Genomic DNA, 57549 nt, shown 5'->3' on the forward strand with positions numbered 1-57549 from the left:
TGCCCTCCTGGTGGCGGCCGTTCGATGTCCGCCGTCGCCGCGGTGGGCTCGGGGGGCGTTCCGGCATCGGCTCTGCTGGTCATCGCGTCACAGGCCCGCCGCAGCGGACTCCTTGACGGGGGCGGCGTGCGGGGCCGCCGTCTCGGGGGCGTGGAAGTTCTCGCCCTCGACGTCGAGGTGGGGCAGCATCCGGTCCAGGCGTCGTGGCAGCCACCAGGCCCGGTCGCCGAGCAGTGCCAGTACCGCGGGCACGAGGGTCATGCGCACCAGGAAGGCGTCGACGAGGACCCCGAAGGCCAGGGCGAAGGCGATCGGCATGATGTCGGCGTCACGGGAGAACAGGAAGCTGACGAACACCGAGATCATGATGAGCGCGGCGGAGGTGACCACGCGGGAGGCGTGCCGGGCTCCGCCCAGGATGGCGTTGTGGGCGTGGCCGTGGCGGTTGTAGTCCTCCCGCATCGCGGAGACCAGGAACACCTCGTAGTCCATGGCCAGTCCGAAGAGCACGGACATCACGATGATGGGCACGAAGCTGGCCACCGACCCCTGGCTGGGCACGCCCAGCAGGTCCGCCAGCCATCCCCACTGGAACACCGCGACGGTGGCTCCGAAGGCGGCGCCCACGGACAGCAGGAACCCGATGGTGGCCTTGACGGGGATGGCGATCGAACGGAACGCGATCATCAGCAGGAGCAGGGAGAGGCCGACGACGACGATCACGAAGGGCACGAGCGCGCCGCTCAGCTTGTCGGAGACGTCGATGCTGACGGCGGTCATGCCGGTGACGGCGACGTAGCTGCCGGTGGACTGGGCCACGGGCTGCATCAGGGTCCGCAGCCGGGAGACGAGGTCGCTGGTCTCCTCGGAGCGCGGCCCGGTGTCGGGGATGATCTGGATGCGTGCCGCCGTCTCGTCCTCGGCCAGGTCGGCGCCGCTGACGTCCGCGATGCCCGGCACTCCGCGCAGTTCGTCCTCGACGGCGACGGCCGTGGAGGTCACGGTGGCCGGGTCGTCGTTCTCGACGAGTACGACGAGGGGGCCGTTGGCGCCGGGGCCGAAGGCGTCGCTGATCAGGTCGTAGGCCTGGCGGCTGGAACTGCTGGTGGCGGCGGAACCCTCGTCGGTGAGGGCGAGCTTCAGCTCCATGCCGGGGACGGCCAGGGCGATGAGGGCGGCGGTGCCGAGGATCAGGTTGCGCACGGGGTGGCGCAGCACGCCCTGCGTCCAGCGCACGCCCATGCCGGGTGCCCGGCCGCCGTGTGCCGCGCGCCGACGGCCGAGGGAGGGCAGGAACCGGCGGCGCCGGGGAGTGGACCGGCGTGCCTTGGGGGCGAGCCGGTGTCCGGCCATGGCCATCAGCGCGGGCAGCAGGGTCACCGCCGTGACGACGGCCACCGCGACCGCTCCGGCGGACGCCAGGCCCATCGACGTCAGCATCGGCACACCGGCGACGGACAGACCGGCCAGGGCGATGAGGACCGTGGCCCCGGCGAAGATGACGGCGCTGCCCGCGGTGGCGGTGGCCGTGGCGATGGACTGCCGGACCGGCATGCCCGCGCCGAGCTGGGCGCGGTGCCGGGAGACGATGAACAGGGCGTAGTCGATACCGACGGCGAGGCCCAGCATGATCGCCAGGGTCGGGGCGTTGTCGGAGATGCCGAAGACGGTGGCCAGACCGGCCATCGCGGCCATCGTGCCGACGATCCCGAGTACCGCGGTGATCAGCGGCAGACCCGCCGCGAGCATCGACCCGAAGGTGATCACCAGGATGACCAGGGCGACGCCCAGCCCGATCAGCTCACTCGGCCCGACGGGCGGGTGCGAGGACTCGTACGGTTCACCGCCGTAGACGGTCCTCAGGCCCGCCTGCTCGGCCGCGGCGCCCGCGGACTTCACGCCGTCCAGGGTGGCGGCGGGCACGTCGTCCTCCTCCTTGGTGGAGAAGGTGACCCGCGCCACCGCGGTCCGTCCGTCCGCGGAGACGGTGCCGCTCTCGGACGGGTCGCTGACCTCGCTCACCCCCGGGACCCGGCCCATGGCCTCCAGACTGCTCTCCAGCGGCCCGCGCAGAGCGGCCTCGGTCACCTCGCGGCCGGGCGGCGCCCGGAACACGATCTGCGCCGACTGGACGTCCGGCTCGGGGAAGTGCCGTTCCATCCTGGTCAGGGCCGTCTGGGCCGGGGAGCCGGGAATGGAACCGCTGTCCGTGAAGGACCCGGCGAAGGAGACTCCCAGGCCGGTCACCACACCGAGGGCGAGGAGCCAGCCGATCAACATCCTTCGCCACCGGCGAGCACCCCACTCGCCCAGCCGGTACAAGAGCGTAGCCATCAATGATTCCCTCACTGCTAGGAAGCCGACCCGCCACATCCTGCTGAGCGGACTTGACGGCGGCCCCCCGGCGAACCTGAGGGTTTCTTGACGGTTCCCGCCCCGGCGCCGTCAGGTAGCCGGGGACTGCTCCTGCGCCCGCCGCAGCCGTAGCGGGAGCCGCTCGGCGAGGTACTCGATGAGCGCGCTGACCCGGCGCGGGACGTGCCCGTCCTCCTCCAGCAGGGCGTAGATGTCGGCGGGCGGTGTCGGCACCTTAGGCAGCACACGGACGAGTTCACCGCGGTCCAGATGCGGTCCGACGTGCCACTCCGAGCGCATGATGATGCCCCGGCCCTCCAGTGCCCAACCGGTCACCACGTCACCGTCGTTGCTGGAGAGGCCCCCGTGGACCCGCACATGGCGGGGCCGGTCCGCGTCCCCGAAGCGCCACAGCGCGAAGTCGCCCTCGTTCTCCCGCAGCACGATGCAGTTGTGGTCGACCAGGTCCTCGATGCTCGCCGGGGTGCCGTACTCGGCGAGGTACGACGGTGCCGCGCAGGGCACCCGCCGGTTCTCGGCGAGCCGCCGCATGCGCAGCGACGAGTCGGGCGGCATGCCCACGTGGACGGCGACGTCGAACTCACGCCGGTGGGGCCGCAGCGGGAGCGCGGAGGTCTGCATCCGCACGTGCAGCCCCGGGTGGGCCGCCGCGAACTCGCCCAGGAGCGGGGCGATGTGCGCGCGGCCGAGACCGAGCGTGGCCTCGACGACCAGGGAACCGCGCAGCCCCGCGGCCCGGTCGGTGATCGTGTCCTCCAGCTCGCGCACCTGGTCGAGGATCGCCTCCACCCGGGCCGCGTACAGCTCGCCCTCCGACGTCAGCACGAGCCGGCGGGCACCGCGCTGAACGAGCCGGACGTCGAGGCGGCGCTCCAGCGCGCTGAGGCGCTTGCTGACGACGGGCAGTGAGCAGCCGAGTTCCCGTGAGGCGGCCGTCAGGGTCTCACTCGACGCCACCACATGGAAGAACTGCAGGTCGTCCACGAGTGAACGGCCCTTGGACGCGGAGCGACCGGAACGGCGAAGGCTTTCCATGGGGGAAAACGTACCTTGCCAGTTACGGCCTTGTAACGGGTGTCACCGCTGGCCAAGGTAGGACCCATCGCGCCGTGGCCGGAATGCCTCCTCTTGAGAGTGCCGATCACCGGACGTGCGCCTCGATCACGTGGACTGGAGTGAATTCGTGCCGCAGACCTATCGCATCGCAGCGATCCCGGGCGACGGGATCGGCCGCGAGGTCGTTCCGGAGGGCCTGAGGTGTCTGCGGGCCGCCGCCGACGCCCACGGCTTCGAACTCGACGTCACCGAGTTCGACTTCGCCAGCGCCGACTACTGGCTGAAGCACGGCACGATGCTGCCCGAGGACTGGCGGGACGTCCTGGGCGGCTTCGACGCGATCTTCTTCGGCGCCGTCGGCTGGCCCGAGGTGGTCCCGGACCACGTGTCGCTCTGGGGCAGCCTGCTGCAACTGCGCCGGGGGTTCGACCAGTACGTCAACCTGCGCCCCGTCCGGCTGCTGCGCGGCGTCCGCAGCCCGTTGCGGGACCACCGGCCCGGCGACATCGACTTCTACGTCGTCCGCGAGAACACCGAGGGCGAGTACTCCAGCATCGGCGGCCGGATCTTCGAGGGCACCGAACGCGAGACGGTGATGCAGGAGACGGTCATGACCCGCACCGGCGTCGACCGCGTCCTGCGTTACGCCTTCGAACTCGCCGACAGCCGCCCCCGCAAGCACCTGACCTGGGCGACCAAGAGCAACGGGATCTCGATCTCGATGCCCTACTGGGACGAACGCGCCACCGAGATGGCCGCCCGCTACCCCGGTGTGACCGCGGACAAGGACCACATCGACATCCTGACCGCGAAGTTCGTCCTCCAGCCCGACCGGTACGACGTCGTCGTCGCCAGCAACCTCTTCGGCGACATCCTCTCCGACCTCGGCCCCGCCTGCACCGGCACGATCGGCATCGCCCCCAGCGCCAACATCAACCCCGACCGCACCCACCCCAGCCTGTTCGAACCCGTGCACGGATCGGCCCCGGACATCGCGGGCCGTGGCATCGCCAACCCGGTCGGCCAGATCTGGAGCGGCGCGATGATGCTCGACCACCTCGGTGAGCACGAGGCCGCCGCACGGGTGGTGACCGCGATCGAGGACGTGCTCGACGAGCAGCCCGACGCGGTGACCCCCGACCTCGGCGGCACCGGCAGCACACGGGAACTGGGCGGGGCGATCGCGGCCCGGATCGCGGGCGGCGGGGGAGCGGCGCGCCATGCGTCCGGAGAGCGCCATACATCCGGAGAGCGCCATGCGTCCGGAGAGGAGATCGCGACGTCATGACCCGACCCGTCTCCGATCCGATCGGCCTCGAGGTGCGCTGGGACCGGCTCGCCGCCGCCACCGACGAGGCGGCCGCCACCATGCTGCGCACGGCCTTTTCCACGATCATCCGGGAGTCGAACGACTACACCGTCGTCCTGATGGACCGCGCGGGCCGCACCATGGCCGAGTCACGGGCCGGGATACCGGCCTTCGCCGCCCTGATGAGTTCGCTGACCGAGCTGGTCCTGCGGCGGTTCCCGCCGGACGAGTGGCAGGACGGCGACAGCGTCATCACCAACGACCCGTGGATCGCCACCGGCCACCTGCCCGACATCGCCATGATCAGCCCGGTCTTCCACCAGGGGCGGCTCGTCGCGTTCACCGGCACCGTGGCGCACTCCCCGGACATCGGCGGCACACCGTCGATGAGCGCGACCGAGCTGATCTCCGAGGGCATCCTGATCCCCCCGCTGCGCCTGTTCCGGGCCGGTCGGGTCGAGCAGGGCGTCAAGGACCTCCTGCTGACGAACGTACGGCTGGCGGACCAGGTGTGGGGCGACCTGGAGGCGCAGGCCGCGGCGCACGCCGTGTGCCGCCGACGCGCCCGGGAGTTCCTCACCGACTTCGGGGAGGAGGACTTCGAGGACTTCGCGGCCCAGGTCCACGCGGTGACCGACACCGCGATGCGCACCGGTATCGGCGACCTGCCCGACGGCGTCTACCGCGCCAGCCTGGACGCGGACGGCGTCGAGGGGCACCCCACCCACATCGAGTGCGCGGTGACCGTCCGCGGTGCCGAGGTCGAGATCGACTACACCGGCAGCTCCGCCCAGGTGCCCTTCGCGACCAACTCGACGCTGAACTACACCCGCGCCTACTCCATGTACCCCCTGAAGATCCTGCTGGACCCGTCCACGCGGACCAACTGGGGCTCGTACCGGTCCATCCGGGTCACCGCGCCCGAGGGCACCATCGTTAACCCGGCGTTCCCCGCGCCCGTCCTGGCCCGGCACCTCACCGGGCACCTCCTGTCCTGCGCCATCTACCAGGCGCTGGCACCGGTGCTGCCCGACCGTGTCATCGCCGACAGCGGGGGCGCCCCCGCCCTGCGGGTCCGCTTCGCCGGGGTCGACGACGACGGCCGCCCCTTCAGCCTGATGCTCTTCGCCAACGCGGGCATGGGCGCCTCCAAGGACGAGGACGGGCTCTCCACGACCGCCTTCCCCACCAACTCGGGCGGCGGCAGCATCGAGGCCCTCGAAGCCGCGTCCCCGCTGCACTTCCTGCGCAAGGAGCTGCGGCCCGGATCGGGCGGCCGGGGCCGACGCCGCGGCGGCCTGGGCCAGGACATCGAGGTGCGCAACCCGACCAGCCGACCGGTGCACATGGTCCTGCTCGGGGACCGTGAACGGCACCCGGCGCTCGGCCTCGCGGGCGGTGACCCCGGCGCCACCGCACAGGTCGTCCTGGACTCCGGCAAGCGCGTCCCCCTGAAGTCGGTCTCGCAGCTGGCCCCCGGCTCCTCGGTGGTCATCTCCTTCGCCGGGGGCGGCGGGTTCGGCCCGGCCGAGGAACGCGAGCCCGAACTCCTGATCGCCGACGAGCTGGCGGGCTACACCGCTCCGGCGCACCGGCACGACCCGCCCACCGCCCGGACGACCGGCGCGAGCACACCGAAGGAGGCGGCCCGATGACCCGCACGGTCCGGATCGGCGTCGACGTCGGCGGAACCTTCACCGACCTGCTGCTGCACGACCCGCGCCGGGGACTGACCTGGCCCGGGAAGCTGCCCACCACCCCCCACGCCCCCAACGAGGCCATCACCGCGGGCATCGCCCGCCTGCTGGAGGAGACGTCCACCGCCCCCGGCGACGTCGCGGGCATCGTGCACGGCACCACACTGGTGACGAACACCCTGCTGGAGCGCACCGGAGCCGCCGTCGGCCTGCTCACCACCAGCGGGTTCAGCGACTCCCTCGAAATGGGCCGGGAGATCCGCTTCGACACCACCGACCTGCTCGCCCGCCCGGCCCAGCCGCTCGTGCCGCGCCAGCTGCGCCGCGGCGTCCCCGGCCGGATCACCGCGGACGGCCGCGAACTCCACCCCCTCGACGAGAGGGCCGTCCGCACGGCCGTCGACGAACTCGTGGACCAGGGCATCGAGGCACTCGCGGTCGCCCTGCTGCACTCCTACCGCAACGCCGCCCACGAGCGCCGCGTGCGGGACCTGGTCGCCCGCTCCCACCCGGACCTCCCGGTCACCCTCTCCAGCGCCGTCGCCCCCGTCATCGGCGAGTACGAGCGGGCCAGCACCGCCTGCCTGAACGCCTACGTCCAGCCCCTGATGTCGCGCTACCTCGACGACCTGCGGGACGACCTGACCACCATGGGCATCGACGCGCCCCTGCGCATCATGCTCTCCGGCGGCGGTGTCACGACCCTGGAGGACGCCAAGCGGTTCCCCGTACGGCTGCTCGAGTCGGGCCCCGCGGCCGGTGCCATCGCGGCGGCCACCGTCGCCCGGGCACTGGGGGAGCACGACGTCGTCTCCTTCGACATGGGCGGCACCACGGCGAAGATCGCCGTCGTCCAGGAGGGCAGGCCCCGGCTCAAGCACGACTTCGAGGCGGGACGCGTCGACAAGTTCAAGCCGGGCTCGGGGCTGCCGGTGCGACTGACGGTCGTCGACATGATCGAGATCGGTTCCGGAGGCGGTTCGATCGCGGCCCCCGACGCGCTCGGCCTGCTCAAGGTGGGACCGCGCAGCGCCGGTTCCGTGCCCGGCCCCGTCGCCTACGGCCGCGGCGGCGAGCGGCCCACCGTCACCGACGCCGACCTCCTGCTCGGCTACCTCGACGCGGAGAACTTCCTCGGCGGTGAGATGCGCCTGCGGACCCGCGAGGCCCACAAGGCGCTGACACGGGAGGTGGCGGGCCCCCTGGGCCTCGACACCACCGACGCCGCCGCCGGGATCGTCGAGGTGGTCACCGAGAGCATGGCCGCCGCCGCCCGTATGCACCTGTCCGAACAGGGCAAGGACCCCGCCGACTTCGCGCTGCTCGCGTTCGGTGGCGCCGGGCCCGCCCACGCCTACGGCCTGGCGAAGGCGCTGAAGATCCCACGGGTGATCGTGCCGATGCGCGCCGGGGTCATGTCCGCCTGCGGACTCCTCGCCGCCGCCCCCACGGTCGACGAGGTGCGCAGCCTGCCGTCGCCGCTCACCGGCGTCGACTGGGACCAGGTCGCCGCCCTGTACGACGACATGACGGCCCGCGCCACCGAGACGCTCCAGCCGCGGGACCCGGCGCTGGCGCATGTCCGCCGCTCGGTGGACATGCGCTACCTCGGCCAGGGCTTCGAGATCGAGGTCGACGTGCCCGAGCGGGACCTCGGCCCGGCCGGTGTCGGCCGTATCCGGGCCGCCTTCGAGTCGACGTACGGCGCGGTGTTCGGCCGCTGTCTCGACGGCGCCGCGGAGGTCGTGAACTGGCGGCTGTCGATGCGGCTGCCCGGTGACGGGACGTCGACGGTGGGCGGCCACCCGCAGGGAGGCGACGCCGGCCGCGGTGTCCGGCCGGTCCACTTCCCCGGACACGGACTGCTGGAGGCGACGGTCTGGAACCGCTACGCCCTCACCCCGGGAACCGAGCTGGCAGGCCCGGCGATCTTCGAGGAACGCGAGTCGTCCTGCTCCTTCGGCCCGGACTGCCGGATCCGGGTCACCGACGACCTGACCCTGGTGGCCGAACTCGACCGGTGAACCGGTGAGCACCCCGGAGCCGCACCACCACCCACCCGACCTCGCGCGAGCGGTCCGAGCCGTGCCGCGCGCGACGGTCCCCGACCCCCCACGCCCACACCGATAACCTATCCAGTAGCTGCCCAGTATGGTGGCGGCGCGAAGGGACGACCCTGATGACGACGACGTCGGTAGGGCAGCGCACACGTACCCGGCGCATCACGTTCCTGGTCGCTCTCGCGGTCTTCGCACAAGAGTCGACCTGGAACTTCTACGAGGCCCAAGTCCCCCCGCTGCTGCGGGAACACCTCACCAGTGCGGCCGTCGTGGGCCTGCTGATGGGCATGGACAACCTGCTGGGCATCTTCATCCAGCCGTGGATCGGCAACCGCTCCGACCGCACCCGGACCTCCTGGGGACGGCGGATGCCCTACCTGGTCGTGGGGATGCCGATCGCCGCCACGCTGTTCATCGTCATCCCGCACACCGCGGCGTCACTGCCGCTCCTGATCGCGGTGATGTTCGCCTACGCGCTCGTCGCCAACACCTTCAAACCGATCGCCGAAGCGCTCGTCCCGGACTTCATCGCGCCCGAGCGGCGCAGCCGGGCCAACGCCGTGGTCAAGATCGCGTCGAGCATCACGGCCATCGTCGCCGCGCTCATCAGCATCTTCCTGGTCGACAACCACCTGAGCCTCGCCTTCGCGATCCCCGCGATCATCATGCTGATCTCGGTCGCGGTGCTCGCGGCCACCGTCCGCGACAGCCGGTCACCGGCCTACCGGGCCGCCGTCGCCGAGACCCATGAGACACCCGGCACCGACCACCCCGCGCCACGCGTCCGGGACACCTTCGTCGAGATCGTCAAGGACTCCGACCGCAGCCGGCTCCTGCTCCTCGTGGCGATCCTCGTCTTCGGCAGCGCCTGGGCCGCGTCCCGGTCGCTGATCACGCCGTACGGGATGGAAGCCCTCGACATGTCACGGGGCGCCGCGGGCGGTCTGACCCTGCCCAGCGGGATCGCCTTCATCCTGGCGGCCTACCCGGCAGCCGTGCTCGCCGAGCGCTACGGGCGGCTCCGCGTCATGGCCGCGGGCATGTCGGTCTTCGCCGGTGCCATGGTGCTGGGCACGGTGATCCAGACGCCGACGGGCGCCGTCATCGCCCTGTGTCTCGCCGCCGCCGGGGCGACCTGCTTCCTGGTCAACGCGGTGGTCGTGCTGTGGAACCTCGCCCCCTCGGCGCGGGTCTTCGGGACCTACGCGGGCATGTACACCGTCGGCTGGGCCGGTGGTGGCTTCCTGGGCCCGGCGCTGGTGGGCGGCATGGTCGACATCAACGGCTGGTCGCTGATGCTCGTCGACATCGCCATCGTCGCCTCGCTCTCGATCGTCGTCGTCGTCCGGATCAGCACGCTCCAGCGGCGAACCACCCCGACCCTCACCAAGTAACGCCAGCACCGTCCCGTGGCCCGGCGCGAGCCCGGCACGGGCGCCGTCAGAGACGAGGAACACGTGCCACGCATCCTGATCACCACGGACTACCTGCGGCCCGGCGACAAGGTCGATCAGTATCTCCGGGCGCACGGCCACACCACGCAGCACTCACCGATGGTCGGCCGACGCGACCCCGAGCAGCTCGTGGCCGCGCTCGACGGCATGGACGCGGCGCTCGTCGCCAACGAGCCCCTGACCGCCGACGTCCTGTCCCGGGCGCCCCGGCTGCGGGCCGTCGTACGGACCGGGGTGGGCTACGACTCGGTCGACATCGCCGCCGCGGGCAAGCTCGGCATCACGGTGAGCAACCTGCCCGGGATCAACGCCAACGCCGTGGCCGAGTACACCATGGGCCTGCTGCTGGCGGCGGCACGGCGGCTGGTGCAGAGCGCGACGGGCGTCGCGGCCGGGGGCTGGCCGAGGGAGGACGGCCACGAACTGCGCGGCTCGACCCTGGGCCTGATCGGGTACGGGGCGGCGGCGCGGACCGTGGTGCCGCTGGCGCAGGCGTTCGGAATGCGGGTGCTGTGCGCGACGAGCGTGCCCGAGGACCTGCGGACTGACCCGTCCGTGCGGTTCGTCGAGCTTCCGGTGCTCCTGGAGACCTCCGACTACGTGTCGGTGCACACCGGGCTGACCGAGCGGACCCGCGGCCTCCTCGACGCCTCCGCCTTCCGGCGGATGAAACCCACGGCGGTCCTGGTCAACACGGCACGCGGGGCCATCGTCGACGAACGCGCCCTCGCCGACGCCGTACGCGGCGGCAAGATCGCCGGGGCGGCCCTCGACGTGGTGAGCGAGGAACCGCTCGCCGCCGACAGCCCGCTGCGGGACGCCGAGGGCATCGTCGTCTACTCCCACCTGGCCGGACAGACCGCCGAGGCCCGGGCCGCCACCGGCCTCGCGGGGGCGGCCGAGGTGGTGGCCGCCCTCGAGGGCCGCCCCCGGTTCGCCGTCAACGCCCACCTGCTGACCCCCGACCCCACCGCCCGGGGCGACGGCTGACACCCACCCGTACACCCCGGTACCAACAAGGAAGAGGAACATGGACAACGAACGGGCCGACCAGGTCAAGGTCCTGGCACCGACCGGCATGCTCGGAGCCGGATTCCCCGAAGCCACCATCGAGCGCGGCCTGGCACTCGGCGCCGACGTCATCTCCGTCGACGGGGGCAGCACCGACTCCGGCCCCTACTACCTCGGCGCCTCGCAGCCCAAGACCACCCGCGCGGCGGTCGCCCGTGACCTGCGGATCCTGCTCAAGGCCGCCGCCGGCGCCGGTATCCCGCTGATCGTGGGCTCCTGCGGCACCAGCGGCACCGACTCCGGCGTCGACTGGGTTGCGTCCATCGTCGCCGACATCCTGGCCGACGAAGGGCTCAGCCTGAAGGTGGCGCGCATCTACAGCGAGCAGGACACCGACACGCTCCTGGAGCGCCTGGAGGAGGGCCGCATCCACGCCCTGCCGCCGCTCGGCGAACTCCAGCCGTCGACACTGCGTGGCTGCACCCATGTCGTCGGCGCGATGGGACACGAGCCGATCGTCGCCGCGCTCGAGGAAGGCGCCCAGGTCGTGCTCGCCGGGCGCGCCACCGACACCGCCATCGCCGCCGCCTACCCCCTCATGAAGGGCATGCCGGCCGGGCCCACCTGGCACGCCGCCAAGATCATCGAGTGCGGCGGGCAGTGCACCAGCAACCCGCGCTCCGGGGGAGTGCTGGCCACCGTCGACACCGACGGCTTCACCATCGAGCCGCTCGACCCGGACGCCGCCTGCACCCCGATCCTGGTGGCCGCCCACATGCTCTACGAGACGGTGAACCCGTTCGAGATGCGCGAGCCGGACGGCACCCTGGACGTCCACGAGGCCGTCTACACCGCCCTGGACGACCGCACGGTACGGGTCGAGGGCTCCCGGTTCCATGTCGCCGACCAGCACACCATCAAGCTCGAGGGCGCCCGGATCACCGGCTACGAGACCATGTCCTTCAGCGCGATCCGGGACCCGCACATCGTCAAGCACATCGACGACTGGGCCGCACTCATGCGCACGATGATCAGTCAGCGGGTGGCGCAGACGATCGGCCTGAGCGAGGACAAGTACGCCTTCGACCTGCGCCTCTACGGCCACAACGCGATCCTCGGCCACCTCGACCCGGCGGACGGCGCGCCCCGCGAGGTCGGCGTCATGCTGCTGGTCAACGCGCCGGACCAGGCCACCGCCACCGCCGTGGCGAAGATCGCCAACCCGCTGATGCTGCACCTGCCGACACCCGACATGAACTACCTGCCGAGCCTGGCGTTCGCCACCTCACCGGCCGAGGTCGAGCGCGGCGCCGCCTACGAGTTCGTGCTCAACCACGTCGTCGACACCCGCACCCCCACCGAGATGTTCCGCACCGAGTTCGAGGAGGCCACCCACCGTGGCTGACACCGCCCCCACCACCCTGGGTGACCTGGCCCACGAGGTCCGCTCCAAGAACGCCGGGCCGTTCTGGGTCACCATGGAGCTGTTCATGCGGGACGTCGACGGCTACCGCGTCGCCGCCGACGAGACCTTCCTCAACGAGCACACCATCGCGGACCTCTACCAGGTCGACGCGGCCGACGTGCAGATGTTCCGCATCCCGTCGCTGAACGTCGTCAAGATCTCCTTCCCGCGCCCCGTCGGCCAGGCGACGCTGCGCGACCGTGACGTCCACTCCGGGCAGCACCACGTGCCGCTGGCGGTGCTGCCCGTACCCGCCACCTGACCCCCGCCGCCGGTGTCACGGACGGCCCCGGCCGTGACACCGGCACCCAGGCCCGTCACCCGCTCGTCCCGCGCAAGCACATCGAAGGAGCAGTCACTTGAGCACATCCGCCGTGCCCGCCTCCCGCCCGCGCCCCCCGGTCCGCGGACGCCGTCGTTCGGCAACGCTGACGGCCCTGCTCGCGGCCATGCTCCTGGGCGCCCTCGGCACCGCCCCCGCCGCCCCGGCCGACACCGGACTCCCGACGGCCACCACCTGCCCGGGCCACCTGGCGGAGAAGGCCAGGTGCTATTCGGGCCAGGACGCCAACGGCGCCTACTACACGATGGCCGTCCCGAGGCGGTGGAACGGCTCCCTCGTCGTCCACGCCCACGGCGGCCCCGACTTCTCCTACGACGCCTCCACCCCCACCGAGGACCTGGAACGCTGGGCCGTCATGGTCGACGAGGGATACGCCTGGGCCGCATCCTCGTACCGGCGCGGCGGATACGGCGTCCGGATGGCCGCCGCCGACACCGAGAACGTGCGCCGGCTGTTCGCCGACCGCTTCGGCCGCCCCGAACGGACCTACCTCCACGGCCAGTCGTGGGGCGGAAACGTCGCCGCCAAGGTCACCGAGACCCACGGCAGGAAGCGCGGCGCCTACGATGGGGTCCTGCTGACGAACGGCTTCCTGGCCGGAGGCTCGCGCGGCTACGACACACGCGTGGACCTGCGCATGGTCTACCAGTTCTACTGCCGCAACCTGCCCCGCCCCACCGAGCCGCAGTACCCGCTGTGGCAAGGACTGCCCGCCGACTCCAGGATGATGCCCGGCGAGGTGCACGCGCGCCTCCAGGAATGCACCGGTATCGACTCCGAGCCCGCCGAGCGGACATCGCTCCAGCAGCGCAACCTCGACGACATCGTGGCCGTCACCCGGATACCGGAACGCGCCCTGGCCACGAACATGCAGTACGCGGCCTTCCTCGTCCGCGACATCGTCTCCCACCGGCTCGGCGGCCGTCACCCGTTCGGCAACCGCGGAGTCCGGTACGACGGCTCGCACGACGACAAGGCACTCAACGCGGGCGTGGCACGCTTCTCGGCCGACCCCACCGCACGCCGTGACCTCTCCTACGACAGTGACCTCACCGGCCGCATCTCCCTGCCCGTCCTCACCCTGCACGCGATCGGCGACCCCCAGGTCTTCGTCGAGCACGAGGCCGCCTACCGCGCCAGCGTGCGGGGCGCGGGCCGGAGCGAGAACCTCGTCCAGACGTTCACGAGGGAGAGCGAGCACAGCACGCTCAGCGATGCCGAGTACGCCAACTCCCTCGCGGCGCTGGACACCTGGGCGCGCACCGGCCGCAAGCCCACCCCGCAGTCGATCGCGCGGACGTGCGGCGCGTTCGACGCCGCCCACGGCGGCGGCTGCCACTACGATCCCGCCTTCCAGCCCGCGCCGTTCGCCACCCGGGTCCGCCCCCGGCCCGGCGGACTGCACTGGCCCGCCATGTCCGCCGCCCAGGAGCGGGCGTGGAGCCGCATCGACGGCGTGGGCATCGCCCCCTGACCCACCCTCCCGTTCCGCACACGTGTTGAGGCCGACCACAGCGCAAGGCCGCAACCGCCCAGGCCCGCAACACCCCGCGGTGCCCTGGCCCCGAAACACCCGACACCGGCGACCCCGGGACGACGTTCCCCTCCCCACCTTGCATCCCGGAGCCGCACATGTCCTTCCCCGACGACGCCTTCACCCCGCGTGGAGCCGACGCAACGACCCTTCACCCGCCCGCGGTTCCCCAGCGACTGCGGGTGACGGCACGCCAGATCCGCGGCCGGTTCGTCACGGTCAACGCCGCGACCGTGGTGGCCATGGCCGGACTCAACCTCACCTTCGAAGAGGCCCTGGCCACCCCCGTCCTCGGCCGGGTCACCCTCGGCGCGCTGCTCCTCGCGCTCTACGGAGTCGTCCTGATCGGCAGCGCGGCCTGGTACGACCGGGCCTTCGCCACCCGCTGCGACCAGCAGGCCGACGCCGACAGCGGCGCCCAGGAGCAGAGATGACCCAGCACCTGGCCCGTGTCGACGGCGGCGACCTCGTCACCTCCCTGACGGCGTTCCTGCTCGTGATCGTCCTGACGTTCTTCCTCTGCCTCGTCGTCGGCTCCGGCGACGACACGGTCTCCAGCTTCCTCAGCGCCAACCGCTCCCTGTCCGCCCTGCGCAACGGGCTGGCCATGTGCGGGGACTCCATCTCCGTGATCGCGCTCCTCATACCCGTCGGCACGGTCGCCCTCAGCGGCCACGACGGGATGGTCTTCACCGCGAGCACCGTCGCCGCCCTCGCGGTGCTCCTGGTGGTCGCGGAACCGGTGCGCAACACCGGCGCGTTCACGCTCGGCGGCATCCTGGCCGGCCGCGTCGACAGTCCCCACGTACGCTGTGCCGCCACCGTCGTCACCCTGCTGGTGTGTGTGCCGCTCATCGTCGTCCAGCTCGTCGTCGCGGGTGACGCCACGGCGTACCTCCTGGGACTGACCAAACCCGGCGCCGCGCAGGTCTGCACGGCCTTCCTCGGACTGCTGATCGTCTCCTTCGCGGTGCTCGGCGGTCTGCGGGCCACCAGCGTCATCGAGGTGGTCAAGGTCCTCCTGGTCCTCGGCACGTTCGCCGCCACCGCCTACCTCGTCCTCGAACGCTTCGACTTCAGCCTCGGCGGCCTCCTCCAGGCCGCCGCCACCGGCAGCGGCCAGGCCGAGCGGTACTTCGAACCCGGCCAGCTCTACGGTGGTTCCGGCCTCGGCGCGCTGGAACGGCTCTCGGCATGCCTGACCCTCGCCCTCGGCTTCGGTGTTCTCCCGCCGCTCCTCATGCGGGTCAGCGCCTCGCGCACCGGCCCGTCCGCCCGCCGTTCGGTCCGGCACGCGGTCCTGCTCTTCGGTGGCTTCTCGGCCGTCATGGCCGTGCTCGGACTGGGGGCGGCCGCCCTCGTCGGCGGTGCGGCCATCGCGGGGGAGAGCGGCCAGGGGTACTCGGCTATCTTCCAGCTCTTCGACGCCGTGTCCGGGCAGGAGGGCCTGTTGTTCACGGCCTTCGCCTGCGCGATGTTCGTCACCGCCCTGGGATCGGTCGCCGCGCTGACGCTCGCCGCCGGGGCGTCCCTGTCCCATGACGTCTACGTCACGACGATGCGGCGCGGGCGGACGGGCCAGGAGGCGGAGGTCCGGATGACCCGCTGGATCCTGGCTGCCGTAGGCCTGCTGTGCGTGCTGCTCGCCGTGCTCCTGCACAACTGGAGCGTCATCTTCTTCGCCTCGTTCGCCGCGGCGGTCGCGGCCTCGACGATCCTGCCCGCCCTGCTCTACGCCCTGTTCTGGCGGGGCCTCACTCACCGCGGGCTGCTGTGGACCCTCTACGGGGGAGCGGTGTGCTGCCTCGTGGCGCAGCTGTGGAGCCCCACGGTCTCCGGCACCCCGGAGTCACTCCTCCCCCGGCTGGACTTCTCCCTGTCGCCCCTGGAGAACATCGCGATCGTCACCGTACCGGCGGGCTTCCTGATCGGCTGGCTGACCAGCCGCTTCGGTGGAGGGCAGCGCCCGCTCGACTACGAGCGGACCGAGCGCAGCATCCTCACCGGCAGCACGTACTGACCGCATCGAGGTCCCACGGCCCGACGCCGCCGGTCAGGGCCCGGTCGTGGTGACCGGGGAGGCCGGGTCGGGCTCTCCCTCGGGCGAGGCCGGCGCCGGGAAAGCGGGTCGGCTCACGGAAGGTGAGGGGCTGTCAGCCGGGCGCACCGGGCTGTCCGACGCGCTGTTCGTCAGGACGAACAGCGCGCAGCCGGCCACCGCGGCGAGCCCCAGCAGTGCGACGGCCGTCCGGCGGGGGAGCAACCGCCGGGAAGGGGCGGGCACGGCGGCGGGCCGCAGGTGTTCCGGGGTCAGGGTGTCGGCCCGGGCGGCGAGGGCCTCACGAAGTCGTCGCTCGGTCTCCCCGTGACGGTGGTCGGTCACTGCGGTGCCTCCAGTCGTCTGCCGAGAGCGTCCAGGGCCCGGCTGGCGGTCGATTTGACCGTCCCCCGGGAGATTCCGAGGGTGTCGGCGATCTGCGCCTCGGTGAGTTCCGACCAGTAGCGCAGGACCAGGACCTCACGCTGACGCCGGGTGAGACGGCGCAGCGCGTCGATCACTTCCTGATGGGTCTCGGCCAGGAGCACCCTGTGGTCGGCTGAGGGGACGTGCCGTTCACGTTCGGGGACGTAGGCGCGCGCCGTACGGCGTCGGCGCAGCACGGAGCGGGCCGCGTTGACCACACTGGTCCGCAGGTACGCCTCGGGGTCGTCCAGCTCCCCGAGGCGCCGGCCGTGGCGGCGCAGGAGCGCGGCGAAGGCGTCCTGCACCACGTCCTCCGCGGTGGGGAGGTCGTCCACCAGCAGCAGCGCCAGCCGCACCAGCGAGAGCCGCCGGTGGTGGTACAGCTCGCTGAGGCCGTACTCGTCCCCGGTCGGTGCCCTGCCGGGGGAGAGGGCCTTGAACAGCCCTCTCCCCTCACCCTTCTGCCCCGTCAGTGGGCGCGGAGCCCCGCCGTCGCGCGTCCGGCGCACCAGATCCAGCGCGCCGCGGAACCACGGGCGCACCGGGCCGTATGCGCTTCGCCACCAGGGGAGCGACGGTGCGGCCGTGGGGATCGTCGCTGTTCTCACAGGTCTCCTGGACTCGCCGTGCCGGTCGGCCCGCCCGGGGACTCCGGACGGACCGACCGTGCTGCCGGGCCGGGCCGGGCAGCGTGCGTGTTACATGGGGTCACCGAACGGCGCGCGGCCGTTCAGCGGGCCGGAACGCCGAAGCGCCTCACTTGTCCGGGGACGTGGGCTGCACCGGCTGCGCGGGCTTGGCGTCGTCCGGGACGTCGGTCTCGGAGGAGGGCACGTGCGGCTGTGCGGGCTTGGCGTCCCTGGGGACGTCCGTCTCCGACCCGGACACGTACGGCTTGGCGTGCTTCCCGGTGGAGGTGGACGTCACGGGAGCGGCCTCGCGCGTCTCCTGGGCGTCGGCGGGAGCGTCCGCCCCGGCGGAGTCGGCGTGCGCCGTGAAGGCGCCGCCGAGGGCCAGCGCGGCGCCCACGACCGTGACGCCCAGCGCGGCGCGGACCCGGCCCGGGCGGGAGCCGCGGACGGCGGCGTGACGTACTGACATGTTCGGTCCTCGAATCGTCGGTTTCTGCTTACGGGGAAGGGCCGCGTCGTCATGGATGGCTTGCCATGCGCGGGCCTGCTGCTGGAGGCGCCTCCACCCCGACAGACGTCCCAAGGCCCCCGGGGTTGCGGGTCGCCCGGGCCGGATACGAGGGTACGCAAGTGATCTGGGTCACCCCACGGTCAGGGAGCCGACGTCACCCCTGAGTGACCCTTTCGGCGACCGCGCGCACATGCCGCGCGGCGAGCGCGACGGCCCGCGCGAACCCCTGATCGGCCCTGGACCTCTCGGCGATCGCGTCGGCCAGGGCGACGACCTCGTCGCCGCCCGGCAGAAGCAGCAGTTCCGTCCCCGCCTCGATGCTCGCGAAGACGGTGCCGAGGAGGCTGCGGCCGTGTGTGGTGCTCGGTGCGTCGAGGTCGTCGCTGACGATCAGACCGCTGAACCCGAGCGGTCCGCGCAGCAGCTCCACCACGGCCTTCGACGTCGACGCGGGCTCGTGGGGGTCCAGCTCCTCGACCACCGCGGGGCCGAGCATGATGGCTCCCACCCCGGCGTCGACGGCCCGCCGGAAGGGGACGAGGTCGTCCGCGCCGCTCTCCTCGCCCGCCAGCACGGTGTCCTCCAGGGCGGGATCGAGGTCGAGCCGCGGGAAGCCGGGGAAGTGCTTGCCGACGGCCACGACGCCCCCGTCCTGCACACCGAGGACGACGGCGGCGGCGATCCTGCCCACCTCCTCGGGCGCCAGCGCGAGCGTACGGCCCTCCAGCCAGGGGTTGGGCCCGCGCAGGACGTCGAGGACGGGCGCGAGGAACATGTTCACCCCGACACCCGCCGCCGCTGCAGCCACCGCCTTGGAGGCGGCACGGATCTCGTCGTCGGAGAGCCGGGCCAGCAGCCCGGTCTCGGGGTACGGGGGGACGAGTCCGTGCAGCCGCTGGATCCCCCACGGCTCCTGGTCGACCGCCACCAGCACGGGCGCCCCGGCCAGACCCTGGACCTCGCTGACGAACCGGCCGAAGTCCGCGGCCGTCTCCGTGGCCCGACGCTGCGGGCTCATACCGCGCGCCACGTACTCCTCACGGCTCTCGCCGGGCAACACGGCGACGGTCCCCCGCTCCAGGAGCGTGCGGAGCCACGGGCTCACGGTCAACTCACCCGAAACCGGCAGGAGCACCGCATGGGCATCCCGTGCGTGCTGGTCCATGGCACCTTCCTCCACCTTTGGTGATACGAATAACCATGGACGGTCGCACACCTTGCCCGGGCCGTCAACATCAGCGGTGCCGGTCGTGGACGGGGCCGTCGCGGTCGGACAGGCGGGCTCCGCCGCCGCCGTGCCGGGTGGCGATGATCTCGGCGGCGATGGAGACGGCCGTCTCCGCGACGGAGTGTCCGCCGAGGTCGAGCCCCACGGGGGAGGACAGCCGCGCCAGGGCGAGCGGGGTGACACCGGCCTGGCGCAGGGCCTCGGTACGGCGTCGATGCGTGCGGCGTGAACCCAGTGCGCCCACGTACTCGACGTCCAGGCCCAGCGCGGTCTCCAGCAGGGGGATGTCGAACTTCGGGTCGTGGCTGAAGGAGACGACCACCGAGCGGGCGTCCACCCGCCCGGCCGCGGCCTCTTCCGCCAGGTACTCGTCGGGCCGGGCCACGACGACCTCGTCGGCGTCCGGGAAGCGTTCGGCCGTGGTGAAGACCGCACGGGCGTCGCACACGGTCACCCGGTAGCCCAGCGTCCGGCCGACCGAGGTGAGGGCCGAGGCGAAGTCACCGGCGCCGAACAGCAGCATCCGCGGCGGCGGTGTCAGGGAGCGCACGAAGACGCGGACGCCCTCGGCGTCGTAGCTCAGCAGCGCGCTGTCACCGCGGCGCAGCAGGTCCCGTGCGTCGGCCAGGAGATCCGGTGGGGTGTGCCGCGGGTGCGGGCCGCCGGAGTGGCCGTCGGCACGCAGGACCGCATGCGTGCCGACGGCCTCCGGACGCGGATGCTCCAGCACGGTGAGGACCGCCGTGGCGACGCCGGCCCGTACCGACTCCCTCACCTCGGCAAGCTCGGGGAAGGCGCGCGCGTCGACGGGCTCGACGAAGACCTCGAGGGTGCCGCCACAGGTGAGGCCGGCCGCGAAGGCGTCGTCGTCGCTGATGCCGTAGGACGCCTGCTGGCGGGTTCCGCGCAGGACGGCCTCACGGGCCCGCTCCAGCACATCGCCCTCGACGCAGCCGCCGGACACGGAGCCCACCACGCGGCCCTGGGGCGTGAGCACCATCGACGATCCCGCCGGGCGCGGCGCGGAGCCGAAGGTGCGCACCACGGTCGCCAGGCCGCAGGTCTCGCCGGACGACCACGCCTCGAACAGGGCGTCCCAGACATCGTCGTCGGCGGTCACAGCAGCTTGTCCTGGGTGAGGGGCAGATCGCGCACGCGCATGCCGGTGGCGTGGAAGACGGCGTTGGCGATGGCGGCGGTGACCCCGGTCATGGGGGTCTCGCCGAAGCCGCGGGCGCCCAGCGCGTCGCTGGCCGGGTCGGGTTCGTCGATGAACTGCACCTGGATGTCGGGGACGTCGGCGTTGACCGGCACCAGGTAGCCGGAGAGGTTCGGGTTGAGGATTCTCGCCGTGGCGGGGTCGACGAGGGTGTGCTCGAAGAGGGTGAAGCCGATGCCCCAGATCACCCCGCCCAGGACCTGGCTGCGGGCCGTCTTGCGGTTGAGGACCGTGCCCGGGTCGTAGCAGCCCGCCACCCGGGTCACCCGCACCCGGCCGAGCAGCGGGTCGACGCGGACCTCCACGAAGACGGCGCCGACCGAGTACCCGAGCGGGGTGTTCACGGGCTCGACCTCGAAGGTCAGAGGCTTTCCGCCGTGGCCGACCACCGAGCGGTAGCTCACCCGGGCCCGCGGGTCGGCGGTGTCGAAGAGAAGGCCATTGGCGGTGTCCACGCGCTCGGCGGGAACGCCGCGCAGCGGGGACCCCGGCTGGGCCACGGCCATGCCGATGACGGCCTCGCGGGCGGCCGTGCACACGCGGGTGACGGCGCTGCCGACGCCGGGTGCGGTGGTGGAGGCGCCGGAGGCGTAGCTGAGCGGGAAGGCGCTGTCGCCGAGTTCGAAGGTCACGTCGGAGACGGGTACGCCGAGCACCTCACCGGCGATCTGCGTCATGATCGTGTACGTACCGGTGCCGTTGTCCTGGGTGCCGACCTGGATGCGCACCTTGCCGTCGGTACCGAGTGTCATCCGGGCGCCCGCGCCGGGCCTGCCGCCCGCGGTGTGCGCGGAGGTCGCCATGCCCCAGCCGACGAGTTCGGCGCCGTCGCGCATCGAGCGGGGCCGCGGATCGCGCCGCGACCAGCCGAACATCGACGCGGCGCGGTCGTAGCACTCACGCAGGTGGTTGCTGCCCCACTCCTCGCCGTTCTCCATGTTCCGCGCGCTCCAGTTGCGCTTGCGCAGCTCCACCGGGTCCATGCGCAGGGCGTAGGCCAGTTCGTCGAGGGCCGCCTCCTGGGCGTGGCTGGTGCAGGCTTCCGGGGAGCGAGTGAAGCTCTGGGTCGGCAGGTCCAGGCGTACGGCGCGCTGTTCGTTGGACAGGTGGGGGATGTCGTACAGCATGCGGATCGGTTCGCTGCTGTTGAACAGTGCCACGTCGTTACGGGTGACCTGCTGGGTGATGACATGGTGCAGGCCGGTGACACGGCCGTCGCGACGGGCGCCCAGCTCGATCGTCTGGTGCGTCTGGGCGCGGTGGCCGTTGGAGGTGTACATGTGCGCGCGGGACAGCACGAGCTTGACCGGGCGGCCCAGGGCACGGGCGGCGGCGCAGGTCAGTACCGTGTGCGGCCAGACGGGGCCCTTGCTGCCGAAGCCGCCGCCCAGGAAGCGGGAGATGATCCGGACGTCGGCGAGCGGAACACCCAGCGCCTGGCTGACGACCTGCCGGGTGTTGTCCACCCCCTGGGTCGTCTCGTACACCGTCACCTTCGGGCCCTCCCACACGGCGGTGGTCGCATGGGGCTCGATCGGGTTGTGGTGGTGCATGGGAATGGTGAACTCGGCCCTGATCCGGACGTCCGCCTGGTCCAGCCCGGCCGCCGCGTCGCCGCGCGTGAAGGTGTTGGGGCCGTCCGGTCCGGTCGGCGGACGGATCACCTCGCCCGTGGCCAGTTCGCCCTCGGGCGTACCCGACTCCTCGTAGTCGACCTCGACCAGTTCCGCCGCCCGCTGTGCCTGTTCCAGGGTCCGCGCGACCACGAAGGCGACGGGCTGGCCCGCGTGGTGGATCTCGGGGGTCTGGAGGGGAACGAACGACTTGAGGAACACCCGGAGAGTGGGCTGCGCCAGCCGCGGCATGGTCTCGTGGGTGTAGACGGCGATCACACCGCGTACCGCTTCGGCGGCCCGGGTGTCGATCCGGGTGATCCGGCCGCGGGAGACGGTGCTCATCGCCATGACCGCGTGGGCCAGCCGGGGCAGTCCCACGTCCGCGGTGTACTCGGCTCCGCCCGTCACCTTCAGCCGGGACTCGACGCGGGACAGCGGGCGGCCGACGACGTCGGTACTCATCGGGAACCTCCGGTGAAACGGCCGAGCACGTCCTGGAGCGCGCGCTGCACCAGCTCGACCTTGAACTCGTTGTCCTCTCGCGGCCGGGCGTCCCGGACCAGGAGGCGTCCGGCCGCCGCGATGTTCCGCTCGGTCAGTGCCTCGCCCCGCAGGGCGGCTTCGGCCTCGGCGGAGCGCCAGGGGCGGGTGGCGACACCGCCGAAGGCGAGCCGGGCCTCCTCGACGGTCCGGCCCCGCGTCCGCAGTACGGCGGCGACGGACACGACCGCGAACTCGAAGGTGGCCCGGTCGCGCACCTTCAGATAGCGCTGGCGGGTACCCGGAACCGGCAACGGCACCTCGACCGCGGTGATCAACTCGCCGTGCCGGAGCGCGTTCTCGAGGTGCGGGGTGTCCTCGGGCGCACGGTAGAAGTCGGCCATGGCGATGGTCCGCGCGCCGTCCGGGCCGAGCGTGCGCACCGTGGCGTCCAGGGCGCGCAGGGCGACCGCGAGGTCGGACGGGTGAACGGCGATGCAGTGGTCGCTGCCGCCGAGGATCGCGTGCCAGCGGTTACGTCCCTCCAGCGCGGCACAACCGCTGCCCGGCTCGCGCTTGTTGCAGGGGAAGTCCTCGCCGCGGAAGTACCAGCAGCGGGTGCGCTGGAGCAGGTTGCCCCCGATCGAGGCCATGTTGCGGACCTGCGGGGAGGCTCCGGCGAGCAGGGCCTGGGACAGCACCGGCAGCCGCTTGCGGACCACCGGATGCAGGGCCACGTCCGCCATCCTGGCCAGGGCGCCGATGCGCAGCACGCCCGCCGACTCCTCGATGCCGCGCAGCGGCAGACGGTTGATGTCGACGACCAGGCCGTGGTCCTCCGCGCCGTCCTTCATCAGGTTCAGCAGGTCCGTGCCTCCGGCGACGAACGTGGCGTCGGCGCTGCCGGCGACGAGCTGTACGGCCTCGGCGGGCCGCTGGGCACGTGCGTACGCGAAGTCCCTCATCGCCGCCCCGCCTTCGCCGCGTCGGCCACCGCGTCGACGATGTTCGGGTAGCAGCTGCACCGGCACAGATTGCCGCTCATCCACTCCCGGATCTCGTCCTCGGACCCGGCGTGGCCCTCCTCGATGCACGCCACCGCGGACATGATCTGACCCGGTGTGCAGATGCCGCACTGGAAGGCGTCCCGCCGGACGAACGCCTCCTGCACCGGGTGGAGTCGGTCCCCCCGGGCGAGTCCTTCGATGGTGGTGACGGAGTGGCCTTCCTCCATCATGGCCAGGGTCAGGCACGACTTGGTGCGCCGACCGTCGACGAGCACCGTGCAGGCCCCGCACTCGCCCCGGTCGCAGCCCTTCTTGGTGCCGGTGAGCCCGGCGTGCTCGCGCAGGGCGTCGAGCAGCGTGACCCGGGCCTCGACCCCGGGCAGCCGGTGTTCGGTGCCGTTGACCGTGAGTGTGAGATCCCCGGCCGTTCTGGGCCGGGCCGCTTGCGGCGCCTCCGGCAGCGCCGTGGCCGCTTCGGTTCCGGAGAGGGGAACCACGACCGCGGCGGCTGCGACCCCTCCTGACTTCAGTACGCTGCGCCTGCTGTGTTGGGACATGGATGAGTGACTCCTTGCCATCCCGGATCGGCGAGATACGACCGAGCGTGACCCGGCGGGAACGCGGTCGTCCAACGCAAAGAGTGAATACGGAGCATGCGCCCGGCACATGATCCGGCCCGGAAGCGGGGATCTTTATGCGCAGCCTGCATGGCACTGCTTACGCTGGCGGCCATGTCACGTCTGCGGAACGCGGATCTGAACCTGCTCCAGGCACTCGCGGTACTGCTCGAGGAGAGACACGTGACCCGGGCCGCCGACCGTTTCCACCTCAGCCAGTCGGCGATGAGCCGCGTCCTGCACCGGCTCAGGGAGACGTTCGGCGACGAACTCCTGGTGCGCACACGGCGCGGCTACGAACCGACCCCACGCGGCCAGCAGATCCAGTCGGAGCTTGCCGAGCTCCTCCCGCGCCTGGAGGCGCTGCTGCGCGGAGACGCCTTCGACCCCGCGACGGCGAGCGGCCACTTCCGCATCCTCTGCACCGACTTCGCCACCTCGCTGTTCGGCCCGGTCCTCTTCCCGCGCTTCTTCCACGAGGCTCCGGGTGTCTCACTGACCGTGGCGCCCCTGGGGGACCAGTCCTTCGCCGACATCGAGCAGGGCCGCGCGGACATGATGATCTCCGGTGTCGTGGCACCGGGCGGACTGCACTGGGAGACCTTGTGGGAGGAGGAGTTCGTGTGCCTGCTGCCCGGCGACCACCCCCTCACCGGGGACCGACTGGCCATGGCCGACTACCTGGCGTACCCGCACGTCGTCGTCGACCTCCTGGGCGCCGGCCAGGCCATGGTCGAGCGCCGGCTCGACGAGTACGGACTGCGCCGCCGCACGGGCCTGCGCGTGCCCTACTTCTCCGCGGCGGCCGCCGCGCTGCCGGGCACCGCACTGATCGCCACCATGCCGCGCCGCGCCGTCCTCCCGTACACCGACGACCCCGCCTACCGCGTGGCCGCCGCCCCGGAGGAACTCCCGCCCTTCCCCTACGGCATCGCCTGGCATCCCCGGGTCGACGGCGACCCGGCGCACCGGTGGGTGCGGCAGGTGATGCGGGAGACCGCGGCATGGGTCACCGGGCAGGAGTCACCTGAGGGCGGTGACGCCCCGGCGTCAGTCGATCGCTGAAGCACGGACGGCTCGCTGGCGGGAACCCCTCACTGGCGGTGCTCCAGGGGCCCGCCGCAGTCGGGGCCGTCATGCCACAGCCGGTCGGCCGTGCCCGCCGTGAGGTGCCGGGCGTAGACCTCGACCTTCGCGTGAATGACGTCCAGGGCTTCCTGCAGGTCGGCCACCTGCTGCCGCACCTTCGCCTCGTGCCGCCGCAGGATCTCGAAGCGCTGCCGTTCCGTTCCCTCTCCCTCCCGAGCCAGCTGGGCGTAGTGGCGGATCTCCGGCAGCGGCATCCCGGAGGAGCGCAGCTTCACACACACCCTGAGCCAGGCCACGTCCTCCTCGGTGAAGACATGCTGCCCCGACGCGTTGCGCCGAACGGCGGACAACAGCCCCTCCTGCTCGTAGAAGCGCAGGGTGTGGGGGGCCAGGCCCGTCAGTGTGCTGACCTCACCGATGCTCAGGGCGGACTTCTCGGCGTTCGTCATGTCGTCCACCATACGAGCTTGCCCTCAAGTCGACTTGAACTCCTAGCGTGGACGACATCGACGAAAGGAACGCCATGCCGACCACATGGTTCATCACCGGCACCTCCTCGGGCTTCGGGCGGCTGCTCACCGAGTCCCTGCTGGCCCGCGGCGACCGGGTCGCCGCCACCCTGCGGCGGCCCGAGGCACTGGACGACCTGCGTGCTCAGTACGGTGAGCGTCTCTGGACAGCGCGGCTCGACGTCACCGACACGGAGCAGGTGCGCCAGGTCGTGGCCGATGCCTTCAAGGAACTGGGCACGATCGATACGGTCGTCAACAACGCCGGATACGGCGTCTTCGCCGCTGTGGAGGAGGCGACCGACGAACAGATCCGACGCGTGATCGACACCAATCTCCTCGGGTCGATCCACGTCATCCGCGCGGTCCTGCCGCAGCTGCGCGCCCAGGGGCGCGGACACATCGTGCAGGTGTCGACCGCGGGCGGCCAGACCACGTACCCGAACTTCAGCTACTACCACGCTTCGAAGTGGGGCATCGAGGGCTTCTGCGAGACGGTGGCGCGCGAGATCGCCCCGTTCGGCATCGGCCTGACCATTGTCGAACCCGGCGCGACACCGACCGGCTTCGCCAGCGCCCTCGACACCGCGCCCGTGATGCCGGAGTACGAGAACACCCCGGCCGGCGAGGTACGGCGCGCCATCGCGTCGGGCGCCTTCCCGCTGCCGAACGACCCGCACAGGATCGCGCGGGCCATCATCGATGTCGTCGACTCCGGTGCCACACCGCTGCGCGTGCCCCTCGGCTCCGACACCTACGACGACGTACGGGCCTCCCTCGTCGCGCGGCTCGCCGAACACGACGCACACCGCGACACCGCGTTCTCGGTGGTGAACCGCGACTCGGAGTGACCGGGGCACCGCCTCGGCGCGGGGGACGCCCTCCGCGATCAGGGCCCGGCGGCCGGCAGTGTCACCCGGACCCGCAGGCCGCCGGACGCGTTGGCCTCGGCGGTGACGGTGCCGCGGTGGGCGCGTACCACCGAGCGGACGATCGCGAGCCCCAGGCCGTGGCCCCGGTCGCTGTCGACGCGGGGCACGGCACGGTAGAAGGGCTCGAACAGGCGGTCGACCGTGTCCGGGTCCACTCCGGGACCGGCGTTGTCCACCTCCAGCACCAGCGCCCCGCCGGGCCCGCGGGCGGCGGGATCGGCGGGCCGGGCACGCAGCGCCACATGCACCCAGCCCTCGGGGACGTTGTGGGCGCACGCGTTGTCCAGCAGGTTCACGACGACCCGGCGCAGCAGGGCCTCGTTGCCCGCCGTCTCACATCCCGCCCCCGGGCAGCCCGGCAGGTCCTCGGTGATCTCGATTCCGGGTGACCGGGTACGCAGCTCCTCGATCGTCTCCGCGGTCAGGGCGGCGAGGTCGACGGGTGCGGCGTCGTAGCGCACCTGGCCCGCGGCGGCCAGCTGGAGGAGTTCCTTGACGATGGTGATGTTGCGCTCGTTGGTCTCCACCAGCATCGGCACCAGCTCGGCGAGTCCCCCGCCGCCGGGATCGGCCGCCGCGACCTGGAGGATGGCCCGGTTGGTGGCGAGCGGGGTGAGCAGTTCGTGGGAGGCGTTGGCGGCGAAACGCCGGTGAGCCTCAAAGGACTCCTGGAGGCGGTCCAGGGTCGTGTCGAAGGTGTCGGCGAGTTGCTTCAACTCGTCCCGCGGGCCCTGGGCGCCGATGCGGTACGCCAGGTCGCCCTCGCCCGCCTTCGCCGCCGCCTCGTTGATCGCGGCGAGCGGGGCGAGCAGCCTGCGCGACAGCTGCCAGCCCACGCCGAGGCCGAGGGCCATCACCAGGACGACGCCACCGATGGACACGGCGAGCACCGTGTGCCACACGTCCTCCTTGTCGCGGACCAGACCCGAGACGTCGACCGTCCGGGTCTCCCGCACCCTTCCGTCCGTGGGCGGCCCCTGCGACGGGGAACTGCCGGGTGACGCGCTGGGGAGGGCGTAGGGGGCGGCGAAGTCGTAGGTCGGCAGGTAGCGGATGCCGACGTAGATGATCGTGACCATCAGGGCCGAGCACAGGGCGAGTGCCCCGCCGAAGCCGAGGAAGAGACGCGCGTGGATGCTCAGGGCACGGGGCCTGGTGCCCGGCCGCCCACGGCGGATCAACCGTCACCCAGGTAGTAGCCCGCGCTGATCGCGGTGTGCACGAGCTGGGGGTGGCCCAGCTTCTTGCGCAGGGTGTGCATGACCAGGCGTACCGCGTTGGTGAGCGGGTCGGCGTGCGCGTCCCACGCCTTGTCCAGGAGGTACTCGGCGCTGAGCACACCGCCGTCCGCGCGCATCAGCAGCTCCAGGACCGCCAGCTCCTTGGGGGTGAGGCGGATCTCGGTGCCGGCGCGGGTGACGGTGCGGCGGTGGGTGTCGAAGCGCAGGTCCGCGAAGGTGAGCACGGGCGGGTGCGCCATCGGGCTGCGGCGGTACAACGCCCGCAGACGGGCGATCAGTTCGGGGAAGTCGAAGGGTTTCGCCAGGTAGTCGTCGGCGCCGAGACCGAGGCCCTCGACCTTGTCGCCGAGGCGGCCCGCGGCGGTGAGCATCAGGATGCGGCAGTCCAGCCCCATGGCCACGATCCGGCGGCACACCTCGTCGCCGTGCACCCCGGGCAGATCGCGGTCGAGGATCACCGTGTCGTAGTCGTACACGGTGACCTTCTCCAGCGCGGAGTCACCGTCGTGCACCACATCGACCGCGAACGCCTCCCGGCGCAGCCCGATGTCGAGGACGCGTGCCATGAACCGCTCGTCCTCCACCACCAGAACCCGCATGGCCGTCGCACCCCTCGCGATGTCTGAGAATCCGGTGACGAAACAAGCGGACCCGGCGCCGAATTTTCCAGGAAAGTCTCCCTGTTCCCGGTCACATTTATCAGGTGCGGGATGTGAACCGTGTATGAGGAAGCGGGCACGGGCCACCGCCGCCGAACACCCTTCACAACACCCGCTGCCTAGCGTCGGCGTCATGAACCTCTTCAAGCGGGCGTGGTGGCGGCTGACCGGTCACCTCGGGAAGACGCTGATGCTGATCGGCCTCTTCTTCGTCATCTGCGCCCTCGTGCTCTCCGGTTTCCTGATCCGTTCCGCCGCGGCGCGCGCCGCCGATGACGCCAAACAGCGCGTGGGCGCGGTGGCGACCATGCGGCTCGACGTGAACGCGCTGATCAACTCGGGCAAGGCGCGGCAGTCGAACGGCGCCGGTCCCAGCATGCTCGGTGAGGCGGCCGATCTGCACCGCTCCCTCGTGGACAGGATCTGCGCCTCGCCCGTGGTGGCCCGGTGCAACTACACGACCGACGCCACCGCGTTCCCCACCACGTCCACCAAGCTGTATCAGCCGGTCAGCCCGCCCGCGGGGAGCACCGCGGTCGTCGATCTGTTCAAGGCCGACGGCGTGCGCGATCTGAACGAGGTGAGCGAGTTCAGGGCCGGTGACTCCCAGCTGGTCTCGGGCCGCGGCATCACCCCGGACAGCAGGAGCGACGAGATCGTCGTCGAGGAGCGTCTCGCCGAGGAGAACGGCCTGGAGGTCGGTGACACGGTCGAGCTGAGGGTCGGCGAGATCCCGCCGCCCGGCCAGAAGCCGAACGAGAAGGAGTACGTCTTCGAGGTCGTCGGCATCTACCGGAGCGGCATCGCCGACACCGGCTCGTACGTCCCTGCCATGACGGACCCGGCCAACCACCTCTACCTCACGCCGGACGGCGCGAGCCTCCTCCTCGGCAGGACCGGCGGGGCGGGCAGGGGCGTGGTCAACCAGGCCACGTTCACCCTGGAGGACCCCGCCGGCCTGGGTCGGCTCCGGCAGGACGCGCGGGCGGCCGGTGCGGACCTGGAGATCTTCCCGCTGTCGGTCAACGACAAGCAGTACCAGGCCCTGGTCGGGCCGATCACCAGGACCGCCGACTTCGCCACCGTCACCGTATGGCTGGTCGCCGTCGCGGGCACCGTCATCCTCGCCCTGATCGTGGCGTCGTCACTGCGTGAACGCCGCAAGGAGCTGGGCATCCTGCTCGCGCTCGGCGAGAAGAAGCCGAAGCTGCTCGGCCAGCACCTTGCCGAGGTCATGCTCTGCGCGGTCATCGCGACCGGTCTCGCGGGCGCCTGTAGCCAACTGCTGTCCCAGGTCATCGGTGACCGGCTGCTGGCCGGTGAGGTCTCCTCGGCCAAGGACGAGGCGGCCGCTCGGGGACCGGAGCGGGACCCCTCCGATCCCCTCGGCGGAATGAAACCCGAGGAGGACGTCGACCCGATCGACACCCTGGCCATCCGGCTCGGCCCCGCCGACATCTGCAAGGTCGGCGCGACCGGCCTCGGCATCGCGACCCTGGCCACCCTCCTCCCCGGCGCCCGCGTCCTGCGCCTCAACCCCCGCGACCTCCTCACGAAGGGCGACTGACATGTCCGGAACCCCCGCCGAGCCCCTCCTCGAACTCACCGGCCTCACTCGCACCTACCAGAGCGGCACCCGGCGCCGCGTGGTCCTCAAGGACGTCTCCCAGCGCTTCGAAGCGGGCCGGATGTACGCCGTCGTGGGCCCGTCCGGCTCCGGCAAGACGACCCTGCTCTCCCTGGCCAGCGGCCTGGACGCGCCCACCGCAGGCACCGTGCGCTTCCGCGGCCGTGACATCGCGGAGCTGGGCCGTGGCAGGTACCGCAACCGCCATGCGGCGACCGTCTTCCAGTCCCTGAACCTCCTCACCTACATGACCGCCGTCCAGAACGTCACCTCGGCCATGGAGATCACCGGCATCAAGGGACCCCACCGCAGGCGCCGCGCGGCCGAACTCCTCGATCTGCTGGGCGTGGAGGCCGCGGACCAGAACCGGCGTACCCTCAAGCTCTCCGGTGGCCAGCAGCAGCGCGTCGCCATCGCCCGCGCGCTGGCCTGCGAGGTCGACGTCCTCTTCGCGGACGAGCCCACCGGCGCCCTCGACGACGCCACGGCGTCCGGCATCATCGACGTGTTCCGCGGGCTCGCCCACGACGACGGCAAGTGCGTGATCGTGGTAACCCACTCCAAGCAGGTGGCCGACGCCGCCGACGAGGTACTGCGCCTGCGGCGCGGCAAGCTGGAGACGAGCTGAGCATCGCCCCTATGCGCTGTGCAACTGCTTCAGGTAGTCGTACAGACTGGGCAGGCTCTCCAGCAGGTCCCGCTGCTGGCGCTTGACCGACTCGAAGAGCGGCTCGGCGGCGGCCACTGACTCGGGCTTGTGCGCGAGCGCGGGCAACGGCGCGTCCGGTTCCAGGCCCAGACCGGCGAAGATGCAGTAGTAGCTGCCGTTGGTCCAGAAGTTGCGGAACTCGGCCTCGATGCTGCCGTAGTACGTCGACTCGTCGGTGATCGGCGGGTTGACGGGCAGTCCCGCCTTGTACGCGGCTGTCTTCTGCCGGATGTCGTCCGCCAGCGTCAGCTCCTTGTTGGCTCGCCAGAACGGTGTGTCGTCGCGCGGCGCGTGGAAGAAGTGGGCCTGGACGAAGTCGCGGCTGTCGTCGAACATCACCTCGATCTCGCGGTTGAAGCCGTCGATGAGGCCCTGGTTGAAGCTCCGGTCCGGGAAGTGCTTGGCCAACTGGTGGATCGCCGCGGTGATGAGAGGTCGGCCCCGGACGGCAGCGGATCGAAGAAGCTCTGGCCGACCGCCCTCGTCCGCTCGCTCACACCGGCGACCCGGAAGACCTCGGGCGAGCGGGCGACCGTTCTCGGCAGATCGACCAGGACGCCGTGAACGTGCGGCCTCGCGCGAAGGATCTCCGCGAGCAGCGTTCCGGTGCCACCGCCGACGTCCACCACGGTCTCCACTGACTCCCAGTCCGAGTGGACCAGGACCTCGGGATCGGACACGTACTCGTTCGCCATGAGTTCGTCGAATTCGGCCGCGATGTCCGGGTGAGCGTCGAGGTCCTCCCAGAGCGGCAGTCCGAAGAGGTCCTGGTAGGCGGGTTTCCCCGTGCGTACCGTGGTGAGGAGAGTGCTCCACGCGTGTGCCATGCGTCCTCCGAACCCGTCGAGGTCGAGACCGAGGCGCTGTGTGAGACCGCGGTGTGCCGTATCGTCGAGCAACCCCTCGGCCGCTTCGTTGAGTCCGAATCGCCCGGGAGACGTCTCCTCGAACAAGCCCTTGCCGACGAGATGCCTGAGCACCCTGCTCAGTGCGTCGGCGTCACAGCCCGCCGCCGAGGCGAGTCCGTCGACGTCGGTGACACCTGCCGCGACATGGTCCGCGATGCGAAGTGTCGCCACCACGCGCACACACCACGGGGTACACAGGTCGCTCAGTGCCTCGATGTCCGCACCGTGACGTGTCATGGGACAGCCGGGGGATCGAAGACCGTCACGTTGTGGACCTCCATGAGCGTGCTCTGGTAGTCGACATCCGTGTAGCGCAGCTCTTCCAAGATGGGTGCGAGCACGGATCTGGTGAACCTGTCGTAAGCGTCTCGTGTCTCGTAAACGGTGACTACCTCGAGACGTGATCCGCTCTCGTAGCACACCTGCAACACGCGTCCGGTGATTCTCGCCTCGGTTTCCCGAAGGCGTTCCTGAACTCGCAGGTACTGCGTCAGACTGACGCCGGTCGTCACCTCTACAACAGCTGTGCGAACGTGTGCACCTCTCTCTATTCAGCGGTGATGTTCACTTCGATCAGCTTTTCTCCGTCGAGGACGAAGCTGAACCTGGCCGGACCGGTGTAGCGGTCGCTGCGGTACTGGCCGAACACGGTGAACGTGTTCGTGGAGCGCTCGACCCGGCCTGCCGTGAAATGACCGTTGACACCGATCATCTCGCGGTCATTGAAGTCGCGAATGGCGGCGATGCCCACGAACTCGCGGCCGGCGTCGATGAAGCGCACATCGCCGCCTGAGAAGAGGGCGAGCAGGCCGTCGTCGTCACCGTTGTCGAGGGAATCGAAGAAACGCCGAGCCGCTTCCGGCATGTCCACCGTGACCTTGTGCACGTGCGCGATGTCATTGCGGTAGTGGGGGCGTTCCGCGATGTCGTCGGCAATACCCAGTCTCTGAAGTACGGGCGTCAGAACAGACTGGAAGAACGCGTCGCGCGCTTCTTGGGATTCGTACACGGTGAGGATGCGCAGGTCGTTCTCGTCCCCGTAGCAGACCTGGAGAAGCCGACCGGGGAACTTCTCCCCGGTTTCGGCGAGGACGGCCTGCTCCCGGCGGTACTCGTCGAGCGTGACGCCCGTCGATATCTGCGCGATGGCCATCGGGTGTTTCCTTTCCGGTAGTGGGCTGTATCAGAGCATCGGCACGGACTTCTCGTCACGCATTCCCCGGAGAACGTCTCGTGCACGGTCGAGCGTCCGGTCGATGTCCTCCCTGGTGTGCGCCCCAGAAATATGGTTCCGTCTCAAAGGTGCGGGCAGCATCAGGAATCCGGCGTCGGTCATGCGGAGGTGGAACGCCGCGTTGGCGGCGTTGTCGTTGCGCTCCAGGGACCGGTAGCCGGTGACGGGCGGCGGGGCGAAGTAGAGGGAGAAGACGCCGCCGAAACCGGTGGCGGTGGCTGCGATACCCAACTCGTCGACGATGGCGGTCAGTCCGTCGCGCATGCGTTGCCCGAGCTGGTGGGTGCGCCGGTAGAAGTCGGGGTGGTCGCGCAGATAGCCGATGGTGGCCACGGTCGCGGCAGCCGTGACGCGGTTGCCGTTGAACGTTCCGGCCAGCATCACGTCGCCGCCAGCGGTGAGGAACCGCTGCATGAGTTCTCGTCCGCCCGCCACCCCCGCTGCCGGGTAGCCGTTCCCCATGGCCTTGCCGAAGACGGTGAGATCGGGCATGACCTGACAGATCTCCTGGTAGCCGCCGAGTGCGTGGCGGAATCCGGTGATCACCTCATCGAAGATCAGCAGAGAGCCGTGCTCCTTGGTCAACTCGCGCAGCCCCTGGAGAAATCCGGGGGCCGGGACGAGCGCGCCCACGTTGTGTGCGACGGGTTCGACGATCACCGCCGCTATCCGGTCCTGGTGGGCGGCGAAGAGCGTACGCACCGAGTCGAGGTCGTTGAAGTCCGCGATGACAGTGGCGTCGAGAGCCGGGTCGAGGATGCCCGCCGAGAGCGGATCACGGCCGTAGGCGCGACCGGGCGGCGACACCAGGTTGCGGGCCACGGCGTCGTACCAACCGTGGAAGGTGCCCTGGAACTTCACCAGCAGCGGTCGGCCGGTGACCGCGCGGGCCAGCCGGATCGCATGGGAAACGGCCTCGCTGCCGCTCATCACGGTCACGGCCTGCTCGGCGGACGGGATGGCCTCGACGACGAGGCGGGCCATCTCCACTTCGAGTTCGGTCACACCGAGCCCGACTTGGTCCACACCACTGATCGCCCGGACGACCGCCTCGTCCACGGCCGGGTGGTTGTGGCCGAGCAGGACCGCGCCGAATCCAGCGTGGTAGTCAAGATAACGTTGTCCATCCGCATCGACCACGTAGGCGCCGGTGGCCTCGGTGAAGGCGTACGGTCTGCCGATCGACCGCCCGAAGGTGTTCACCCCGCCGGGAATGAACCGCTGCGCCGCTTCGTAGAGCGCGGCGTGCTCGTTGGCTTGTTCGGTGGTGTTCCCCATGAGATGCCCCTTGCCTCATTGAGGTATGACGCGCCGCGTCAGGCCCAGGATCTGCTGGAGGAAGTCGACGGTGCCGCCGCCGCTGCCCGCCTCGTATGCGCAGGTGTCAGCTGTGTAGGTCTTCCGGGCGAAGGTCAGGTGCTTGCCGCGGAAGCGAATGAGCGTGCGCATCACCACTCCGAACGCCTCAACCGTCGCCTGGAACCGATCGGCCACGCCGGGTCGGCCGGCGGTGAGCGCCGCGTCGAGTCTGGTCGTGAAGGAGGGAGCCTCTTCCCATGCGCGGGCCAACGCCCGCCATCGCGGAAGCGCGTAGCGCGCGGAATCCTGACGGAAGCCGGTGTAGTGGTCCGCGCTGTGGTCGGACGCCCACAGCGCGAGGTCGATCAGGAACAGCGGGACGTGCGAGGCGGCCGGACCGAGGTACTTCTCTCCGCCGACCTGGATCTCCTGGAAGTAGGGACGCAGCACCTCGGCGAAGAACCCGGGGGACACCTCGTCAGCGACCATCCTCATCGACACGTCGAACGCATCGAGCGCCGCGGCGAGCGCGTTCAGCAGTCTCGGCGTCTCCACACCGTCGAGTTCCGCGTCGGACAACTGCTCGCACAGGAGTACCGCGTCCGCGAGGTGTGACAACGTCATCCGTGTCGCGTCACGCAGGAAGATCTCCTGACTCTCGCCGGTGTAGGCGCGGCGTCGTACGCCATCGGGATTCCACTCCGTGTAGTGGAACACCGTGTCGCGCGGGATCATGTCAGTGCGGCGGCCCAACGCCAGCAGAGCCGGTTCCAGCCCGGGCGACGCTTCCACGGGTTCGACGCCATGGCGCTTCAGTGATCCCAGGAACAGCCCGAGATCCGCATCATGGCTGACGCCTCGTCAACCGGCGTGTCCGTCAGACGCCCGACGGACGGAACCAGACCAGACAGGGTCCGCACGATCGCCCGGACATCGCCTCGGGCGTTCATCGAGGGCAACGCGCGCAGTGCCCGATCGGCGTTCAGCGGATCCAGTGAGCGGATGTGCGTCGGGATCAGGTGCATACCGGCTCGACCGCTCCCCGCAAGGCCCGGTCGTGCAACCGGTCGAGCCCATACCGGCGGTTGGCCTCCTGCTTCGCGAAGAACAGCGAGGCCTTGCAACGCGGGGTGGGGCTGCGCAGGTCCTCCGTGCCGGCCAGCTCATCGATGAACTCGACGGTGATCCGATCCAGCGCGGGGCGCACCTCGGTGGCCAGGTCGGGACGCTCGGTCGGCGCCAACTCCGGGTGCTCGGCCCAGAGGTGGTGCAGGCCCTGCTGTACGAACTTGCTCATCTCGATCTGCGCCCGGAAGAACTCCACGGTCTCTTCCGGGTCGATCCCGGCCTCGGCGGCGAGTGCCGCGGCCTGGTCCAGCACCTGTCGCTCGCGTACGGGGTCCTCGATGGGCGTGGTGGTACCGAACTTGGCGGCGGCGACCTTGTCGGCGAGCAGGATCCGCTCGGCAGCGAGATCGACCAACGAGGTCAGACCTCCCCTCGACGGCACATGGGACGGGGCCGCCGCCGCTGACGTCGCGCCGACCGACAACAGCCCGGTCAGCGTCAAGGCCGAGAGCCCGGCGCGCAGGGACTTGGAGGTAGAGACATTCATGGGGGCTCGGACTTCCTTTCGCACCGCATCCGATGTCACTGATCATTCAGCTGTGTCAGCCGCCGTGCCAGTGACACACTTCACCTGACCGGCGCGGTTGTCGTTCGTGAGGACGGCGCCGGCCTGTTGACCAGGCATGTCATGAGGGTCGGTGCCGATCATGCGTCGTTCGCATGTGCTGATTGCCTCGTGCGCATTGGACCAAGCGTCATGTTCGCGCTGGAATGCGGGGCGACTTCGTGCCTGACGTGGCCTCAGGTGGAGTTCCCAGGAGGGTGCGGAGCCCCAGGACCGACCGAACAGTTCGTCAGAAAGGGATCCGGGATGACTTCGGCCGACAGCGACGCTCCCGTTGGTGTTTACGAAGTGGTTGCCGTGCACTTCGAGGACCTCGACGCGTACGGGATGGTCCATCACAACAAGTACCCGTTCCTCTTCGAGCGGGCTTTCAACGGCTACCTGATCCGGAAGGGGTTCTCCTTCGGCCGCGCCTCGGGATCGCCCGCCGAGATGCTGCAGGTCGTCCGGTCAATGGAAGTGACCTATGACGTTCCCATCACCAGGCTCGGGGAGATCCACGTGCAGTTCTGGCTCGAGCACGTGGGGCGTTCGAGTTTCACGTACAAGTTCGTCATCTGGTCCGCCGACCGTGCGACCGTCCACGCCCGCGGTACGCGGGCGATGGTGAACCTCGATGCCGTCACATTGCGGCCGGCTCCGCTGACTCCGGACCTGTTGGAATTCAGCCGCCCGCTGATGTCGGACGACCTTCTGGCGGCGCTGGAGGCCATGAAGGCCGGTGGTTGAGCGTCGGCAGCCACGTGGTCCTCATCAGGGCCAGGCGCGTGTCCCACATGTCATGTATGCCGATGATGCATTAGACGCACATGGGTGCCGCTCACCAGGATTGGGCTCCTGAGGGATTTGAGAGCCCCATGACCGCGGGCCTGTTCCCCTGAGACTTCTCGGAGTGCCATGTACACGAACTTGTTCCCGGACTTACCGCTTCGGGCAGTGCTGTTCGCCGACGGAGTTTTCAACCAGCCAGAGGGGAAAACGGCACACGGCATCATCCGGCACAGCACGGTCTTCCACCCCGTCGCCGTCGTCGACCGCACTCTCGCGCCGGGGAGCACGAAGAGCGTCCTGCCGGAAACCGACATCCCGGTGGTCGACTCGGTGGAGAGCGTCCTCGACCTCCGGCCGGACGTTTTCGTCGTGGCGCTCACCGAATCCGACTACGGGGAGTGGAAGGACGGCGTCTTCCGGCACACCCCCAAGCAGCCCGATGAGCTACCCGAATTCTGGCGCGATCAGATCCACTCAGCCGTCCGGCACGGCCTGCACATCGTCTCCTGTCTGCACCAGCAGCTCGCCCGAAGCGACCTGGCGGAGCGGCTGGGCGTCGGACAGCACATCGTCGACATACGGCGCCCTTACGAGAACCCACCGAAGTACTCGGGACGCCGTCGGCGCAGCCGGGCCAAGGTGGTCCACGTCATGGGCAGCGACTGTGTGATCGGCAAGCGCACCGCCGCGTTGCAGATGCGGGCCGCCGCCGACCGGTTCGGCATCGACTCGGGCTACATCGGTACCGGCCAGACCTGCATGCTGGTCGGCTGCGACAACGGCGCCATCGTCGACAGGACGCCCGTCTTCCAGGCCGCCGGACTGGTGGAGCGGCTGATCGAGGAGGTCGAGTCGGAGCGGGACCTGCTGTTCATCAAGAACCAGGCATCGGTGCTGCACCCGGCCTTCGGGGGCCTCGCCTCGGCGATCCTGCAAGGGTCCCAGGCGGATGCCGTGGTGTTCGTGCACGACCCCGGCCGACGGCAGCGCTACCACTGGGAACACCTGCCGGTGGGCGATCTGGAGACGGAGATCGGGCTCGTCGAGGAACTCGGCGGAGCGCCCGTGGCCGCGATCGCCACGCGAGGCGAGGACAACGTCGAACGGCTGAGGCACATCGGCCTGCCGGTCGCGGACCCCCTGGCGAGCGGCGGTTCGGAAACACTGCTGAACGCCGCCCTCAAGGCGGCCGGTTCGCTGTCTGCCGCCCCCTAGAAGCCGCGAAGCCGCGACACCACGAAGCCGCCTGGGTCGTCGGCGGATGCGCCTGCGCCGACGGCCCAGCAAGGAGCGACCCACCCATGAGCCTGCCCCCTCCCTCCGTTCCGACGACCGTTCCCACAGCCCCCGGTGCCCTGCCGGTGATCGGGCACGGTCACAGGCTGGCCCGCGACGCCCTGCCCTTCATGAGGTCCCTGCGTGACCACGGCCCCGTCGTCCGGATCCGGCTCGGTCCCACCCCGGCGTACGTCCTGACCGATCCCGCGCTGGCACGGCGCGTGCTGATCACCGACGCTGCCCACTTCCTCAAGGGCGGCAGGGTCTTCGACGCCCTGCGCGGCTTCTTCGGTGACGGCATCGCCACGATCGCGGACGGCGACGCCCATCTCCGCAACCGGCGTCGGCTGCAACCGATGTTCAACAGGGCGCACATAGCCGCACGCACGGACCCCATGGTCGAGCGCGTCCGTGCCCTGGTCGGGTCGTGGCGGGAGGGCCAGGGCCGCGATGTGCACGCCGACATGAACGAGGTCGGCCTCGCCGCCTTCCTCACCGCCCTCTTCGGCACGCACCTCCCCGACCGCCTGGCGGCCGAGTTCACCCGGCTCATGCCGGTGATCATGCGTGGGACGCTGCGACAGACGATCCTCCCTGACCGGCTCACCCGACTGCCGCTGCCCGCCAACCGGGCCCACGAGACCAACCTGCGGCGACTGCGCGCCATCATCGACGAGGCCGTCGACCGCGCCCGGGGACCGGCCGACGCCGACCCCACTCGCACGGCCTCCGCGGCGCACGGCTGCCCGCACCACATCCCACAGGGCGAAGGCCTCCTCCAGACCCTTCTCACGGCCGAGACCCCGCTCAGTCGGCAGCAGCTCCAGGACGAGGTCATCACCCTGCTCGTCGGCGCGGTCGAGACCACCGGGACGACGCTGGCCTGGACGCTGTACGAGCTGTCCCAGCACGACGGGATCACGGCACGTCTGCGCGCGGAACTGGACGCCGTGTGCGGGGCGAGGCCGGTACGGCACGAGGACCTGGACCGTCTGCCGTACGTCCGCCAGGTTCTCCAGGAAGCCATCCGCAAGTACGGGCCCGTATGGCTGACCACCCGCAAGGCCGCCCGCACCGTCGACCTCGAAGGACACCGGATTCCGGCGGGCTCCGACGTCGTCTGGAGCCCTTACCTCTACCAGCACGACCCCCTCGTCTTCCCCGCCCCGGAACGCTTCGACCCGGACCGCTGGACCCCTGAGCGCGCCAAGGAGGCCCGCGGCTCGTTCCTGGCCTTCGGCGCCGGGCGCCGCCAGTGCATCGGGGAGGCCTTCGCGTGGACTGAACTGGCGATTATCCTGGCGACGGTTCTCCAGACCTGGTCCGCTTTCCGGCTCACTTCCCGTGTCCCGCGACCGCGGGCGGTGATGACGGTGACGCCGGACGGGCTCACCATGGCGTACGACCGCCGGGCCCGGCCCCTGGCCGAAGCGGGCTAGCGGAGTCACCGTGACCGACTTCCGCATGCCCCGCTTCGAGGTCCCCTTCCCGGTGGAGTGCAATCCGCATCTGGAGCGGGCGTCCCGGTCGATGTGGAGGTGGATCGACGCCCACGGCCTTGCGCCCACCGGCAGGGCATGCGCCCGGATGCTGCGGACCAGGGCCGACCTGTCCGGGGCGTACGTGTGGCCCCGCGCCGACCTCGCCACGCTCACCACCGGGCTCCAGTGGCTCGCCCTCACCTTCCGGATCGACGACCAGCTCGACGAGGACGATCTCACGGAGAGGCTGTCGGCCCGGGTGGCGGCCGTCGACGAGCTGTGCGACGTACTGCGGGGCCTGTCGGAGCCCGGGACGTCGCCGGTCGCCCGGGCACTGGCCGGCCTGTGGTCGCAGACCTCCCGCGGACGGCCCACCGGCTGGTGCGAGGCCTTCCTCCGGGACTTCCAGGCGTTCCTGCGCTCCTACGCGACCGAGGCCCGCCTCAGCTCCCTGGGGGCCGTTCCCCACCTCGACACCTACCTCGGCTGGCGTATGCACTCGGTCGGGATGCCCTGGCTCTGGGACCTGGACGAACTGCGCCTTCCCGCGCCGCTGCCCGACTCCGTGCGCACGTGCGGCGCGATGAGCAAGCTGCGCCGGGCCGGAGCCCTGCACATCGCCCTGGTGAACGACGTCTTCTCGGTCCGCCGCGAGACCCTCGTCGGCTATCCGTACAACGCGGTCACGATCGTCCGGGACACATCGGGCTGCTCACTCCAGGAAGCCGTGGACCGGGTGGCGGCGCTGGCCGGCACCCACCTGCAAGCGGTGGTGGCGGCCAGGCGGGAACTCCGCCACGAACTCGACCGGCGAGCGCTGCCACCCCCGGTCCACGTCGCCGCGCTCGACTACGCCTCCAACATCGCCGCCAACCTGCGCGGACAACTCGTATGGCATTCCTCGGTCCAGCGCTACGCGATCGACGACCTCCACACCGCTGACCGCTCGGCGAGCTACCCCGACGATCTTCTGACCCCCTGAAGGCCGGAACAGTACGTATACGGCGACCGCGACGCCTCGCGTTCCCCGGAGCAGGTGCTCGACCATGAGGAGTGAGCGGCGTGCCGTCGGCGGAAGGGGAGGTGCGAACGATGAAGGTCATCGTCGTGGGTGCCGGTGTACTGGGGTTGAGCGTCGCCAGGCAGCTCGCGGTCGGCGGTGAGGAGGTCGTCCTGCTGGATCGGTGGGGAGCCGGTACCGGTACGACCGCGACCACCTTCGCCTGGACCAATTCGAGCCGGAAGCCGAATCCGGACTACCACCGGCTGAATCTCGCGGGGATGGAGGAGCACGCCCGGCTCGCCGAGCAACTGCCCGGCCGGCCCTCGTACTTCCGCAGCGGGGCGTTGCAGTGGGCGGACTCCGCGAGCGAGCAATGGCTCGGCGACAACGTGGAACGACTGCGGTCCCTCGGCTACCCGGCGCACTGGGTCACGCCCGAGGAGGCCACGCGTATCGCGGGTGACCTGCGGATCCCCGAGACCATCACGTCCATCGCGCACTTCCCCAGTGAGGGGTACGTACTGCCGGAACGGTTCGTGGGGAACCTCCTGGCAGACGCCGAGCGGCATGGAGCCAGGCTGGTGCTCGCAGAGGTCGTGGCCGTCGACGAACGGCCTGACGGAGTGTCCGTCGCCTCGGCCGACGGCACAACCTTCACGGGCGACCGGGTCGTCCTGGCGGCGGGCCGCTGGACCCAAGGGCTCGCCGCACGGGCCGGCGTGGACATTCCCATGGTGACGGACACCAGTCGCGGATCGCAGACCGTCGGCCTGCTCGGGTACGTCAGGTCCCCGAAGACCGACCTGCGCTGTGTGGTCCACAGCCCTGGCCTCAACCTCCGTCCCGCCGCCGACGGACAGACCGTCGTACAGGCCCTTGATCTGAACGCGGAGGCCGACCCGGCGGCACCTCCGCCCGCGGACGGGGAGCTGGCCCGCACCCTCGCCCGGCGGTTCTCCGCACTGCTGAACGAGCCGACTCCTCCACCGGAGACCGACCTGCGCATCGCCTTCCGGTCGCTGCCCGCGGACGGCCACACCATCGCCGGGTACGCCTCCGGCCCGTCCCGCGTCTACCACCTCGTCTCGCACAGCGGGATCACTCTCGCGCCGGTTCTGGGACGGCTGGCCGCGACCGAGATCACCACCGACCAGGAGCAGCACCTCCTCGCCTCCTTCCGGCCCACCCGGTTCATCGGCCTACGGCGCCCGGACTTCGAGGTCGACCAACGCGCCACCACCCTGGGCGAGCAGTAGCGGACCCGCTCGTCCTCAGCCCTTCAGGATCGCCCACACCACATTGCCGTCGGTGAGTTCCGACCGGTCGACGCCCCAGGCGTCCGCGAGTTGATCCACCAGGAACAGCCCGCGCCCGTTCTCACCGTCGAGACCGGACCGGCGCACGGACAGGCGGTGGTGGGGGAGGCCGCGGTCGTGTACCTCGATACGGAGGGACAGTTCCGCGATCAGGCCGATGCCGCACAGAATCCGGGTGCTCAGGGTGTGGCGTACGGCGTTGGTGGCCAGTTCGGACAGGAGCAGCGCCGTGTCCGCGCACAGGTCCTCCGGTAGCCGTCGGGGGGTCAGCCAGATGTTCGCCGAGCGGCGGGCGAGGCCGATGCTGGACCGGTGGGCGGGCAGTTCGAGCCAGTACGCCCGGTCCGGGCTGACCGCGGCTAACTGCCGTGTGGAGGAAGTCGTGCGAGGGGACACGGGATTCGCCTTCCGTGCGCGGCGGGCGCCGAGGGGGGTGAGGGGGGTGGAGGAAGGTCAGAGGCAGACCTGCGGGGAGCCGGGTTCCGATTCGCACAGGTCAGCGCCAGGGGGTGTCGGCGTGCCCGCCAACCGGCTCGCGCTGGCCATCATGCTCGCTGTGCAGTACAGGCTGCAACCGGCTCCCTGATAATTTCACCCTGTGGGTGTCAGCTAGGATGCTTCGTCAAGTCGCGTAATCAATAGCTGAGTTGACTGGCCGTCAGGGAGGCTCGCGTGAGCGAAGGCCGTACCGGAGCGGGTGCGGGCAGCAGCGCGCCCACCGTGCTCCGCATGATTCTCGGGCGGCGGCTCCAGGAACGCCGGCTGGGGGCGGGGGCGTCGTTCGACGACGCCGCGCGGGCCCTGCGGGTGACTCCTCTGACCGTCCGCCGTATGGAGAAGGCCGAGGTCAGTCTCAAGCCCCTGTATGTGGAGAAGCTCCTCGAGACCTACGGCGCCGACCGGCAGGAGATCGACGAGTTCGTCGCCATGGCCGAACGGGCCAACGAACCCGGCTGGTGGCACCCGTACCGTGATGTGCTGCCGAGCTGGTTCAGCGCCTATGTGAGCCTGGAGGCCGGAGCCAGGACGTTACGCACCTACGAACCCCACTACGTCACCGGCCTCCTCCAGACCCCGGCGTACGCGCGAGCGGTCCTGCGCGGGGGGTTCCCCAACGACACCGAAGAGGACCTCCAGCGGCGCGTGGAGCTGCGACTGCGTCGCCAGAGCCTGCTGGAGGGACCCGACGCGCCCACCCTGTGGGTCGTGATGGAAGAGACCGTCCTGCACCGGGCCGTGGGCGGCCCCGAGGTCATGCGCGAGCAGATCGAGCGGCTGCTGGAGGTCTCGGAACTGGACCATGTCAGTGTCGACGTCGTGCCGTTCGCGGCCGGCGCCCACGTCGGTGCGTGCGCTCCGTTCACCTACTTCCGCTTCGCGGAGCCGGAGCTGCCCGACGTCGTCTACAGCGAGATCCTGTCCGCCGCCATGTACCTGGACCAGCGCTCCGACGTAGTGGACCACCTTGAGGCGCACAACCGCATGTCTCTGCTGACCTCGGACGCGGACAGCAGAGCGCTTCTGAACCGCATGCGTAAGGAGTACTCATGACCACGACCGACGGTCACGTCTACAACGGTATGCCCGCCTCGGACCTGGGCGAGCAGGGCTGGGAGTCTCCGTGGAGCGGCCCCAACGGCGGCCAGTGCGTACAGACCAAGCAACTGGCCAACGGCCGCGTGGCGGTGCGGCAGTCGACCGACCCCACCGGCCCGGCCCTGATCTACACCTCCGCGGAGATCGCCGCGTTCGTCGCGGGCGTCAAACGCGGTGAAGCCGACCACCTGACGCTCGGCTGAATCCTCGAAACCCCCCACGCACCTCACCGAAAGGCACGGGATGACCACCATGCGCGCTCCGCGGGACATCGACACGAGCAGGCCCCACTCCGCCCGGATGTACGACTACTACCTCGGCGGCAAGGACCACTTCGAAGTGGACCAGAAAGCGGCCGAGAGCGTCGCCGCCGTCTTCCCCGGCGTGTTCGTCTGCGCCCGGGAGACCCGGGCCTTCATGCACCGCGCCACCCGCGTCCTCGCCCGCGACCACGGCATCCGCCAGTGGCTGGACATCGGCGCCGGCATCCCCACCGAACCCAACCTGCACCAGGTGGCCCAGGCCGTGGCCCCCGAGGCCCGCGTGGTCTACGCCGACAACGACCCCCTCGTCCTGAAGTACGCCGAGCGGCTGATGCGCAGCACCCCCCAGGGCCGCACCACGTACATCGAGGCGGACATCAACGACCCGGAGGCGCTGCTGAACGCCCCCGAGCTGGCCGAGGTCCTCGACCTGGACCAGCCCGTCGCCCTGTCGCTCAACGCCGTGCTGCACTTCGTCCCGGACGCCCAGGACCCGTACGGCATCGTGAACCGGCTGCTGGCCGCGCTCCCCCCGGGCAGCGCCCTGGCCCTGAGCCACTGCACCCCCGACTTCGACCCGGAGACCTGGCGGAAGGTCACCGACATCTACCAGAACGCCGGTACGCCCGGTCAGGTCCGCTCGAAGGCGGAGGTCGCCCGCTTCTTCGACGGGCTCGACCTGATCGACCCCGGTATCGTCATCGGTCACCGCTGGCGCCCGGACACCGAGCCCACCGCCTCGGACGCCGAGGTCAGCACCTGGGCCGCGGTGGGCATCAAACCGTAGGAGAGCGCCCGTGGAACTGCCGATCGAGACCCGCCGGTCCGATTCGCCGTGGGTCGACGAGGTGTGGACCTGCACGAGCGAGCGGGTCACGGAGATGACGGCCGTCGCGGGGGTGCGCTGGGGCCTGGTGTTCTGGGAGCAGGACGGCAGGGCGTACACGGCCGTCACCGGCCCCGAGACCCGGAGCAGCACGGCGCCGGTGCCGGAGGGCGCGACCTTCACCGGCATCGAGTTCGCCGTGGGCACCTCGCTGCGGGCCGTACCCACATCGGCGCTGGTCGACGGAGGCGTGGAGCTTCCCGACACCACGCGCCGTACGTTCCGGCTGGACGGCGCGCGCTGGGAGACGCCCGGCCCCGACGACGCCGAGGCCCTGGTCGAGCGGCTCGTCCGGGCCGGGGTCGTGGTCCGTGACCCGCTCGTCGCCGAGGTACTGCGCGGGCACAGCCCGGCCGTCTCGGGGCGCACGGTCGAACGCCGGTTCCGTGCCGCGACCGGGCTGACGCGGGGTGCCGTCCGGCAGATCGAGCGGGCCCGCACGGCGGCGGGACTGCTGGCGGCTGGTGCCCCGGCCGCCGAAGTCGTCGCGGAACTGGACTACTTCGACGAGCCGCACCTGGCGCGGGCGCTGCGCTCCTACGTCGGACGCACCGCCGGGCAGCTGCGCGAGGGGGGTGGCGGCGCGATCGCCCTCGACCTGGGTCAGCGCTTGACGTCGTAGACCAGCTTCAGGATGCCGTTCGAGTAGCTCTGCGACTCCCGCAGCGTCAGCATCCGCTTGTCGCGGTCGGCCCGGTCGAACAGGCTCTTCCCGGCGCCGAGCAGCACGGGGAAGACGAGCAGGTTGTACTGGTCGATCAGACCCGCCTCCGCCAGCCGCCGGGCCAGCTCCGCGCTCCCGTGGATGAAGATCGCGCCGCCATCACCCTTCTTGAGTTCGGCGATGTCCTCGGTGGAGCGCAGGATGGTCGTCGGTCCCCAGCCGTCGACGAGGGCGTCCTCGGACAGGGTGCTCGACACCACGTACTTGGGCAGATCCTTGTAGTCGGCGTGGTCCGTCGAGCCGGGCCAGACGGGCGCGAACGCCTCATAGCTGCGGCGGCCGAACATCAGCGCCGTGGTGTCGGCCAGCTCCTCGCCCTTCAGCGACCAGGCTTCCGGGACGAACTCAAGGTCCTTGAAGACCCAGCCACCGCTGCGGTGCTCCTCTCCCGGCCCGCCGCCGGGCGAGTCCACGACGCCGTCGAGCGACATGAAACCGGTGTAGACCAGGTCACGCATGGTGCTGTCTCCTCGTGTTCGGGCGAGCTTGCCGGGTCCACGCTAGAGCGTGGCCCGGCGCCCGTCTTGGACAGAAACGACAGCGGATCGGTCGTGGGCGGATCGGCTAGGCGGGAAGGTTCCACTTCTGTGTGCTGAGGCCGTTGCAGTCGTAGATCTGGAGCTGGGTGCCATTGGCCGTGGCGCCCGCCGGGATGTCCAGGCAGCGGCCGGACTGCGGGTTGCGCAGCGATCCGTCCGCCTGGCGCTGCCACTGCTGGCCGCCGGCGCCGTTGCACTCCCACAGCTGCACCTTGCTGGCATTGGCTGTGGCGTTGGCGACGATGTCCAGGCACTTGCCGAAGGCGCGCAGGGTGCCGCCGGGCGCGACCGACCACCGTTGACCGGTCGCGGTGCCGCAGTCCCACAGCTGCACGGCCCTGCCGTTGGCACTGGTGTTGGTGTCCACGTCGAGGCACTTGCCCGCGACGTGCGGAGTGGTGACCTGCCCGACCGGGCCACCGAGGCTGCCGGTGTTGAAGCGGACCTGGCACTGGTTGCCGGTGCCCAGCCAGGTCGCCGTCAGGTACAGGAAGGTGGTGCCGCCCGCTCGCGGGGTGATCGGTGAGCTGTAGCCGGGGCAGGACGGCTCACCGGGGTTGTAGCCGCCGGTGGGGTCGGTCCTGACGGGGGCCTCGATCTCGGTCCAGTTGCCGGAGCCCAGGTTGGTGTTGGCGAAGACGACGGTCCCGGACTCCGACATGATCGCCTTGTTGCCGGTGGGGCCGGTGACGACGCGCTGCCCCGACATCAGCAGGGTGCCGTTGGGGCCGCCGCCCGACTGCCAGGCCAGGTACGGGGTGTGCAGCAGCTGTCGGCCGTCGCTGGTCTGTACCAGGGTGCCCGGTGAGCTGGTCGGCGCCCAGTTCAGGCCGTCCGGGCTGGTCTTGGTGTAGACCTCGCAGGCGTGGTCGGCGTCCGTGGCGTCCCGGCACAGCTCGTACGCCATCATGAACGTGCCGTTGGGCAGCGGGACGACGATCGACATGCCGGGACGCGCCAGATTGTCGGCGGGGAAGGCGACGTCCTGGGTGAGCGTGGAACTCCAGGTCTGTCCGCCGTTGGTCGAGGTGTAGTGACCGATGACCTGGTTGTTGGTCGGGGTGTTGGCGGGTCGCTCGTCGGAGATGAAGCAGGCGAGGGTGTTGTTCGGCGCGAGCAGGAACCACGGTTCCCAAATGCCGTGGCCGATGGTGTTGGGCTGGCCGCTGCTCTGGGTGCAGTTGGACAGGTACTGCCAGCTCTGGCCGTGGTTCGTGCTCTTGAAGACCTCGACCTTCTGCGCGCTGTAGTTGCCCGCGCTCCAGGCCGTGCCCGCGGCGAGCAGGTCGCCCGCGTTCAGCCCGTTGGCGGTGCGGGGCACCTCGTACAGGACGGGCGCCTCCAGGGCCCAGCCGGAGGTGTTCGAGGTGATCGTGGAGATCGGGCTGGCGCTCCAGGTCTGCCCGCCGTTGGTGCTGCGGTAGATCGGCAGTGAGCTGGGCGCGCCCTGGTTGCGCCGGGCGAACGTGGCCAGCATGGTCTGGCCCGATGAGCCGTCGTGGTCCAGGCGGATGGCCCTGGGGTAGCTGTTGTCTCCCTGCGGATGAGTGGTCAGGTTCGGTGAGGAGAGGACCTGTCCGGCCGGGGCGGCGGAGACGGGCGATGCCCACAGTGACAGCAGGGCGGCCAGCAGGGTGAGGACGCCCAGGGCGGCCAAGGGTCTCGGGGGTGAGGTGATGCGCACGAGCGACTCCTTCTCAGGTGGTTGCCGGGTGGTGCACGGGCCGGTGGGCGCGCCCGGCGGGGCGCGGTTCGGTGAGCGTGCGGGCTCGGTTCAGCTGAGCGGGCGGGCCAGCGGATCGTCGCCGATCCGCGGCGCGGTCCGGGTGTCCACGTCGAGGGCGGTGCGGGCCAGGACCGTGCCCTCCGCCACCAGGGCCAGGTGCAGCCGCCCGCTGGCCCAGCCTTCGGGGAGGGCGGCGGGAACGGTGACCGGCTCTCCGAGGACGTACGGCTTGGCTTCGGCGCGGCATCCGGGCACCGGGGCGCCGGGGGACGGGGGAGTGGGGGCGTACACGGGGGTCCACGTCGTGTGCAGGACGCCCTCGACGGGGGAGGTGCCGTGGTGGGAGACGCGCACGTCGACGGTGAGATCTCCGGTGCCGGTCAGCAGGTCGCGTCCGGGGGCGACGGGGGTGACGTCCAGGACGAGCGTGGTGGGCGCGTTCACCTGGGCGGGGTCGACACCGGCGAGGTCCTTGGCGAGACGGTGGAAGTCGAGCAGGCCCGCGCTCTCGTGCTCGATGTCGTACAGCTCGGTGTACACGTATCCGGCGAGCCGGTCGTGACGGCGCAGCTCCTGTGTCTGCCAGCGCAGGTGCCAGGCGCGCTCCAGGCCGGTGAAGCCACCGCCGTACTCGCTGTTGAGGTTGGGCAGGCCGCGCAACGGCTGTCCGGGCACGGCGAGCTTCTTGTGGACGACGTGGTCGGGGCCGAGCCTGACGGGGAAGTCGTCGCGCTGCCCGGCCAGGAGGTCTGCGACCGTGGACGCCCAGGAGGCGGCGCTCTCGTCGTAGTAGTGCCAGTCGATGAGGTCGGTCCTGACATGGGTCCAGCCGGAGTTGTCGACGACCGGCCGCGTCGGGTCCAGTGCCTTGAGCCGGTCGTAGGCGTCGGCGACCGCCCGCTGCTTGGCGGCGTCGCCGGGGACGTCCCAGTCCAGGCCCCACTCCTCGTTGTACAGACCCCAGATGACGATGGCGGGGGAGTTGCCGTCGCGCTCCACCATCGGCTCGATCTGCTGGGCGAACCGGGCCGTGGACGCCGGTGAGAAGCGTCCGGGTGAGGCGGGTTCGGCCCACAGGAGCATGCCGAGGGTGTCGGCGTGGTGGATGTACCGGGGGTCCTCCAGCTTCAGATGCTTGCGTACGAGGTTGTAGCCGGCGTCCGCGGCGATCTCCAGGTCCCGGCGCAGGGCCGCGTCGTCCGGTGCGGTCATTCCGGTGTCGGGCCAGTACCCCTGGTCCAGGACGCCGCGGACGAACAGCCGGCGACCGTTGAGGTGCAGTGTCTCGCCGTCCACGGTGATGGAGCGCAGCCCGGTGTAGCCGGTGACGCGGTCGCTGCCGTGGGCGCTGATCAGCTCGGCGTCGACGTAGTACAGGTGGGGGTCCTCGGGGGACCACAACCGGGGTGCCTCCAGGGACAGTTCACCGTGGGCACGCCCGTCCGGGCCGACGTTCAGGGTGACGGTCCTGTCCTCCGCGCGCACGCGCAGGTTCAGCTGGGCGGTGTCGAGGTCCGGGCCCCGCACCTCCGCTTCCACGCCGATCCCCGCCAGGTCCGGTGTGGGACGCAGCCTCAGGGCGGCGAGGTGGGTGACGGGGCGGGGGGTCAGCCACACGCTCTGCCAGATGCCGGACGACGGGGTGAAGCAGACGCCGTCGTAGTCGTCGCGCGGCATGCTGCGCTGTTTGCCGTGCACGATCTCCAGCTTGTCCGCGGGCGCGTGCACACGGACGACGAGTTCCTGCTCCCCGTCACCGAGAGCGTCCGTGACATCCGTGGAGAACGGTGTGTAGCCGCCTTCGTGGCGCGCCACCTCGATGCCGTTGACCCAGACGGCCGCCTCGTGGTGGACAGCGCCGAAGTGCAGGATGACGCGCTGCCACCGCCAGGTGGCGGGCACGGTGAACGTCCGGCGGTACCAGGCCGTCTGGAGCCAGTGCGCGGCGATGCCCGAGGCGGGCGTCTCCCACGCGAAGGGCACGGTGATCCGCTGGTCGTAGCCGTCGGCGCTGTCCGCGGTGTGGTGGCCCGAGGGGTCGGCCCTGAAGTCCCAGGTGCCGTTGAGGCTGGCCCAGGAGTGCGAGCGGTCGAAGTGGGGGTGCGGGTACTCGGGTCGGGGTGTGGGCATGGGCGGGTGTGCTCCGATCGTGGGTTCGGGGGGCGGGCCGGAAGGACGGGGCGGGGGTCAGCCCTTGACGCTGCCCGCGAGGATCCCGTTGATGAAGTGGCGTTGCAGCAGGATGAACAGCAGCAGCACGGGCAGCATGGCGATGCTGCCGGCGGCCAGCAGTTCACCCCAGACGGTGCTGAAGTCGGCGCCGATGCGGTTCCCGGTGACGTTCTGGGCGAGCGTGGCGAGGACGACCTGGAGGGTCTGGTGGCTCTCGTCGTTGACGGCGACGACGGGCCACACAAAGTCGTTGTAGATGTTCATCGCGGTGAGCACCCCGAGCGCGGCGAGGCCCGGCCGGATGACCGGCACCACGATGCGGGTGAAGATCCGCAGCTCGCCCGCTCCGTCCATGCGCCCGGCGTCGAGGAGTTCGTCGGGGACCGCCGCGATGGTCTGCCGCATCCAGAAGATGCTGAAGGCGTCGATGCTGCCGGGCAGGATGAGCGCCTGGTAGGTGTTGACCCAGCCCAGCTGGCTCATCTCCAGCAGCAGCGGGATGATCAGCACCAGGGTGGGCAGCATCAGCGTCAGCATGAGGACGCCGAAGAGCAGGTTCCTGCCGGCGAAGCGGTACTTGGCGAAGGCGTACCCGGCCAGCGGACAGAAGCACATGGTCATCGCGCCCTTGACGGCGACGACGAGCACGGTGTTGAGGAACCCGGTGCCGATCGGCACGTCGTGGAACATCGCCCGGTAGTTGTCGAGCGTGGCAGAACCCGGGGAGAACGACAGCGGCGCGCGGACTATCTCGTTCGGTGGCTTGAAGGAGGAAGTGATCGCCCACCAGATGGGATAGGCGAACAGCAGGGCCAGCCCGGCGAGGACGGCGTACTGGAGCGGCCCGGGGCGTGGCTGGGAGAGGCTCTTGTCCTTCATGGGTCACTCGTCTCGGGAGCGCAGCAGGCGTACGGACAGCAGGGACAGGGCGAAGACCAGCAGGACGAGGAGGAAGGAGTTCGCCGCTCCGGTCCCGAGGTCGGAGGACGTGATGTGGTCGTAGAGGTAGAGGCCGCCGGTGGTGGTGGACCCGTAGGGCCCGCCCTGGGTCACCACGAAGGGCTCGGCGAACATCTGGAACACCGCGAGGGTCTGGATCACGACCAGGAAGGCGATGCTGCGCCGCACCAGCGGCAGCGTCAGCGACCAGAACTGCCGCCGCCGCGAGGCCCCGTCGAGCGCGGCGGCCTCGTACACGTCGGGGGGCACGGCCTGGAGCCCGGCGAGCAGGATGATGATGGCGAAGCCGGTGGTCTTCCACAGGAACAGCAGCGCGAGGGTGGGTTTGGCCCAGGAGGTCGACGTCAGCCACGCCACCTCGGGGAGGCCCACCAGCTGCAACAGGTGGTTGACCAGTCCGTAGTCGGTGTCGAAGACGACGATCCAGACCTGGGCCATCGCCACCAGCGGTGTGACGAAGGGAGCGATGAAGGCCACCCGGAACATGCCCCGCAGTCGCAGGCGGGCGTTGGCGAGCAGGACCGCGGCGGCGAGCCCGCCGATGATCTGCACGGGGACGATCAGCAGCCACAGCACGGCGCTGTTGCCCAGCGACGACCAGAACTCCGGACTGGTCAGCAGATAGCTGTAGTTCTCGAACCCGATGAAGTGTGCGTCCCCGGCGCCCTTCCAGTCGGTGAAACTCAACTGGAGCGCGAAGACCAGCGGGTACAGGCCGAACGCGGCGAAGACGAGGAAGAACGGGGCGACGAACAGGTAGGGCGCCAGGAAGGGCCGCCGACGGGCGCGGGGTCGGGGTGGTGCCGTTCGTTCCTCGCGGTGCACGGGGGACAGGGTCGCCGGTGTCACGCGCGGTCCACGAGGTTGCGCTGGATCTTGCGGGTGGAGTCGTCGATGACGTCGTCGGGGGTCATCGACCCCTCCATCAACCGCTGGAGGTTGTTGCCGAGGTAGTCGACCGACTTGTTCCACCAGGCCGGGATCGGCGCGGCGGCCGGGATGGCGGCGGCGGCGTCCACGGCGACCTTCCACAGGTCCTGGCCGCCGAGCGCCTCCACCGGTTCGAACAGGGGTCGGTCGGTCTTGCGCGCGGGGGTGTAGCTGGGCACGGAGGTGTTGAGTCCGCCGGGATAGACGCTGGACGGTCCGTAGACCGCGGTGTAACCGGGCTCCTTGAAGCAGAGGAACTCGTACAGCAGCCAGGCCAGTTCGGGATTCTTCGCCTTGGCCGGGATGATGAAGCTGCTGCCGCCCATCGCGCCGCTGCGGGCTCCGCCCGGGGTCCAGGCGGGCAGCTGGGTGGCCCGCCACCTCCCTTTGGTCTTCTTCAGCAACTGCTGGGGGGCGAACGACCACCACACGGCCCAGGGCACCAGTGCCTGCCGGCCGTCCTCCAGGGCGGCGAGGTCGGCCTGCTTGAGGTAGTCGGCATGCGTCACCAGGCCGTCCCGCACCGCCGATCGGACCCAGGTCAGGATGGTGCGGTACTCCCTGGAGTCCAGCCGCACCCTGCCTTCGGCGTCCGCGACGCTGGTGCCCTGCTGGTTGGCGAGCATCTCCAGCCACAGCTGCCCGAGGAACGGGTCCTTCTCCAGGTGGATGGGGCCCGCCTCGGGGTTCTTCTCCTTCAGGGCACGTGCCGCGTCCAGCAGGTCGTCGTACGTCGCGAGGCCCGCGGGATCGACTCCGGCGTCCTCGAGCAGGTCCTCGCGGTACCAGAGCAGGCCCGGGTCCAGGTCCCAGGGGACGCCGTGGATCCGTCCGTCCACGGTGTTGACCGACAGTTTGTAGGGCGAGGTCTGCTTGCGGTACGGCTCGATGAGGTCCGTCAGGTCGTACAGGTGCTCGGCCTGGCCGCCGATCTTCGCGTCGTCCCAGAAGCTGCCGTCCGGCAGGTCGGCCCCGGTGATGAGGGCGTTGGCGAGCTTGGCGTCGATGTCCACCGCCTGGTGGTTCACCTTCACGTCGGGGTGGGCCTTGCGGAACTCGTCGATGGCGGCGTCGAAGACCTTGAACAGGTCGCCCGAGCGGTTCCAGATGGTGATCTCGCCCTTGGCCGAGGCACTGGGTGTCCTGGTGAGCTTGCGGGGCTCGCTCGCCGTGGAACCGGGAGCGCAGGCGGCGAGCGGGCCGGCGCTGACGGCGAGGGCGCCGGCTCCCAGGGCACCGCGCAATACGCTGCGGCGCGGAACGGATGGTGTGGACATCAGCGCGGCTCCTCTGGGGTGAAGCGGTCACCGGGACGTGCGGTGCCCGTACGAGCTGTCATCGCAGCGGCCCGCTGGGCGCTGCGGATTGCAACGATGCAGAGATGATGCGTGGAGTTTTGCAACGATGCAATACCCGGGTAACATTCTCTTGCCGACGCGGTCACCTCCGGTGGGACGGACGTCGGCGGACCGAGGGCAGCGAAGAGGGGGACTTGGATGGCCGGCGCAACCCTGCGCGACGTCGCCCAGCGGGCGGGAGTCTCGATCCGTACGGTGTCCAACGTGGTCAACGCGTCGGTTCCCGTCTCCGAGGAGCTGAGGACCCGCGTGGAAGCGGCACTCGAGGAGCTGGACTACCGGCCCAACCTGGTCGCCCGCAACCTCCGCCGGGGCCGCACCGGCATGCTCGCCCTCGTCGTCCCGGAACTCGACGTCCCCTACTTCGCGGAACTGGCCCGCGAGGTCATCACCGCGGCCCGTGCGCACGGTTACGTGGTCATGCTCGACCAGACCGACGGCGACGGCGACCGGGAACGCGAACTCCTCGGCCGCGAGTCCCGGGCCACCATGTTCGACGGGCTGCTGCTCAGCCCGCTGACCATCTCGGCGGACGAACTGCACGAGCGCGCGAACCGCGTGCCGGTGGTCCTCCTGGGCGAGCACATCTTCAACGGCGACTTCCACCACGTGGCCATCGACAACGTCGCCGCCGCACGTGACGCCACCAACCACCTCGTCGCACTCGGCCGTCGGCGCATCGCCGCCGTCGGCGATCAGCCCTACAGCACCGGCGAAACCGCTCAGCTGCGCACGATCGGCTACCGCCAGGCCGTGGAGAGGGCGGGCCTGGCCGTCGACGAGTCCCTCATCGTCCCCACCCCCCGCTTCCACCGGCACTTCGGCGCCCAGGCCATGGAACAGCTCCTCGCCCTGCCCGAGCCGCCCGACGCCGTCTTCTGCTACAACGACCTCCTCGCCATCGGCGCCATGCACGCCCTCGCCCGCGCCGGACTCCGGGTGCCCGAGGACGTCGCCGTGATCGGCGTCGACGGCATTCAGGAGGGTGAGTACAGCTCCCCGACCCTCACCACCGTCGCCCCCGACAAGACCCACATCGCCCGGCTGGCCGTCAGCACCCTCGTCGGAGTCATCGAGGGCACGGCCCCGTCACCGAGCGACAGTAAGGCGCCGTACCGGCTCGTGGTCAGGGGGAGCACCGTCAGCGAGTCCCCGCTGGCTTGACGCCCAGTCAACTGCTGCCGCACCGCCCCTCCCGTCCGCGGGCCCGACGGCCGACCTCGCGTCTGGCGGGACGCGGTCGCCGGAGACAAGGCGACCTGCGCGCCTCGACGATCTGGACGCCAAGGGCGGGCAGGAGGTGAGTCAACGGTCAACGAGCCGTGGACGCGGGGCCTCCCCCGTGGACTCCGCGTCGGTGTCGGCGGTGGCGACCGGGCCGCGGGGAAGCATCCGGTCCAGCCACTTCGGCAGCCACCAGTTGGCCCGGCCGAGGAGTGTCATGGTCGCCGGTACCAGCACCATGCGTACGACGGTGGCGTCGATGAAGATCGCGGTGGCCAGTCCGAGCCCGAACATCTTGGCGGAGGGGTCCTCGGCGACGGCGAAGGACAGGAAGACCGCCACCATGATGAGGGCGGCCGAGGTGATGATCCGGGCGGTGCGCGAGACGCCCTCGACGATCGCGGTGCCGTTGTCGCCGGTGCGCAGGTACTCCTCGCGTACGCGGGAGAGGAGGAACACCTCGTAGTCCATCGACAGGCCGAACAGGATGGCGAAGAGGAACATCGGGATGAACGACACGATCGGAACCGTCGCTTCCAGCCCGATGAGGGCGCCTCCCCAGCCCCACTGGAAGACCGCGACCATGATGCCGTAGGCCGCGCCGATGCTCAGCAGGTTCAGCAGTACCGCCTTGAGCGGTACGAGTATCGAGCGGAAGACCAGCATCAGCAGCAGGAACGACATCGCCAGCACGGCGGCGACGAACACCGGCAGGCGCCTGCTGGTGCGTTGGCCCACATCGGACAGGCTCGCGGCGGCGCCGCCGACGTGGGCCCTGGCCGGGCCGTGCCCGATCGCCGTGGGCAGCACGTCGGTACGCAGCCGGGCGATGGTGTCGGCTGTGGCCTTGTCCTGAGGGCTGGTGGTCGGGAACACCATGAGGGTCGCGATGCCGGTGGCCCGGTCGACGCGCGTCCGCGCGACGGATGCGATGCCTGGATCCGCCGCGACCGCCCCGACGAGTCGGTCCAGCACTCCCGGGTCACCGGCGGGGTCCGCCGCGATGACGAGGGGACCGTTGGTGCCCGGGCCGAACCCCTCGGCGACGAGGTCGTAGGCCCGGCGCTCGGTACGGCTGTGGGGCAGCGAGCCGTCGTCGGGCAGGCCGACGCGCAGGCCCAGCACGGGCAGCGTCGCCGTCAGCAACAGCCCCGCCGCGCCGGCCGCGTACGGCACCGGGTGCCGGTTGACGTGACCGATCCAGCGCCGCCACCCGGCGGCGTGGGCGGCGCCGGCCGCCGGGTCCCGCCGCCGTGCGAGTCGGCCCGGCTTCCTGGTCCGCAGAGCCCGGCCGATCCGGCCGGCCCGGCCCAGGCGCGGGCCGGCCGCGCCGAGGAAGGCCGGCAGCAGCGTCACCGACGCGACCACCATGATCAGGACGACGATCGAGACGGCGAGCCCGCCCACCGTCATGAACGGCACGTTCGCGACCGCCAGGCCGAGGATCGACACGACGACGGTGCCGCCGGCGACGACCACCGGTCGCCCCGCCGTGGCCACCGCTCGTCCGGCCGCCTCGTGTGGATCGAGCCCGCGTGCGAGGTACTCCCGGTGCCTGGCGAGCACGAACAGCGCGTAGTCGATGCCCACTCCGAGCCCGACCATGCTGCCCAGGACGGGCGCGAAGGTGGGGACGTCCGTCACCCCCGCCAGTACCGTCATCGTGGCGACCCCGACGGTCAGTCCGAAGACCGCCATGCCGATCGGCAGGGCGGCGGCGACGAGCGAACCGAACGCCAGGAACAGGATCGCGGCGGCGGCGAGGAGGCCGATCAACTCGCTCACGCCGCCGTCGGGGTCGGAGAAGGCGTAGAAGAGGTTCCCGCCCATCTCGATGCGCAGGGGCAGTTCGGCGCGCAGCCGGTCGCCGAGATCGACGAGGGCGTCGAGGTCCTCGGCCGACAGCCGGCTCTGGTCGGGGTACTGCACCCGGACGACCGCGATCCGCCCGTCGGCCGAGACGAGGCCGCCGCGCACGGCGGTGTCCCCGCCTGCCTCGAGTGCCCCCGCCGGGTCGCTCGTGCCGAGCACGTGCGGCAGCCGCTCCACCTCGGTCCGCAGCCGCGTGAGGGCGGTGCGCGCACTGTCGTGGTCGAAGAATGTCGCAGCGCTGTCGAGGGGTGTGACGACCACTTGGGCGGTCATCCCCTCCTGGCCGGTGCCGGCCCGCTCGATCAGTTCCGCGGCCCGCTGGGAGTCCAGTCCCGGAGCGGTCATCGAATCCGCGTTCCGCCCGCCGAAGGCGATCGCGGCGAGGACGGCGAGCGTGGCGGCGACCAGCCATGCCGCGATCACCCGCCAGGGATGGCGGGCGGCGCTTGCGCCCAGTCGCAACAGGGCTTTCGAGAGCATCGGGGCCTCCAACCACCTCGTCGGCCGGCCGTGCTCGTACGGCCGCCGATGCGTAAGGCTCGCCGCCACGGCGCTCTCCGGCATCGGCTCGCGGGCCACGGATCAGTCGGCCCCAAGTCGGAGTGAGACCCCGTCCTTTCGGCCGATGCGCGGCACCCCGCGGTCCCTAGGCTGAGAACCGTGCTCCGAGACGACCTGCGAACCCTGTGGACCGAACCCCGGCCGCCCGACGCGCCCGCCCGGGTACGGCGGGACTGGGCGCTGCTCGCCGCGGGCCTGGCGGGTGTGGCGCTGGAGGCCGCCCTGCGCGAGAACGTCGTGTGGCGGCCCGTGGCGGTGGGTTTCACCGTATGGCTGTGCCTGCTGCTCCTGTGGCGCCGGACCCGCCCGCTGGCGATGGTCACGCTGGCGTTCGGCTCGGTGCTGCTGCTCCAGGTGGCCTCGCTACTCGCCGCACCGCACGTACCCGTCGGCCTGGACACCGGCGTGGTCGTGCTCGTACTGGTGTACGCGCTGCCCCGGTGGGGGTCGGGACGCGAGATCGTGCTGGGCGGCTCGGTGATCGTCACTGTCGGCGCTGTGTGTGTCGCCACGTACGAGAGCCCGGTCGTCGAAAAGGTCGTGGGCTTCGTCTTCCTGCTGCTGCCCGGCGTGGTCGGGGCTGCCGTCCGGTTCCGGGTGACGGCTCGCGAGCGGCAGTTGGACCAGGTGCGCTCCCGTGAGCGCGAGCAGCTCGCCCGGGAACTGCACGACACGGTGGCCCACCATGTGTCGGCCATGGTGATCATCGCCCAGGCGGGCCGGGTGCTCGCGGGCGCCGAACCGTCCGCCGCCGTCGAGGCGCTGGAGGGGGTCGAGGAGGAAGGGGCGCGCACGCTGGAGGAAATGCGCGCCATGGTCGCCGCGCTGCGCGACCGCGGGGTCGGCGCCGAGCTGGCGCCCCCTGCCGGGGTCGCGGAGCTGGAGCGCCTGGTGCGCACGCCGGGTGATC

At 70.8% G+C, this 57549-nt stretch carries 53 protein-coding genes (1 of these 53 only partly in view); 25 read left to right on the forward strand and 28 right to left on the reverse strand.

Annotated elements, in window-relative coordinates; all coding sequences use genetic code 11:
* Positions 1-87: 87 nt before the first annotated feature.
* Positions 88-2334 (reverse strand): MMPL family transporter, encoded by a 2247-nt coding sequence (locus tag KBY47_RS27200; protein WP_247695312.1) that lies wholly within the window; start codon positions 2332-2334, stop codon positions 88-90.
* A gap of 111 nt (positions 2335-2445) precedes the next feature.
* Positions 2446-3360 (reverse strand): LysR family transcriptional regulator, encoded by a 915-nt coding sequence (locus KBY47_RS27205; protein ID WP_308405305.1) that lies wholly within the window; start codon positions 3358-3360, stop codon positions 2446-2448.
* Positions 3361-3559: 199 nt separating this feature from the next.
* Between KBY47_RS27205 and KBY47_RS27210 the strand changes: the two genes are divergently transcribed.
* From KBY47_RS27210 to KBY47_RS27255, 10 genes are all read left to right on the forward strand, one after another.
* Positions 3560-4720: a tartrate dehydrogenase gene (locus KBY47_RS27210; protein ID WP_210925419.1), complete on the forward strand. Its 1161-nt coding sequence runs from the start codon at positions 3560-3562 to the stop codon at positions 4718-4720.
* Positions 4717-6396: a hydantoinase B/oxoprolinase family protein gene (locus KBY47_RS27215; protein ID WP_210925421.1), complete on the forward strand. Its 1680-nt coding sequence runs from the start codon at positions 4717-4719 to the stop codon at positions 6394-6396. The genes KBY47_RS27210 and KBY47_RS27215 overlap by 4 nt, the downstream gene beginning before the upstream one ends.
* Positions 6393-8462 (forward strand): hydantoinase/oxoprolinase family protein, encoded by a 2070-nt coding sequence (locus KBY47_RS27220; protein WP_210925423.1) that lies wholly within the window; start codon positions 6393-6395, stop codon positions 8460-8462. The genes KBY47_RS27215 and KBY47_RS27220 overlap by 4 nt, the downstream gene beginning before the upstream one ends.
* 155 nt (positions 8463-8617) lie before the next feature.
* Complete coding sequence (locus KBY47_RS27225; RefSeq protein WP_210925425.1) at positions 8618-9892, forward strand: MFS transporter; 1275 nt, start codon at positions 8618-8620, stop codon at positions 9890-9892.
* 63 nt (positions 9893-9955) lie between these two features.
* Positions 9956-10942 carry a phosphoglycerate dehydrogenase gene (locus tag KBY47_RS27230; protein WP_210925427.1) on the forward strand — a complete coding sequence of 329 codons (987 nt, stop codon included), beginning with the start codon at positions 9956-9958 and terminating at the stop codon, positions 10940-10942.
* 40 nt (positions 10943-10982) lie between these two features.
* Positions 10983-12368, forward strand: a complete 1386-nt coding sequence (locus KBY47_RS27235) for an acyclic terpene utilization AtuA family protein (RefSeq protein WP_210925430.1) — start codon at positions 10983-10985, stop codon at positions 12366-12368.
* Positions 12361-12690: a DUF4387 domain-containing protein gene (locus KBY47_RS27240; RefSeq protein ID WP_210925432.1), complete on the forward strand. Its 330-nt coding sequence runs from the start codon at positions 12361-12363 to the stop codon at positions 12688-12690. Before KBY47_RS27235 ends, KBY47_RS27240 begins: the two co-directional genes overlap by 8 nt.
* A 97-nt stretch (positions 12691-12787) precedes the next feature.
* Positions 12788-14245, forward strand: a complete 1458-nt coding sequence (locus tag KBY47_RS27245; RefSeq protein ID WP_210925434.1) for a hypothetical protein — start codon at positions 12788-12790, stop codon at positions 14243-14245.
* 158 nt (positions 14246-14403) lie between these two features.
* On the forward strand, positions 14404-14739 hold the full coding sequence (locus tag KBY47_RS27250) for a hypothetical protein (protein WP_210925440.1): 336 nt from the start codon (positions 14404-14406) through the stop codon (positions 14737-14739).
* Positions 14736-16325 carry a cation acetate symporter gene (locus KBY47_RS27255; RefSeq protein WP_210925442.1) on the forward strand — a complete coding sequence of 530 codons (1590 nt, stop codon included), beginning with the start codon at positions 14736-14738 and terminating at the stop codon, positions 16323-16325. The genes KBY47_RS27250 and KBY47_RS27255 overlap by 4 nt, the downstream gene beginning before the upstream one ends.
* 33 nt (positions 16326-16358) lie before the next feature.
* Here KBY47_RS27255 and KBY47_RS27260 read toward each other — a convergent pair whose 3' ends face one another.
* From KBY47_RS27260 to KBY47_RS27295, 8 genes are all read right to left on the reverse strand, one after another.
* The gene (locus tag KBY47_RS27260) at positions 16359-16688 is read right to left on the reverse strand and encodes a hypothetical protein (RefSeq protein WP_210925444.1); all 330 of its coding nucleotides are present in this window, start codon (positions 16686-16688) and stop codon (positions 16359-16361) included.
* Positions 16685-17377 (reverse strand): sigma-70 family RNA polymerase sigma factor, encoded by a 693-nt coding sequence (locus KBY47_RS27265; RefSeq protein WP_210925445.1) that lies wholly within the window; start codon positions 17375-17377, stop codon positions 16685-16687. The genes KBY47_RS27260 and KBY47_RS27265 overlap by 4 nt, the downstream gene beginning before the upstream one ends.
* Positions 17378-17525: 148 nt before the next feature.
* Positions 17526-17870, reverse strand: a complete 345-nt coding sequence (locus KBY47_RS27270; RefSeq protein WP_210925447.1) for a hypothetical protein — start codon at positions 17868-17870, stop codon at positions 17526-17528.
* Between the two features lie 196 nt (positions 17871-18066).
* A complete protein-coding gene (locus KBY47_RS27275) occupies positions 18067-19017 on the reverse strand; it encodes a glycoside hydrolase family 3 protein (RefSeq protein ID WP_210925449.1) in 951 nt (316 codons plus the stop codon).
* A 130-nt stretch (positions 19018-19147) separates the two neighbouring features.
* Complete coding sequence (locus KBY47_RS27280) at positions 19148-20260, reverse strand: XdhC family protein (protein ID WP_210925452.1); 1113 nt, start codon at positions 20258-20260, stop codon at positions 19148-19150.
* A complete protein-coding gene (locus KBY47_RS27285; RefSeq protein ID WP_210925454.1) occupies positions 20257-22437 on the reverse strand; it encodes a xanthine dehydrogenase family protein molybdopterin-binding subunit in 2181 nt (726 codons plus the stop codon). Before KBY47_RS27285 ends, KBY47_RS27280 begins: the two co-directional genes overlap by 4 nt.
* Positions 22434-23420, reverse strand: coding sequence for a xanthine dehydrogenase family protein subunit M (locus tag KBY47_RS27290; protein ID WP_210925456.1), 987 nt, complete (start codon positions 23418-23420; stop codon positions 22434-22436). The genes KBY47_RS27285 and KBY47_RS27290 overlap by 4 nt, the downstream gene beginning before the upstream one ends.
* The gene (locus KBY47_RS27295) at positions 23417-24019 is read right to left on the reverse strand and encodes a (2Fe-2S)-binding protein (protein ID WP_210925458.1); all 603 of its coding nucleotides are present in this window, start codon (positions 24017-24019) and stop codon (positions 23417-23419) included. The genes KBY47_RS27290 and KBY47_RS27295 overlap by 4 nt, the downstream gene beginning before the upstream one ends.
* A 174-nt stretch (positions 24020-24193) precedes the next feature.
* Here KBY47_RS27295 and KBY47_RS27300 point away from each other — a divergent pair, with 174 nt between their 5' ends.
* Positions 24194-25144, forward strand: a complete 951-nt coding sequence (locus tag KBY47_RS27300) for a LysR family transcriptional regulator (protein ID WP_210925460.1) — start codon at positions 24194-24196, stop codon at positions 25142-25144.
* 29 nt (positions 25145-25173) lie between these two features.
* Here the strand turns inward: KBY47_RS27300 and KBY47_RS27305 are convergent, their stop codons facing one another.
* Positions 25174-25617: a MerR family transcriptional regulator gene (locus tag KBY47_RS27305; RefSeq protein ID WP_210925462.1), complete on the reverse strand. Its 444-nt coding sequence runs from the start codon at positions 25615-25617 to the stop codon at positions 25174-25176.
* Positions 25618-25691: 74 nt separating this feature from the next.
* On the opposite strand from KBY47_RS27305, the gene KBY47_RS27310 reads away from it, so the two are divergent.
* Positions 25692-26528 carry an SDR family oxidoreductase gene (locus KBY47_RS27310; RefSeq protein ID WP_210925464.1) on the forward strand — a complete coding sequence of 279 codons (837 nt, stop codon included), beginning with the start codon at positions 25692-25694 and terminating at the stop codon, positions 26526-26528.
* A 38-nt stretch (positions 26529-26566) separates the two neighbouring features.
* Here KBY47_RS27310 and KBY47_RS27315 read toward each other — a convergent pair whose 3' ends face one another.
* Positions 26567-27790, reverse strand: a complete 1224-nt coding sequence (locus KBY47_RS27315; RefSeq protein WP_247695313.1) for a HAMP domain-containing sensor histidine kinase — start codon at positions 27788-27790, stop codon at positions 26567-26569.
* Complete coding sequence (locus KBY47_RS27320; protein ID WP_210925466.1) at positions 27787-28449, reverse strand: response regulator transcription factor; 663 nt, start codon at positions 28447-28449, stop codon at positions 27787-27789. Before KBY47_RS27320 ends, KBY47_RS27315 begins: the two co-directional genes overlap by 4 nt.
* 193 nt (positions 28450-28642) lie before the next feature.
* On the opposite strand from KBY47_RS27320, the gene KBY47_RS27325 reads away from it, so the two are divergent.
* On the forward strand, positions 28643-30076 hold the full coding sequence (locus KBY47_RS27325; protein WP_210925468.1) for an ABC transporter permease: 1434 nt from the start codon (positions 28643-28645) through the stop codon (positions 30074-30076).
* A gap of 1 nt (position 30077) precedes the next feature.
* Entirely contained in the window at positions 30078-30764 is a 687-nt protein-coding gene (locus KBY47_RS27330; protein ID WP_210925470.1) for an ABC transporter ATP-binding protein, read from the forward strand.
* Positions 30765-30773: 9 nt separating this feature from the next.
* Here the strand turns inward: KBY47_RS27330 and KBY47_RS36755 are convergent, their stop codons facing one another.
* The 7 genes from KBY47_RS36755 to aroQ all read right to left on the reverse strand — a co-directional run bounded on the left by KBY47_RS36755 (position 30774) and on the right by aroQ (position 35901).
* Positions 30774-31253, reverse strand: coding sequence for a tryptophan 7-halogenase (locus tag KBY47_RS36755; RefSeq protein WP_247695314.1), 480 nt, complete (start codon positions 31251-31253; stop codon positions 30774-30776).
* On the reverse strand, positions 31181-31933 hold the full coding sequence (locus KBY47_RS36760) for a methyltransferase (protein WP_308405306.1): 753 nt from the start codon (positions 31931-31933) through the stop codon (positions 31181-31183). Before KBY47_RS36760 ends, KBY47_RS36755 begins: the two co-directional genes overlap by 73 nt.
* A gap of 367 nt (positions 31934-32300) precedes the next feature.
* Positions 32301-32906 (reverse strand): nuclear transport factor 2 family protein, encoded by a 606-nt coding sequence (locus KBY47_RS27340; RefSeq protein ID WP_210925472.1) that lies wholly within the window; start codon positions 32904-32906, stop codon positions 32301-32303.
* A 30-nt stretch (positions 32907-32936) separates the two neighbouring features.
* A complete protein-coding gene (locus tag KBY47_RS27345) occupies positions 32937-34265 on the reverse strand; it encodes an aspartate aminotransferase family protein (protein WP_210925474.1) in 1329 nt (442 codons plus the stop codon).
* 15 nt (positions 34266-34280) lie between these two features.
* On the reverse strand, positions 34281-35078 hold the full coding sequence (locus KBY47_RS27350) for a monodechloroaminopyrrolnitrin synthase PrnB family protein (RefSeq protein WP_308405307.1): 798 nt from the start codon (positions 35076-35078) through the stop codon (positions 34281-34283).
* A 20-nt stretch (positions 35079-35098) separates the two neighbouring features.
* Positions 35099-35311 carry a hypothetical protein gene (locus KBY47_RS27355; protein ID WP_210925476.1) on the reverse strand — a complete coding sequence of 71 codons (213 nt, stop codon included), beginning with the start codon at positions 35309-35311 and terminating at the stop codon, positions 35099-35101.
* Positions 35302-35901, reverse strand: a complete 600-nt coding sequence (gene aroQ, locus KBY47_RS27360; protein WP_210925478.1) for a gamma subclass chorismate mutase AroQ — start codon at positions 35899-35901, stop codon at positions 35302-35304. The genes KBY47_RS27355 and aroQ overlap by 10 nt, the downstream gene beginning before the upstream one ends.
* A gap of 324 nt (positions 35902-36225) precedes the next feature.
* Between aroQ and KBY47_RS27365 the strand changes: the two genes are divergently transcribed.
* From KBY47_RS27365 to KBY47_RS27385, 5 genes are all read left to right on the forward strand, one after another.
* Entirely contained in the window at positions 36226-36708 is a 483-nt protein-coding gene (locus tag KBY47_RS27365) for a thioesterase family protein (protein WP_210925479.1), read from the forward strand.
* A 207-nt stretch (positions 36709-36915) separates the two neighbouring features.
* Positions 36916-37965 carry a DUF1611 domain-containing protein gene (locus KBY47_RS27370; protein ID WP_210925480.1) on the forward strand — a complete coding sequence of 350 codons (1050 nt, stop codon included), beginning with the start codon at positions 36916-36918 and terminating at the stop codon, positions 37963-37965.
* An 86-nt stretch (positions 37966-38051) separates the two neighbouring features.
* The gene (locus KBY47_RS27375; protein ID WP_210925488.1) at positions 38052-39467 is read left to right on the forward strand and encodes a cytochrome P450; all 1416 of its coding nucleotides are present in this window, start codon (positions 38052-38054) and stop codon (positions 39465-39467) included.
* A gap of 10 nt (positions 39468-39477) precedes the next feature.
* Positions 39478-40491 (forward strand): terpene synthase family protein, encoded by a 1014-nt coding sequence (locus KBY47_RS27380; RefSeq protein WP_210925490.1) that lies wholly within the window; start codon positions 39478-39480, stop codon positions 40489-40491.
* A gap of 110 nt (positions 40492-40601) precedes the next feature.
* Positions 40602-41768, forward strand: a complete 1167-nt coding sequence (locus KBY47_RS27385) for an FAD-binding oxidoreductase (protein WP_210925492.1) — start codon at positions 40602-40604, stop codon at positions 41766-41768.
* Between the two features lie 15 nt (positions 41769-41783).
* On the opposite strand, the gene KBY47_RS27390 is transcribed toward KBY47_RS27385, so the two are convergent.
* Positions 41784-42224, reverse strand: coding sequence for an ATP-binding protein (locus tag KBY47_RS27390; protein WP_210925494.1), 441 nt, complete (start codon positions 42222-42224; stop codon positions 41784-41786).
* Positions 42225-42500: 276 nt separating this feature from the next.
* Here KBY47_RS27390 and KBY47_RS27395 point away from each other — a divergent pair, with 276 nt between their 5' ends.
* From KBY47_RS27395 to KBY47_RS27410, 4 genes are read left to right on the forward strand one after another with little or no spacing between them, the layout of a single operon-like run.
* Positions 42501-43379, forward strand: a complete 879-nt coding sequence (locus tag KBY47_RS27395) for a helix-turn-helix transcriptional regulator (protein ID WP_210925496.1) — start codon at positions 42501-42503, stop codon at positions 43377-43379.
* A complete protein-coding gene (locus tag KBY47_RS27400; RefSeq protein ID WP_210925498.1) occupies positions 43376-43627 on the forward strand; it encodes a DUF397 domain-containing protein in 252 nt (83 codons plus the stop codon). The genes KBY47_RS27395 and KBY47_RS27400 overlap by 4 nt, the downstream gene beginning before the upstream one ends.
* Before the next feature lie 40 nt (positions 43628-43667).
* Complete coding sequence (locus KBY47_RS27405) at positions 43668-44474, forward strand: SAM-dependent methyltransferase (RefSeq protein WP_210925501.1); 807 nt, start codon at positions 43668-43670, stop codon at positions 44472-44474.
* A gap of 10 nt (positions 44475-44484) precedes the next feature.
* Complete coding sequence (locus tag KBY47_RS27410) at positions 44485-45195, forward strand: helix-turn-helix domain-containing protein (protein WP_210925503.1); 711 nt, start codon at positions 44485-44487, stop codon at positions 45193-45195.
* Here the strand turns inward: KBY47_RS27410 and KBY47_RS27415 are convergent.
* The 6 genes from KBY47_RS27415 to KBY47_RS27440 form a co-directional block, all read right to left on the reverse strand.
* Positions 45177-45755 carry a dihydrofolate reductase family protein gene (locus tag KBY47_RS27415; RefSeq protein ID WP_210925505.1) on the reverse strand — a complete coding sequence of 193 codons (579 nt, stop codon included), beginning with the start codon at positions 45753-45755 and terminating at the stop codon, positions 45177-45179. The genes KBY47_RS27410 and KBY47_RS27415 overlap by 19 nt on opposite strands.
* Positions 45756-45861: 106 nt before the next feature.
* Positions 45862-47520, reverse strand: a complete 1659-nt coding sequence (locus KBY47_RS27420) for a ricin-type beta-trefoil lectin domain protein (protein WP_308405309.1) — start codon at positions 47518-47520, stop codon at positions 45862-45864.
* A 90-nt stretch (positions 47521-47610) separates the two neighbouring features.
* Positions 47611-49692, reverse strand: a complete 2082-nt coding sequence (locus tag KBY47_RS27425) for a glycoside hydrolase family 2 protein (protein WP_210925507.1) — start codon at positions 49690-49692, stop codon at positions 47611-47613.
* 57 nt (positions 49693-49749) lie between these two features.
* Positions 49750-50613, reverse strand: coding sequence for a carbohydrate ABC transporter permease (locus KBY47_RS27430; protein WP_210925509.1), 864 nt, complete (start codon positions 50611-50613; stop codon positions 49750-49752).
* Between the two features lie 3 nt (positions 50614-50616).
* Entirely contained in the window at positions 50617-51543 is a 927-nt protein-coding gene (locus KBY47_RS27435) for a carbohydrate ABC transporter permease (RefSeq protein WP_210925511.1), read from the reverse strand.
* A complete protein-coding gene (locus KBY47_RS27440; RefSeq protein WP_210925513.1) occupies positions 51540-52901 on the reverse strand; it encodes an ABC transporter substrate-binding protein in 1362 nt (453 codons plus the stop codon). Before KBY47_RS27440 ends, KBY47_RS27435 begins: the two co-directional genes overlap by 4 nt.
* Positions 52902-53120: 219 nt before the next feature.
* Here KBY47_RS27440 and KBY47_RS27445 point away from each other — a divergent pair, with 219 nt between their 5' ends.
* Positions 53121-54146, forward strand: coding sequence for a LacI family DNA-binding transcriptional regulator (locus KBY47_RS27445; protein WP_210925515.1), 1026 nt, complete (start codon positions 53121-53123; stop codon positions 54144-54146).
* Positions 54147-54287: 141 nt separating this feature from the next.
* On the opposite strand, the gene KBY47_RS27450 is transcribed toward KBY47_RS27445, so the two are convergent.
* Entirely contained in the window at positions 54288-56558 is a 2271-nt protein-coding gene (locus KBY47_RS27450; RefSeq protein WP_210925518.1) for an MMPL family transporter, read from the reverse strand.
* 180 nt (positions 56559-56738) lie between these two features.
* On the opposite strand from KBY47_RS27450, the gene KBY47_RS27455 reads away from it, so the two are divergent.
* Positions 56739-57549, forward strand: the 5' portion of a protein-coding gene (locus tag KBY47_RS27455; protein ID WP_210925520.1) for a histidine kinase. It continues 362 nt past the right edge of the window; the window shows 811 of its 1173 coding nt (coding positions 1-811); the start codon lies at positions 56739-56741; its stop codon lies beyond the right edge, outside the window.

The sequence above is a fragment of the Streptomyces sp. B93 genome, from assembly GCF_018070565.1.
Lineage (GTDB): Bacteria > Actinomycetota > Actinomycetes > Streptomycetales > Streptomycetaceae > Streptomyces.

Excerpts from the sequence above, each read along its gene's own strand:
- KBY47_RS27270 (WP_210925447.1), bottom strand. The coding sequence starts at position 17,870 with ATGTCAGTACGTCACGCCGCCGTCCGCGGCTCCCGCCCGGGCCGGGTC.
- KBY47_RS27320 (WP_210925466.1), bottom strand. The coding sequence starts at position 28,449 with ATGCGGGTTCTGGTGGTGGAGGACGAGCGGTTCATGGCACGCGTCCTC.
- KBY47_RS27200 (WP_247695312.1), bottom strand. The coding sequence starts at position 2,334 with ATGGCTACGCTCTTGTACCGGCTGGGCGAGTGGGGTGCTCGCCGGTGG.
- KBY47_RS27375 (WP_210925488.1), top strand. The coding sequence starts at position 38,052 with ATGAGCCTGCCCCCTCCCTCCGTTCCGACGACCGTTCCCACAGCCCCC.
- KBY47_RS27400 (WP_210925498.1), top strand. The coding sequence starts at position 43,376 with ATGACCACGACCGACGGTCACGTCTACAACGGTATGCCCGCCTCGGAC.
- KBY47_RS27325 (WP_210925468.1), top strand. The coding sequence starts at position 28,643 with ATGAACCTCTTCAAGCGGGCGTGGTGGCGGCTGACCGGTCACCTCGGG.
- KBY47_RS27365 (WP_210925479.1), top strand. The coding sequence starts at position 36,226 with ATGACTTCGGCCGACAGCGACGCTCCCGTTGGTGTTTACGAAGTGGTT.
- KBY47_RS27310 (WP_210925464.1), top strand. The coding sequence starts at position 25,692 with ATGCCGACCACATGGTTCATCACCGGCACCTCCTCGGGCTTCGGGCGG.
- KBY47_RS27250 (WP_210925440.1), top strand. The coding sequence starts at position 14,404 with ATGTCCTTCCCCGACGACGCCTTCACCCCGCGTGGAGCCGACGCAACG.
- KBY47_RS27405 (WP_210925501.1), top strand. The coding sequence starts at position 43,668 with ATGACCACCATGCGCGCTCCGCGGGACATCGACACGAGCAGGCCCCAC.
- aroQ (WP_210925478.1), bottom strand. The coding sequence starts at position 35,901 with ATGAATGTCTCTACCTCCAAGTCCCTGCGCGCCGGGCTCTCGGCCTTG.
- KBY47_RS27330 (WP_210925470.1), top strand. The coding sequence starts at position 30,078 with ATGTCCGGAACCCCCGCCGAGCCCCTCCTCGAACTCACCGGCCTCACT.
- KBY47_RS27290 (WP_210925456.1), bottom strand. The coding sequence starts at position 23,420 with ATGAGGGACTTCGCGTACGCACGTGCCCAGCGGCCCGCCGAGGCCGTA.
- KBY47_RS27295 (WP_210925458.1), bottom strand. The coding sequence starts at position 24,019 with ATGTCCCAACACAGCAGGCGCAGCGTACTGAAGTCAGGAGGGGTCGCA.
- KBY47_RS27355 (WP_210925476.1), bottom strand. The coding sequence starts at position 35,311 with ATGCACCTGATCCCGACGCACATCCGCTCACTGGATCCGCTGAACGCC.
- KBY47_RS27235 (WP_210925430.1), top strand. The coding sequence starts at position 10,983 with ATGGACAACGAACGGGCCGACCAGGTCAAGGTCCTGGCACCGACCGGC.
- KBY47_RS27340 (WP_210925472.1), bottom strand. The coding sequence starts at position 32,906 with ATGGCCATCGCGCAGATATCGACGGGCGTCACGCTCGACGAGTACCGC.
- KBY47_RS27430 (WP_210925509.1), bottom strand. The coding sequence starts at position 50,613 with ATGAAGGACAAGAGCCTCTCCCAGCCACGCCCCGGGCCGCTCCAGTAC.
- KBY47_RS27285 (WP_210925454.1), bottom strand. The coding sequence starts at position 22,437 with ATGAGTACCGACGTCGTCGGCCGCCCGCTGTCCCGCGTCGAGTCCCGG.
- KBY47_RS27385 (WP_210925492.1), top strand. The coding sequence starts at position 40,602 with ATGAAGGTCATCGTCGTGGGTGCCGGTGTACTGGGGTTGAGCGTCGCC.
- KBY47_RS27305 (WP_210925462.1), bottom strand. The coding sequence starts at position 25,617 with ATGACGAACGCCGAGAAGTCCGCCCTGAGCATCGGTGAGGTCAGCACA.
- KBY47_RS27415 (WP_210925505.1), bottom strand. The coding sequence starts at position 45,755 with ATGCGTGACCTGGTCTACACCGGTTTCATGTCGCTCGACGGCGTCGTG.
- KBY47_RS27220 (WP_210925423.1), top strand. The coding sequence starts at position 6,393 with ATGACCCGCACGGTCCGGATCGGCGTCGACGTCGGCGGAACCTTCACC.
- KBY47_RS27450 (WP_210925518.1), bottom strand. The coding sequence starts at position 56,558 with ATGCTCTCGAAAGCCCTGTTGCGACTGGGCGCAAGCGCCGCCCGCCAT.
- KBY47_RS27425 (WP_210925507.1), bottom strand. The coding sequence starts at position 49,692 with ATGCCCACACCCCGACCCGAGTACCCGCACCCCCACTTCGACCGCTCG.
- KBY47_RS27440 (WP_210925513.1), bottom strand. The coding sequence starts at position 52,901 with ATGTCCACACCATCCGTTCCGCGCCGCAGCGTATTGCGCGGTGCCCTG.
- KBY47_RS27445 (WP_210925515.1), top strand. The coding sequence starts at position 53,121 with ATGGCCGGCGCAACCCTGCGCGACGTCGCCCAGCGGGCGGGAGTCTCG.
- KBY47_RS27215 (WP_210925421.1), top strand. The coding sequence starts at position 4,717 with ATGACCCGACCCGTCTCCGATCCGATCGGCCTCGAGGTGCGCTGGGAC.
- KBY47_RS27345 (WP_210925474.1), bottom strand. The coding sequence starts at position 34,265 with ATGGGGAACACCACCGAACAAGCCAACGAGCACGCCGCGCTCTACGAA.
- KBY47_RS27255 (WP_210925442.1), top strand. The coding sequence starts at position 14,736 with ATGACCCAGCACCTGGCCCGTGTCGACGGCGGCGACCTCGTCACCTCC.
- KBY47_RS27300 (WP_210925460.1), top strand. The coding sequence starts at position 24,194 with ATGTCACGTCTGCGGAACGCGGATCTGAACCTGCTCCAGGCACTCGCG.
- KBY47_RS27225 (WP_210925425.1), top strand. The coding sequence starts at position 8,618 with ATGACGACGACGTCGGTAGGGCAGCGCACACGTACCCGGCGCATCACG.